The sequence below is a fragment of the Marinobacter azerbaijanicus genome, from assembly GCF_030250645.1.
Classification (GTDB): domain Bacteria; phylum Pseudomonadota; class Gammaproteobacteria; order Pseudomonadales; family Oleiphilaceae; genus Marinobacter; species Marinobacter azerbaijanicus.
Map to the genome: position 1 here is coordinate 115,102 of NZ_JASSVS010000012.1, position 48,113 is coordinate 163,214.

Consider the following 48,113-nt stretch of genomic DNA (forward strand, 5'->3'; position numbering starts at 1 on the left):
AATATGGAAAGTGTTGTAATACTCAATCGCAAGGAAGCCCAGGCCAGCATTGGATAATTTGATTTCGCCAAGCAGGATGGCAATGATTGTAACGCCCAATCCAAGCCGCATTCCCCTGATAATCGGTCCTACCAGTGAAGGCAGATAAATCTTTACAAGCATTTGCCAGCGTGTGAGGTTCAGCGCTTTGCCTACGTCGACCAGAACCGGGCGCACGTTGAGGGTGCCCGACATTGTGCTCAGGGCGATTGGGAAAAATCCTCCCAATGCTCCAAGGGCAACCTTTGACTCCGGACCAATACCAAAAATTAACATCACCACTGGCAGGAAGATAATTTTCGGGGTTGTTGCCAACGACGAAAGAAATGGGTCCGCGACGGACGACACGAACGGCCGACTACCGAGTGCAATACCGGTTACGACGCCAATGAGGGTAGCAATCGTAAAACCACCGAACAGTTCCATCAATGTAACGCCAAAGTGGTGGTATAGTTCCGGGCTGCTCACTTCATTCCAGAATGCGCTGGCCACCTCGAGAATCGTGGGTACGACCCCTTCATAGAGTAAGCCCGAACGGGCAATAAGTTCCCACAGGATGACCAATACTACCGGGGTTAGCACCTGAAGGGTGAGGACTTGCCTGCGTAATCTTGGATTCATACCGGTCTGAGCCATCGTTCCACCTTTTTGAGCACTGTCAGAAAGAGCAGGCTTATGAGAATGATAAAGAAGATTGCAGCGTACATTCCCGGAATGTCGTAGCGGAAAAACATGGTTGATACAACTCGACCAAGCCCACCGAAATCGATCAGGAACTCAATCCCGATTATATTAACGAGAGCGTAAATCAATCCCAGCCTGATGCCTGTGAATGCGTCAGGGACTGCAGCAGGAACCTGTATTAGCGTAAATGTCTGTTTTGCCGTCAGGTTGAACGCTGCTCCCACTTTCAGCAGTGTGGGGGAGACCTTGTGAAGCGCTTCACAGGTGTACAGAGCGACCGGGATTGAACCGGTGATCACGCCCATGGTGATCGTTGTGCCATAATTCCGCCCGATGATTACCAGAAACAGCGGGTACAGAAGTACCAGGGGGGCGGCAAACATCGCAGCGAGCCAGCCCCGGTAAGCCCTGCCCAGTACCTCATAGCGAAAAAGTGTCCAGCCTAAAGGCAAGCCGATGAGCATTGCCAGCAAAGTGGCTGACAGCGCCTGTGCCAGAGTAATCAGAAAAGCAGCGCCGAGATTGTCCTTTGTGAAAAGCCGCTCCAGTGACATCAGCATTTCTGAAGGTGCTGCGACAATGGAGGGGTCTGCGATTCCCGAGGCAACCAGCACCTCGAGAATCAGGCCCAGGAACAGCAGGACCAGAAGGCCTGCTGTCCTTGGCCCCCAAAGGACAAACGCCAGACGCTGCTTTTGATGGGGCTCAGCGTGGGTCATACACATAATCCAGCAGCTCGTCAATCTGCTCCTGGCTCAGGGGCTCCCGGAGGGCATCGTGTTCGATAGCTTCCTGTATGGTCTTATCCAATCCTTTTACAGGTACGGACAGCAACGCCTCCTTGGGATAGAACGCTGCAGCCTCTTTCGCAATTTCCAGGTCAATGTTGTTGAACACGGCAAAGCGCTCAACCGCTTTATCCTTATTGTCATACATCCAGTCCACAGTTTTCATATAGGCGCGCATAAAACGTTTGGCAACGTCACGACGCTCAGTAAGGAACGTTGTATTGGAAATGTTGGCCCGTACAGTCTGTTCAGCCAGTTCCGGGAGGTCGCTGCCCTTTGCAATGATTCTCAGGTCACCCGCGGCGACCAGGTCAAGATTGAAAGGAGGTACTGACCAGCCAGCATCGAGTTGCCCGGACATCACCTGGGTGCGATTGTCTGAAATGCCGCCTGCAGAAACAGTTTCTGCGTCTACCCCGGCTTTCGCCAAGAGGTTCAGCAAAACCAGGTGGGAGGATGCACCGGGGCGGGAATAGCCCACTGTTGCGCCTTGCGCATCGGCGAGGCTTTTCAGGTCACTGTCACTTTTGGCATACCAGAACAGGTCATTGGCACCTGTCATTTCAGCTCCTATGATTCGCACCGGAGCGCCGCGCTGATAAGCTCCGAGAATACCGAGCATGCCGTTAACAAAACCCATATCAACGCTTCGGGTTGTGACGGCCTGAAGTGTTTCCGCTCCACCTTTGGTCCAGGTCATTTCAACGGAAAGGTTTTCGTCGGCAAAAATGCCTTCTTCAATACCCTGGTGCACCACCAGCGTGTCCCACAGTCCTCTTTGGCCGATAGCGACAGAAACCTTGTCCATTTCCTGGGCAACAGCGCTTAGTGACAGCATGGTAGCTACCACGGGGATGAGCACATATTTACACAGTTTGAGTTTCATCAGATTGTTCTCCTCAATGCTTTTGTTTTTGTTACAAGTTGTTCCGGTGGCGTTATGCTTCACCGACTGCTTTCATTCCCCTATCGGCTTCCGTGCGCAGGTCTTCCCAGATTTGCCCAACGTAGGCGGCAAATTTGTCAGTAGAAATAAGTTCTGAATCTCGCGGTCGCGGTAGTTCAATGTCGATAGTTCGCATGATGGTGCCTGGGCGGTAAGACATGACCGCCACTCTGTCACTAAGTTGTACAGCCTCAGTAATATTGTGAGTAATGAGCATTGTGGTCTGCTTTAGTGCATCGCAGATCTTAAGTAGCTTGTCCCCAAGCAACAGCCGCGTTTGCTCATCCAGTGCCCCGAAAGGTTCGTCCATTAACAGAATACGTGGTTCCGAGGCCAGGGTGCGTGCAATGGCAGTGCGTTGGCGCATGCCTCCAGACAGTTGGTGGGGGAAATGGTGCTCAAATCCGGTTAAACCAACCAGTTCCACAAAGTGGCGAGCTTTTTCCAGTCGCTCTTTTTTCTCCATTCCAGCAACTTCGAGGGAGAAAGCGACATTGTCGAGCACCGTGCGCCAGGGAAAAGTGGATTCTTCCTGAAACACCATGCCAATGTCCTTATGGGGACCGGAGACAGATACGCCATTTACAATAACCTCTCCGGAATCCGGCGGTATCATGCCGCCGATTATGTTAAAGAGAGTAGATTTCCCACAACCGCTGGGGCCAATGATTGAAAGAAACTCACCTTGCTTAACCCCAAGATTGGCGGGTGCCAGTGCCTGGATCCGATCCCCGTTATCGGACTCAAACGTTTTCGAGACATTCCTTACTTCAAGAGTAGCTGTCATGTCAGGGCTCCAGGGTGACGTTGACATTTTTTGCCTGGGTGAATGTGAAAAGCTCTTCAAGGCACTCTTCACGCCCGAGTCCGGATTGTTTCGTGCCACCAAAAGGAGCACCGGGTATGTGAGCACTGGAGCCGTTTATCCACACGTACCCAACGTTGAGCATGTTGGCTGCTCTGTGAGCAGTCGCAAGGTCTCTGGTCCATACTGATGCAGTCAGGCCGAACTCCAGCTCATTGACCATATCGAGAACGGTCTGTTCGTCCGACCAGCGGATAACAGAAAGTACAGGCCCGAATATTTCCTCGCGAGCTATACGCATATCCCGAGTTACGTCGGCGAACACGGTTGGTCGAACGAAGTAGCCATTGGCCAGCTCTGGCTCCTCGGGCCGGGTGCCCCCGCTTACCAAACGCGCACCCTCGGATTTGCCAATATTTATGTACTCCATGACCTTGTCAAACTGAGCTTTACTGGACAGGCAGCCCATTTCTGTTTCCACTTTGTCGGGGAGCCCCGGTTTGATCGCATTGGTTTGTTCGATAATCCGTTCAAGAACGTCTTCGTAAATGCTGTCGTGGAGGAAGAGACGACTGGTGGATCCACAGGATTGGCCGGCGGTCCAACCAAAGTTCATACCGTGGACTGCGCTGGTCGCTGCCTTGTTCGGATCGGCATCGGGAAACACCACCATGGCGTTCTTGCCACCGAGTTCCATCAGTGTGCTTTTCAGGGTATTGGCGGCGGCACGACAGACGGCTTTGCCGGTTGGAATACTTCCCACCAGGCTGATATTGTCCACGTGCTCGTGTTCAGAGAGTGAGGCTCCCGCTTCAATCTGACCGTTGACGATGTTGAGAACCCCGGCGGGTAGTAAACCATCAAACAACTCAGCCAGTCTCAACGCCGACAATGGCGTGTGTTCACTTGGTTTGATGATCACGCTGTTGCCTGCAATCAAAGGCGCTGCGATTTTTGCACAGACAAACATCGCGGGGTGATTGAATGGAACAATGCGTGCTACCACCCCCAGCGGCTGGCGCACGACATAATTCAGTTGGCCCTCGGCCGTTGGAATGGTTTCGCCTTTAAGCTCCGTGGCCAGCCCGGCAAAGTAATCCAGCAGGTGAGCACCTACCTGCATATCCCCAACCATTGCGGAACGAGGATTGCCGCAGTCCAAGGCGTCAAGTAACGCAAGTTCTTCCGCGTGGTCACGAACCTTCTGTGCCATCTTCCGTACGGCAGCCGCACGCTGGGTGGGCGCTAAGGCGCGCCACGCCGGTTGTGCGACGCGGGCTGCTTTCACGGCGAGGTTTATATCTTCGGCGGTTGCTTCGTCCACGTCACCAAGGCTACTGCCATCGGCCGGGTTGGTCACCGGGATCCGGCGGCCAAGGGACGCTTTGTGCCAGGCACCGCCGTAGTATAGGCCGCGATTTCGCGGCAGTACCAATTCATGTGTGATTGTTTTGTCTTGGTTGGTCATTTTGGGTGGCTCCCTTTAATTATTAGTACTTGTTCAGTTGCCGTCGTCTGAATGGGAATCACTATTGAAATCAACTACGCCGCTCATGTAGCCCGCCTTGACGACAACATCGAGAAGCGCTGGCTGGCCGTTTTCAACGGTGGTAATGGCTTTTTCCAGAGCAGTTTTAAAGGAACGTTCATCGAGGATGGGGCCTTCAGCCTGAAAACCTTGGGCCCTGGCGATGGAGGCCAGGTCGATTGCCGGGTCATCTAGTCGCTGGCCGACCCACTTGTTCTCAACGTCACGGTTCCTGTTGATAGCGACGGCTTCCTGGTGGGCGACGTCGTTATAGTAGCCGCGGTTATTTGCAACAATAATCAGCACGGGAATTCCGTAACGTGCGGCAGTCCATAGGGCGTTGGCACCCATCATAAGGTCACCGTCGCCCAGAACCGCTACTGGCAATCGTGATGAGCCTTTGAGGCCCAGTGCGCTGCCAATCACCATTCCCGGTCCTGAGCCGATACCGGCACCGCCGTCATAACCGAGATAATCCAGTGGGTGCTTAAAGGTATTGGTGGCGGAGGGCCAGCCAAGGGGCAGGCGCAGATAACTGACTTCCCGATCGTTGAGTGTCGACGTCAGTGTGGTTGCCAGTGCCAGCAGATCGAAAGCACCAGTTTGTTGTGGCATTGCCGGCCGCTTGTGAGCATTTTGCACTTTGATCGTTGCGGTTGATTCGATTCGTTCAAGCAGGCCATCCACCGCACTCTCTGGCGTGCCGTCGAGAGCCAGATCCACCGGAGCCATACGCTGATGATTCATCGCCCAGCCATTCATGGCGTAATCGTCCAGCGAGGCGTGGATAATCTTTGCCGAAGGCTTGCCATCGGGCCAAACCGTATACAACGTTCCGCCAAGATCCAGCCAGTCGAGGCTGATAATCAGATCAGCCCCGGATAATAGCTGGATGGCCGCGTTATCGAGCCGGAATGCCGGTGGTAAAGGGTGGAGGAGGTGATCCGTTGGGAAGGCCGCTGCGATTTTGAGGTCGGTCATCACGGTAGCGCCAAGTTTTTCAGCTAACTCTATCCGCTTACCCCAGTCCGTGGAACTCCGGGAAACCCTGCCTGCAAGAATCACGGGATTCCTGGCCTTACGAATCATGTTCGCCGCTGTATCCAATTCTTTTGCTGAGGGCACTGGTGGTTCGCCTGGCATGAAGCGTGTCGGATCGGGCAGTGATAACGGCTTATCAAGTGCCTTTTCCTGCAAACTTACATCAAGGCAGATATATACCGGTCCCCGCGGCTGCCGGATGGTCGCTTGCCACGCTCTCAGAATGGACTCCATAGCGGCTTCAACCGACGCGGGCTGATTATCCCACTTGATGAAAGGACGGATGAGGGCAGCCTGATCTTGTGAGGTGTGTATCCAGTCAATCCAGGGGCGTCTCAGGTTTGCATCAACCGGTCCGTTAGCGCCAAGGATCAGCATGGGTGCGCGGTCACACCACGCATTGTATATGGCCATACTGCCATGCATCAGGCCGACATTGCTGTGAAGGGCGACTGCCATGGGTCGTCCGGTTACCTTGGCGTAGCCGTGAGCCATGGCAACGGCATGCTCTTCATGAAGACACACCAGCATTTCCGGAGCTGTATCCTCAAGAACGTTAACCAGGCTGTCGTGGAGGCCTCGGTAGCTGGCCCCGGGATTGAGCGCAATGAAGTCGATTGGTAACGACCTGAGTGTCCAGGCCACGGCATCGCTGCCCCATTCCAGCTTTTCAGATGACGGTGGCAGGGGGCGAGAGGGTGTATTTCCCGTGTTTTCGGCAACCATTTTCTGTTCCTGATTTTTGTGTTTTTATCATTAAGCGAGAGATAATTTCACTATGGTATAGTCGAAAGGTACCGTCAGGTGTTGTGTACGTCAAGCCTCGAAGTGAGGTGTGTCCTTGCGCAAGGCACGGTGAAATTTGGGTATTCCTCGGGGGCCCTATGTAGCTATAGAATAAAGTGCTTGTAATACTTATTCACGAAAAGTAATAAGTCTTTAGTAAAGCGAGATATGTATAGTTATTTAATAGAGTAAATACAGAAGATGTGCCGCCATAAACCATATGAAAATAATACAAAATAATAATTGTTCATACGTCTCCCGCCTCTGAGCTATTTATTGTTTCCGATTTCCAATTAATGGTTGACACCTGAAGCCGTTTGTATAATTTTAGACTCAGGTTTCACAAAACAAAATAGTATCTCAATAATAAAGAACATGGTTGGTAGCTTTAATGGCTCTGAGGAGTCAGGCGGGCACTGACCAGCAGATTACGCACAATAAAGACAATCATAGGGGGTGGCTCAATGGGCTCTAATAAGCTTTTTGATCTTGAAGGACGCACAGTGATCATCACTGGTGGGGGGCGTGGGATTGGCAAGGTTTATGCCAAATCGTGCGTGGACGCTGGTATGAAGGTTGTTATCGCGGATATTCATGGGGAGGAAGCGGAGACGACTGCCGCGGAATTGCGGGACTCCGGCGGTGACGCCATTGCTGTCACTACCGATATTTCCAATGAAGAAAGTGTCGCGGCCATGGCCAAGAAAACCATGGAAGCCTTTGGTCGAATTGATGGTGTTGTGAATAACGCATCTTTGATGAGTTCTCTGCCTCGCCGTTCCTGGCTTGAAATTCCCACGGAAGAGTGGGACCGAGTGATGGCTGTTGATCTCCGCGGTTTGTTGACGGTTTGTCGCGCGGTTTATCCACACATGAAGGCTCAAAAGTGCGGCAAGATCATCAACGTCTCATCCAGCCGTGTTCTTGAGGGTACGCCTAACCGGCTTCATTACACCTCAGCGAAGGCGGGTGTTATCGGCTTTTCCAGGGCCTTGGCCCGTGAAGTCGGGGATGACGGCATAAATGTCAATGTTGTTATGCCAGGACTGACGCTAAGCGATACCCAACTGGCATCCTCAAGCACCAGCTACCTGAGTGACGAATACAATCAGCAGCGCGCTCTGAAGCGGCCCCAGACACCTGAGGATCTGGTTGGAACGGTCCTTTTCCTGCTCTCCCCCGCCAGCGACTTCATAACCGGCCAGACGATTAACGTCGATGGCGGGAAGTCCATGCATTGAGTATGAAAAAGCTGAATCGGAGCACAAGAAAATGACAGATGTCCAAACGACCTTGATGTTGATTGATGGTGAGCTGGTTGAAGCCGCCAGTGGAAAAACGCTGGATTCGCTGAATCCTGCTACAGAAGAAGTGATCGGTCGGATTCCGGCCGGTGACAAGGTAGATGTAGACCGCGCTGTGGTGGCGGCTACTCGAGCCCAACTTGAATGGGCGAACACCGAAATATCCCACAGGGCAGAGCGGCTTCGCGCAGTGGCAGCCAGGGTTGCCGAGCGAGCAGAGGAAATTCTGAGACTGGAAGTTCTTGATACGGGCAACACCATCACCAAAATGCGCGGTGACGTGGGAATGGGTATCAAGGTCCTGGAATATTACGCGGGCCTTGGGCTTGAGCTTAAAGGCAGTACGATTCCTGCCAGCCAGAGTAATCTGCACTTTTCTCTGCGGGAACCATACGGCGTTGTCGGACGAATCATTCCATTCAATCACCCCATTATGTTCGCACTTTCCAGGATGGCTGCTCCTCTGATGGCAGGTAACGCAATTATCATCAAGCCACCCGAGTCGAGTTCCCTTTCCGCTGGCATTCTGGCAGAAATTTGCCGGGATGAACTGCCGCCTGGACTGGTCAATATTATCACCGGTTTAGGAACGGTGGCGGGTGATGCAATTGTTCGCCACCCGGAGGTCAAGCGCCTCGCGTTCATTGGTTCTGTTCCAACTGGTCTGGCCATTCAGAAGGCGGCCGCCGAAGTATCTGTAAAGCATGTCAGCCTCGAATTGGGTGGCAAAAACCCAATGCTCATTTTCCCTGATATCGATCCCGAAGTTGCGGCGACAGCGGCGGTATCAGCAATGAATTTCGCTTGGCAGGGACAATCCTGTGGCTCTTGCAGTCGGTTACTCGTTCACGAATCCCTCTATGACGAGGTTCTTAAGCGCATTGTTGAAAAAACAGAGCGGTTGGTGATTGGTGATCCGCTGGATCCTGACTCTCAAATGGGGCCTATGAATTCCCGAATGCAGTTGGACAAGGTTGAACATTATGTGCGTACCGCTCATGAGGATGGTGCGCGACTGATGACTGGTGGAGAGCGCCCGCCAGGCGCTCAGTTTGAACGCGGCTACTGGCACCAGCCTACAATATTTGCCGATGTGACTCCGGAGATGCGAATAGGGCACGAAGAAATTTTCGGGCCTGTGCTGTCCGTTTTCCGCTGGAAGGATGAAGACGAGGCAATACGCATTGCCAACAGCACGGAGTACGGGCTTACCGCTGCCATCTGGACGAACGATCTCAATGCAGCGACGCGGTGCATCCGCCGGATCAAGGCTGGTTATGTGTGGGTGAATGGATTTTCGGCACATCACCTTGGAACACCGTTTGGTGGCATGGGTAACAGTGGTCTTGGACGGGAGGAGGGCATTGAAGAGCTACTTTCCTATACAGAGACCAAAACCGTCCATCTGGCATTGAATTAATTCAGGCAGGAGTTGTTTGTATGAGTATTGAAATAGTGCCTTGCTCCCCGGCCCTTGGGGCCGAGATTCGTGGTGTTGATGTCAGCAAAGTCACGGATGCGGAATTTGCCACGATTATTGAGGCGTGGCACCGGTATCAGGTGATTCTGCTTCGCAATCAGAACCTGCCTGAAGAAGATCAGCAAGTGGCGTTCGCCCGCCGGTTCGGCGAGCTGGCGGAAGTTCACGTGCCCGAGTACCAGGGTAATCACCCGGCGGTGATGTACATCGGTAACCTGAAAGAAGAAGGCAAGAGCGAAGGCGCCTTGCCACTCGGTGAAATGGAATTTCATATCGATCAGTGCTACCAGCAACGTCCGGCCAAAGGCACCATGCTTTACGCCATCGAGATTCCCTCGAAAGGCGGAGAAACAGTGTTTGCCAATGGCTACATGGCCTACGAGCGGTTGCCAGAGTCCGTCAAGTCCAGGATCGAGGGTCTTAGGGCAATCAATGTTTATGATCGTGGTGGCTATGTCACGGACCGGAAGAACATGGTCAGTATAGAGGACGGCATTTCGCAGGCCCATCCGATTGCACGGACACACCCGGCCACCGGCCGCAAGAGTTTGTTCGTCAATAAACTGATGACCCATTCAATAGAAGGTCTTGACTCTGATGAAAGTGAAACCCTTCTCAATGTGATGTTTGAAAGCATTTCCCAGCCAGATATTTCCTATGTCCACGAGTGGCAGGTGGGAGACCTGTTGCTTTGGGACAACCGGTGCACATTGCACGCCCGCCGGGATTTTGATCCGGCGGAGCGTCGCTGGCTGCGGCGAGTGACAATTCTTGGGGGAGTGCCTGAGTAAGTGCCTGAAGAGCGGTTTCTCTTTCCGTTAATAAAGAGAGTGCAGTGTCGTCCTAACTCGGACAAAAACAATAAGGAGTAACACATGACTTTTGAAAAGAAACTGAAAGTAGCTGGCCTTGGTGTACTGCTCTCGTGTGGTGTATTGGCAACAGCGGGATCGGGAGCGGCCTTGGCGCAGGAAAAATTCCAGGATAATGATCCGATCAGTTACACCGCTACAGGAGGAAGTGCACGAGGCTACTCGCGTGTTGTTTTCGAAGCCTTAAACGGGATTGTAAGGGATGAATACCCTGGTTCTGCTGCTGAATTCAGGCCGGGGTCTCCTGCAGGCAGTCTTCTTGAAATTGCTCGTGGTAATGCCGACTTCGCTGGCGCCAGCGGTGCGGTGGAAGTTCAGTATGCTCTGGAAGGGACAGCGCCATTCCGCGAGTCACTGGAAGGCCAGATTCTTCATGTAATGACCACTCATAACGAATTGACCGTTCATTATCTGATGACTGAAGAGTGGTCCGAAGAGCATGGTATTGAATCGATGGCCGATATTGCCGAGAAAAAGCCGCCAATGACGATTGCGGTGAATACCGAGGCCAACCTCCAGTCAACCGTTGCGATGTACGAACACATCTTTAACGAATATGGGTTCTCCATGGACGACGTTAAAGATTGGGGAGGTTCCGTTATACGTGGCAATTCAGGTATTGGAATGGATGCGTTGGCCGATGGCCGCGCGGATGTCTTTATCAATGGCCGGTTCATGCCCGATTCACGTTTGGAAGAGATTCACCACAACCGTCCTTTGAAATGGATCGATATTGACCGCGACAAAATGGAGGCCGCGGCCGAGAAGTGGGACTATGACCTTTATATTGCACCAGCTGGCATCAGTCCCTTCATTGAGGAAGACAGCCCTACGCAAAAAATGTGGAACTCGATACAGGCCGGAGAGCATGTATCCGAAGAGACTGTCTACAAATTCCTGACAGCCATTAGTAAGAATATTGATCGGGTCCGGTCCATTCACTCTTCGCTGCGTAACTTTGGGCTTGAGATGATGGTGTGGAATCCGATGAACCTCCCTCTGCACCCAGGGGCTGAACGTTTCTATCGTGAGAAAGGGCTTATCGAATAAAACCCTGACCGGAAAGCAGTGTTGAAGTGCCAGAAAGCGGAACCCTCGACACACAGAGTACGTCGGCGGTTCCGCTTAGATTCATAGGGCCGTTTTTGCTGGCGGAGTTTCGGTAATTAGGGGGGGGGTATGTCTGTTAAAAGCAGTCTTATACACGGGCTGAAGCGATTTTTCTGGCTTACCGGAGAAGGCAACCGTTTTGTGCCTACCGGTTGGCTAGGCAGACTTGTCGCGCTGCTCGCTGTGATCGGGACAGCGGTGGTTATATACATGGCGCTGTTCAGCAGCCAGTCTGAGTTGTTGCATGTCAGTTTGTTTTTAGTGTTTATGTTTCCTATTGCATTTCTCACCACAACAATCTCAAAAAGTGTTGAAAGAATTACCTGGTTTGATGCCGTGTTGGGGGCTCTCGGTTCTATACTGGCAGCCGGCCTTGCCTATTACGAACCCCGATACCACACTTGGATGCAAAGCTTTGATCAACTGACTACTTACGAAATCTGGGGTGGACTTGGGCTCGTGGCCCTATCGCTGGAAATGGTTCGGCGAGCGACAGGTTGGCCGCTTCTCCTCATTTCGTTTGCATTTTTAGCTTACGTGGTTTGGGGTGATGGTATTGCCGGTAGCTTCTCCCACGGTGGCGTGGACCTGACTTATTTTCTCGAAATGCAGGCCATCACAATGGATGGGCTGATTGGTGTTCCGCTTTATGTGGCGGCAACCTATGCGTTTCTTTTTGTGCTCTTTGGTGCTTTCTTTCAACTGTCTGGTGGCGGCCAGCTTTTCTTTGATATCGCCGCTTGCAGTACCGGAGGAATGATTGGGGGTCCGGCAAAAGCCTGCGTGGTTTCCAGTGCATTGTATGGTTCCGTGTCTGGAAGCCCCACCGCCGACGTGGCAACGACAGGGCCGATCACCATTCCGTTAATGGAACGTTTTGGGATCAGTAAAAAGCAGGCTGCTGCAACAGAGGCAGCAGCCTCTTCCGGTGGAGCATTACTGCCCCCCGTGATGGGTGCGGTAGCGTTTCTGATGGCGGACATGACGGGCATCCTTTACCGGGATATTCTTATTGCCGGCTTGCTATCCGCCTGCCTGTATTATATGGGCGTTTTCAGTCTCGTTCATTTTGAATGCCGCCGTCTTGGCATCAAAGCCATGCCTGCTGAAGAAAGGGTTACCTTCATGGTGGCGCTGCGTCGTGGCTGGCCCAGCCTGATTCCCATTTTCGTATTGACCTATTTCCTGTTAAGCGGCTTTTCGCCGGCGTACGTGGCCGCAGGGGCGAGCCTGGTAACGTTGGTGACCAGCTGGATTGCCATTCGACATGCGATAGGCCCCAGAAAACTGGTTTCCGGTTGCGTGGAAACCTGCTTCAGAGTGGTACCTCTGACAGCCGCCGTTGCTGTTGCAGGTATCATCATAGGCTGTATTGAAATGACGGGGCTTTCCAGCAAAGCCGCTGCCCTGCTTTATGCCATGGCCGGCGGGCTTTTGGTGCCGTCTCTAATTGTATCTGCCGTAGTGTTGATCATCCTGGGGATGGGCATGCCCACAGTTGCGGTTTACGTTATGGGTGCGGCGTTGCTTGCCCCTGTTCTGATCGGAGAGTTTGGGTTGCCAGTGCTGGGCACTCATATGTTTCTTCTCTACTTTTCCTGCATGTCGGCAATTACGCCTCCCGTTGCGGTGGCATGTTTCACCGCGGCTTCCATAGCTAACGCTAACCCGTTCTCCGTCGCGCCTTATGCATCGAAACTGGCTGTCGCTGGCTATGTTGTACCGTTTTTCTTCATCTTCAATCCGGCCCTTCTTATGGAGGGCGGCCCACTGGCGATCATCGGCGCGTTGATGGCAGCGGCAGCCATGGTACTTTGCTTCGGCGTTGCGATTCACGGATGGATTCTCACCGCACCTCTTAACTGGTTTGGCAGGCTTCTGTTTGCAGCGTTTGGAGTTTTGCTCATCGTTCCGAATCTGACGGTGCAGGCAGTCACATTTGTTTTCGCTGCCTTGGTATGGAGGTTTTACCTGAAACGGGCCAGGGCCAGAGAGTCTGAGGTAAGGGCATCTTCAATTAGTCGTCCAGGTGTGGCTGGAAGTGTTGGCGTAGAGGCAACGAATGACTGATCTATTAAATGGTTTAATGAATTTCGCAAGGTGGGATGTATTACTTGTCCTACTTGCGGCAGTACCCGTCGGCCTCCTGTTTGGTGTTTTGCCCGGCTTGGGCGGGCTTGTGGCATTGTCAGTCCTGTTACCTCTGGTCTATGGGATGGAGCCGATCGTTGGCTTGGCGTTTTTGCTGGCAAGCTATGCAGTGGTGTCGACGGGCGGTTCGGTAACGGCCATTTTGCTGGGCATCCCCGGTTCCCCAAGTAACGCGGCCACTATTATTGACGGCTATGTACTCAGTCGTCGTGGGCGCGCTGGTTACGCCCTAGGCGCTGCCCTGTCAAGCTCTGCGCTCGGAGGCCTCATTGGGGCGGTGGTGTTGTTCGCGCTACTCCCCGTTGTTCGCCCGGTCGTTATGTCCTTCGGGTCACCGGAAACATTTTTCCTGGCATTACTGGGTATCAGTTATCTGGCAATGCTGGGTGGGGGCTCCCCCATCAAAGGGCTCGCGGCCGGCGCCCTGGGTCTGTTCCTGGGCACCTTTGGTTATCAGAGCACCACCGGTGTTCCGCGATTCTGGATGGATATTGATTACCTGTTGGATGGCTTCCGCCTGATTCCGCTGGCACTTGGCATGTTTGCCATACCGGAAATTGTTGACCTGATGTCCGGTCGGAGTATCGCCGCCAGGCGACCTGATGGCCGCCCGATGGAGATTACCCACAAGCAAGTTTGGCTCGGTGCCAGGGCGTCTGTCGTTCGCAAGTGGGTATTGATCCGCTCTTCAGTCCTGGGTGTTTTCCTCGGTCTTATACCGGGTGTTGGAAGTGAAACAGCACCGTTTGTGACCTACGGCGCCGCCAAGCAGGCTTCCAAACGTCCCTACCAGTTTGGCAAAGGCTCGATTGAAGGGGTTATCGGACCGGAAGGTTCCAACAATGCGAAAGACGGTGGCGCACTGGTGCCAACTCTCGCCTTTGGTGTTCCCGGCAGCAGTGCGATGGTTTTGCTGATTGGTGGGTTCCTTCTGCTTGGCCTGCAACCTGGTCCGAAATTTCTTCAAGACCATATGGACATGGCCTACGGGCTTGCGTTTGTGCTTGTTGGTGCGAATCTTATTGGCTCCTTGGTATTGCTGTTATTGGCGAAACACCTGGCAAAAATCACACTTTTGCCCGGCCATATGCTGGCACCGATACTTTTGACTCTGGTTGTTGTGGGTGCTTATTCTACCAATAACAATTTTACTGACGTTCTGTTCGTTTTCATCTTTGGTGCGGTAGGCATTGGCATGAAAGCCTACGGGTTTTCCAGACCGGCGCTTTTGCTCGGTTTTGTTCTGGCGCCGTTGCTGGAAACCTACCTTTATATATCTCTCAATACCTACGGGAACTGGTTTTTCCTAAGGCCAATATGTCTGGTTCTGGCACTGTTTATAGTGGGTGGCGCTGTAATGGCGGGAATAAAAAGTCATAAAGAACACAAGGAGTTAAAAGCAGAAAAAGCACTTAAACAACAAGAGGGGAGTAACTCCTGATGACGTGTAGGCTAGGCAATTTTTTCAGTGCGGCCGTTTTGTTGTTGTTCACATCAACGATGTTGTTACTGGCCATTTTAAATTGGGAGTACTCGGCCAAAGTTCTCCAATTCCCGTTGATGTCCGGATCATTGTTGATCCTTTGTGCAGTATGGCTGGCGATCAGATCTTTTACGGCGACTGAACAAGAACTGATTGATGAGAGTGAGGTGTTTTCCGAGGGTAACAGGCGTTGTTCATTGTTTAGGCGAGTATTATGGCTGGGCGTTATCTTTCCCTTGGGTTATGTGTTCGGATTTATTGCTGGCCTCCTTGCGTTCAGCTTCGCCTATACCGGTTATCATGGTCTGCCCTGGTGGCAAAGACTGCTTACCGGATTTGTGATATTTGCCGTGGTTTACATTGGCTTTTATAAGTTGCTGGGGGTGCCCCTGCCCATCGAACCTATGTGGATGCGTGATTAAGATTAAATAGTGTGTCAATCATGAGTTTTTATAAAAGGAGAGTATTTGATGCTGCAGTTGCATGGTGATCATCAGCATGGGCACAGCCACATGCATGAGGAAGATAAAGCCGAACTTGCCAACTTTATCTGGCGGCAGGAAACCGTGGAACTCAACACGGTCGGCATCGATATTGGCAGCTCCACCTCTCACTTGCTGTTTGCAACGGTTCGCCTGCAGCGTCGGTCACAGGGGCTCTCCAGCCGCTTTGTCGTAACCCACCGCGAGGTGGTTTGGCGCTCGCCCATCATGCTCACGCCCTTTCTGAGTGATGGCAACATTGATGCGGACAAGTTGGAAGCGTTCATCCGGAACTCCTATGAAAGCGCCGGCATCGCGCGAAGCGATATTGACAGCGGCGCGGTCATCCTGACCGGAGAGGCGATTAAGCGACATAACGCGCGGGCAATCGATGAGCTGTTTGCCGAGGAGGCCGGAAAGTTCGTCTGTGCGACAGCAGGCCACAAGCTTGAATGTACTCTGGCAGCCCACGGTTCAGGTGCTGCCAAATTATCAAAGGACCGGAATGAGTGTGTTCTTCACGTCGACATTGGTGGCGGCACCACCAAGCTTTCACTGATAAACAAGGGTGAAGTGCTGGGCGTCTGTGCATTCGCCGTCGGCGGCAGGCTGCTAGCACAGGATGATGAGGGCGCCTGGACGCGGGTGGATGATTCTGTGCGCCTGGTTGCCGAGGAACTGGGTATTGCCACCGATCCGGAGTCGATGGCTAACGAGAGCAACCGAAAGAAAATTGTAACCCGGCTGGCGGAGGTTGCTGTCGATTTTATCTCGGGAAAGTCCCTCGACCGTCTGGGAATGTCGTTGCAACTGACCGAAACCTTGCCGCGGCCTATGCAGCCAACAGCGCTTACTTTCTCCGGGGGTGTGTCGGAATACATTCTCGGTCGCGAAACCAAAGAGTATGGCGACATAGCCAAGATGCTTTCCACTGAGTTGTGCAGGATATTGCCTGAGAGGCTCAATCTTCCAATGCTCGACCCCGGTCACGGTATTCGCGCAACGGTCATTGGTGCTTCCCAGTTCACGGTTCAGGTCAGTGGAAAAACCATTTTCCTCGCTGGTGATTCCGTATTGCCGGTGCACAACGTTCCGGTGGTGAGTGTTGACCTCGAGTTTAAAGGGGAAATTGATTCGACGTCAGTGGCTGAAACCATCCGCGCGGGAATGAAGAAGATGGACCTGAATCATGACAACCAGATGGCATTGGCTTTCACGTGGAAAGGTGATCCCGAGTATTCGCGACTTGCTGCGGTGAGCGAGGGTATTCTCCGGGCAGTTGCGCCGGGAGGCAAGCGGGGGGCCCCTTTATTGTTGATGATCGACGGTGACGTTGCCCGAACACTTGGGCACCTGCTCAAGCATGAGTTCGGGTTGGAGAGCAGTCTTGTGTCGGTGGACGGTGTCAAGTTGCAAGAACTGGATTTTGTTGATGTCGGCGAGTTCCTCGACCCTCCGGGAGTGGTGCCCGTTGTCATCAAGTCGTTGTTGTTTTCATGAGGCAGATGCCTCGGTGAATCAGGGCTGACACCCCTTTAAGAGTGTTTGAACTTAAAAAGTAAATTAATCAGAGGTAAATAGTATGAGTGATAAAGATATCCCCAGATATGGCGTCGACTTCTACATGGACTGGGTCGAGCGTGAAGGGCTGCCGGTAACAGAGGCATTTGGTATTGATCTGTTTGAACTGGAGACCAAGCCATGGGCCAGAGCCGGTGACCATGTAAAGGGTGCAGCGGCGCATCTCAAGGGCCGCTGTGATTTCAGCAATATGTTTCTCTACGAGATTGCACCAGGAAAATCAACCGCACCTCAGAAGCATTTGTATGAAGATGTGTTCTACGTGCTGGAGGGGCGTGGAAGTACCCAGCTCGAATTTGCCGATGGCTCTACGCAGTCCTTTGAATGGGGCCCCAAGAGCCTGTTTGCGATTCCGCTGAATGCCCGCTATCGCCTCTTTAATGGTAGTGGCAAAGACCGTGCTCTGCTGGTAACCACGACGGATATGCCGTTGGTGATGAACGCATTCCACAATGAAGAGTTCGTGTTTAACAATGACTTCGACTTCAGTGAGCGTACCGGTAAAGAGAAGTACTACTCTGGCGAAGGTGACCTGATTACCGTGCGACAGGGTAATCACATGTGGGAGACCAATTTCGTACCGGACCTGGCCAGCATTGAGCTCAAGTCCTGGGGTGACCGCGGTGCAGGCGGCAGCAACATCATGTTTGTGCTTGCCGATGGCACCATGCACGCCCACATCTCCGAGATGCCAGTGGGAACCTACAAAAAAGGTCACCGTCATGGCCCAGGCTACCACGTCATGTGTGTAACGGGGCAGGGCTACTCGATGCTGTGGTTCGAAGGTGAAGAAGACTTCACCCGTATCGACTGGAAACACGGTGTGGTGTTCCCGCCTGCAGATCGCCAGTTCCACCAGCATTTCAACACCAGTCAGGATCCAGCCCGCTATTTGGCAACAGGTGTTGGTGGTCTGCGGTATCCGTTCACTACCGACCGCAGGAAGTCACTGCTGGGCATGAAGCCTGGTGAGAGGGGCGCAGTATCCACCAGCATGAAGGAAGGCGGCGATCAGGTGGAATACGAAGATCAGGATCCACGTATTCATCAGATCTGGCTTGAAGAAATGAAGAAGAACGGCGTTACGCCGAAGATGGACAAATTCAATGTCGCTCAATAGGTAAAACCTGCATTCCAGCCAGTAACTGGTTGAAATGGGGAGTTGCAGCGCGTCGCGTCAAGTCGGGCGCGCTGCACTTACCACTGAAAGTAAGGGGAAGGCAATGTTTCGCAACAAAAATAAAATCGGAAAACTCGCTTCAACAGTGATGGCGTCTGCCGTAACGACGGCCATATTTCTTGGATTTGGAAATCTCGCCCAGGCAGAAGGTGCGGCGGACTACTATGAAGGTAAAACCGTCAAAATCGTCGTTGGGTTTAATCCTGGCGGTGGTTACGACGAGTACGCCCGTATGATTGCTCCGGAGCTGGAAAAGCGCATAGGGGCGACGGTCATAGTGGAAAACCAACCCGGTGGTGGCGGCCTTCTTGCCCTTAACCGGCTTGCACAAAGTGGCGATGATAAGACCATGATGCTTGCAAGCTCGGAATCGGCAGCGTTGGCACAACTTACGGACCGACCGGGTACGCGCTTTGACCTGAGCAAGGTAACCTGGCTTGGTCGGGCTGTTGTAGACACCCGCATGGCGATGTGGAGCGCAGAAAATCCAGAGCGCACTTTTGAAGAAGCCTTGGCAACTATGAAATCCGAGGGAAGTCGTTGGGGAGCGACGGGGCTGACGGATTCTGTGTCTGATGCTACCGCTGCTATGGCTGAGGCATTGAACCTTACGTCCGATGAACTTTCAATTGTGCTTGGCTACGATGGCACCAGCGCCATTGCCCTTGCCGTTGTGCGGGGTGAGGCAGATGGTGTTGTTGTAAGTTCGACGTCCGCGATCAACTATGTTGGCGATGACTCGCTGGTGCCTTTGGCCGCCCTGGATCGAGAGCGTGACGCACTTTTCCCGGACACTCCGACTATTTTTGAAGTTGGTAATCTGGATGAAGAAGGCGAGCGTTGGATGGACTTCCGTTCCAACATCACCACGCTTGGCCGTGCTTTGGTTATGCATGAGGACGTAGACCCTGAAAGGGCTGATTTCCTGGCCGGTCACCTCGAGGATATTCTCACCGATGACGAGTTTATCGAAAAAGCAAAGGACATGAATCGACCCATCAATTTTCTTTCAGCTGCTGATCTTAATAAGCTGATTCAGAACATTTTTGCTGATCTTTCTGATAAAAGAAAGGCAGAGATCAAACATGTTCTTACCGAGAAGTTCATTCGCTAGTGGACGTATGAATAGTCTGCTCTGAATGAGTCGTTGTGGTTGTTGCTCAGCATCGTTGCCATGCGCCCCGGATTTTCCGATAAGGGCGCTTTTTTCTTCCGGCTCAGGCTTATTGATCAGGGGATACCCGAAGTAAAGCAGGGAATGTTTTTGTATGAAGTGATCATTATTACAAAGATATAAGTAGGTATCTTAATGGAATCGAAAACTAGTGCCAGTACAGGTGCAAATGAAGTCAGCATGTTGGCGATCTACGCAGCTGCTTTTTTCTCGCTGAGTATAACCCTGATGAAGGGGTTAGCCATTCCCCTCTGGTGTATTTCCCTGGGTGTGCCACCGGCCTATATGGGTGTCATTCTCAGTGCCCGCTCTTTTGTGCCATTGTTCCTTTCCATTCATGGTGGTTCCTTGATGGACCAACTCGGTGTTCGCCGAACACTCCTTGTACTGGCTATTCTCAATGGGCTTTTACCATGGCTTTATCCCGTTTTTCCTTTTGTTATTGCCGTGCTCATTCTGGAGCTGTTTGGCGGTCTGGTCAGCTCAATGGCCTGGATCGGTGCACAAACAGCGTTGGCCAGAGTTGCTCAAGGAGACCCGAAGCGTGCCGGGCGCTTCAGCTTCGCCACTAACATGGGCAACCTTGCCGGGCCTGTGCTGGTGGGGTTCGCGTGGAAGCTCGGTGGCCCGATCGCCGGTTTTGGCATTATCTCATTGTGGGGTTTTCTTCTGTTCGCTGCCGTATACTTCCTTCCGGTTGGTGACCGCCCCAAAGAACCCATAACATCCTGGAAAAACCTGATGCCTAAGTGGTCGGTCTACAGGCAGGCTTTTGTAATGCTGAAAGAGCCGGGCGTGGATCTGGTGGTGTTTGCTACTTTTCTAAGAATATCGGCTTATAGCATTCAGGCCTCCTTTTACGCGGTGGCGTTGGTTCACCTTGGCCAGGATGAATTCAATATTGGAATTTTGATGGGTGTTGCGGGACTCAGTTCCGGCCTTGCTACCCTGCTCGGTGCACCCGCTTCCCGATTGTTTGGTTCTCAGGTTGTTGTGTTGATTGGGGGCATATCCACCGCAATCATCTTCATCTCCATGACGCCTTACCTATCTGGGTTCAGTATCTTTTTCACTGCAGCTGTTATATTCGGCCTTGGAATGGGGATTTCTTTGCCACTACTTCTCTCAGTTTTATCGAATGCCATTCCAAGAGAACAGCAGGGGCTGAGCGTTGGGCTAAGATCGACTGCGAACCGACTTGCAGGTGTGGTTGTGCCAATTGGACTGGGTGTTGTGATTGAGTTATTGGGAATTTCACACGGCTTCCTGGTGATCGGCATAGTGCTTCTGCTGGTATTGATCATTGGAAGTGTCATTCTGCTGCGACGAGCAAAGCGCCTTTCGGGAGTCGGTGCATGATGGTAGATTTCTTAAGGTTGAGTGAGCATGGTTGGTAAGCTCCAATTGAATGGCATTGGTTTGGGTAATCGTGAAAAGACCGGGGTTGCACTCTTTGATCTCGACGGTACTTTGGTAGATAGTGCTCCTGACATATGCTCCAGTGTAAATGAAGTCATGGGTCATTATGGCTTACCCTTCGTTACAGAAGAGTACGTTCGAAACTGGGTAGGTTTGGGAACCAGGCCTCTGCTTAGGAGGGTATTCGAGGAATTCATTGGTTTCCGTCAGGGTATTGATTCAAAAGATGATTTCATCAGTGCCTATAATCTGTTTTTATCGTCATACAGTGAAACCAATGGGAAGTATGCGTCTTTATATCCGGATGTGCGTAGTATTCTGGTGAGGCTCACAGGCTGGCATGTTAGGATTGGTGTCGTTACTAATCGGCCGGTTGCGTTCACGGGCTCAATCATTTCTCAGTTTGGCCTGGATGGTCTGGTCGACGTAGTTGTTTGCGCTGATCAGTTTGGCAGTTATAAGCCTGAACCGGATATGTTGCTACATGCGTTACGCGCATTAGGTGGTGCCAAGGAGTCCAGTATCATGGTTGGGGATTCCCTCTCGGACGTAATGGCGGCAAAAAACGCTGGGATGTTATCCATTTACGCCCGATACGGCTATCGGTCTAACGTTGATGAATGCGAACTCCACGCGGATTGTTCGATTGATTCTCTTTTGGAATTAGTCTAGCCTCCGTAGCCATCACAGTACTGCACTTTTGGGAAGAGACAATTTGGCGACTCCAGTAAATAACTCGGTCATAAAAGCTTTTCAGATATTAAACGCTTTTTCCTACGCCGGCGAGAAGCTTACGCTGTCTCAGGTAGCGAGAAAGCTGGACATCAACATTGCCACCGCTCATCGGTTTCTGACAACGTTACAGCAGGTAGGGGCCGTCGTAAAAATGCCAGATGGTTATTTCGAGCTGGGGCTTTTGTTGTTTACTCTTGGAGGGCGTGTTTCGGTGGTTGACGCGATGAACAGTATTGTTCAACCTCACGTAGACGAACTGGCCGATCAGTTTGGCGAAACTATCCACGCTGCAATTCTGGACAATGATGAAGTCTGCTATGTGGCGAAAGGTGAGGGTGTAAGGAGCCTCACGATCAGAACTCGAATGGGCGTACGACTACCGGCTTATTGCACGGGAGTAGGCAAAGTGCTGTTATCCAGTTTGCCAGACGATAGACGCAAACAATACGCCAAGGCCTGTTCTTTTAAAAAGTATACCGATTCTACAATCGGGACTTCTAAACAGCTTCTAAAAGAACTGGATCAAATCCGGACTCAGGGCTACTCTGTGGACAGCCAAGAGTTTGAGCGTGGCCTGTGCTGTGTTGCAGTTGCCATTCCCTTGCCGGCCAGCGAGGAATATCACCTGCAAGCCGCCATTTCAATGTCTGCCCCCTCTGTGAGGCTCGGCGAGGAAAAGATAAAAGAAGTGGCAGGTATTCTGCGGAGTCATGCAGAAACCATTGCAAACAAACTTGCTGCTCGAGATACCAGGGAATCATAGACTTAATTTGAGTCCTGATCTACAAGTTGCTGTAGCTGCATCATGATTTTCGCCGTAAGCCCCCATATTTCGCAAGAGTTACATGTGATCGAAACAGTGTTAACCTCTCTACCGTAGTATGACTTGGAAATATGCCTGTAATTTCTTGCTTCGAGGAAGGTGCTTAGGGGTAACTCCACGACTTCTTCAACCTCATGTGTCTGTAAAATCCATTCGGTGGGTCGCCTGACTATTGCTACTATTGGGGTTACCTCTATGTGTTGACTGGTGACATAGCTCTCAAGTACCCCGATAACCTGAACATTCTCCTTCGGTAGTCCTATTTCCTCATTGGCCTCTCGCAATGCTGCATCAGTGTGTGAGCCGTGATCAATACATTCAAGTACACCGCCTGGTAAACAGATCTCGCTAGCATGATTGTTCATGCTCGAGGCTCTTCGATTGAAAATTACTTGTTCGCCAGATGGAGTCTGAACTATCCCTATCAGAACTGCAGCCTGCGTATATTTCGGGTTTGGTTGATGAACTCTGTCTCTGCTTAGCAGGGAGCTTATTCTACGAGCTGTGGACATACGGGTATCCCTATGTGTCAGCGTAGTTGTCGCCTGATGATTTTAAAGGACAACCATACTCCATTACTCCCCGGAGCGTAAGGAAGCCATTCTCCAGAAGATGGCACCACCTCATAGTGCCATTTTGCCATCGAACTCAGCCCACCCTGTTAGTGGAGTAGGGGTGACCGCAGAATTCGCAAAAAATCGTACGCTAAGGTGTGTCAGGCATTCGAGCATAGGAATCCGCGATGCCTGCACCATCTCCGTTAACCCCGTATTAGCGGTCCTCGTGTGTGTGCCACAAGCGCAGCAGGTAGATTATTTCGCCAACAATCTCGTAACGCATCTCGTAATGCCCGACCAGAATCCGCCGCACATCACGAGGCTCGAACTCTTCCAGGCGCTCGCCGATGCGCGGGTTAGTCAGTAGCGTGGTTGGCGCGTCCGTGAGTTGCTGCACCGTCCGTGCGGCGGCAAAAGACCTGTTTTATGATCCACTTCTTGGAACGTTCCAGGCGGGCGGCAATGTCATTGACTCGCTCAGCCAAATCGACCCGCAGATGAGTAGTAACTGAACGGGTTTTGGTGGGGGGGCTGACATGGCAGGTTCCTCCCTACTCTCGTTTGAAATTAACGTCTCCGGAGCCGGTGATAGAGTGATCCCGCGTTGCCGGGTTACTTCGCACCACAATGTCTCCAGAACCCGTTACATGGGCGCTACTACACTGACTGCCGTGGTAATATGGGCGTCGATATCACCAGAACCAGCCACGAACAGATTTCCGCCGGTTCGAGCCATGAGCTCGCTGGCATCCACGTCACCTGACCTGGACACCTTGGCGTTCAGGATATCCACTTGGCCAAACGAGAAAATATCCCCAGAGCCCGGCTCACTGGGACGAGATTCTGCGGCTGGCCGCGTAGATCAATCAGGGCACTGTCACTGCCTCGCTGATGCTGCGCAAGCTCGGCGTTATCCTCGCCAGAACAGCCTGGTCGTGGCCCTGCGCGAGTTGGGCAGAATCGAACGCACGCTGTTCATCCTGGACAGACTGGTTGCAAAGTGTGGAGTTGCGCAGCGCCGTACATGCCAGGTTGAACAAGGGCGAGGCGCGCAACGCCCTGGCCAGGGCGGGTATTCTTCAACCATCTCGGCAAGGTCAGGGATCGGAGCTGCGAGCAACAACGCTACCGGGCCAGCGGCCTCAACCTGGTGACGGTCGCCATCGTTCTGTGGAACATCGTGTACCTGGAGCGTGCCACCCAGGCGCAGGGCGAGGTCGGCACACCGTTTGGGGGGGTGACTTGCTGCAATACCTCTCGCCACTGGGGTGGGAGCACATTAACCTACCCAACGATTCCGTTTGGCGACAGAGCCGCAAGCTGGAAGGCGGCAAGTTCAGTCCGCTACGGCGACTCGGAAAACCTTAGCGTACGATTTTTTCCGAACTCTGCGGGTTCCCCTTTTACACCTATCTCGCTTACTCCAAGCAGCAACCCAAGTGAATTGGCTGAGATCGTTGGAGCCGGATTTTTCCAACTCTGGGTGGACCTAAAACGGGGTCGGGGTCAGAACGGGGGTGTCACTATTCAACCCACGGTATATTGCGCAGGGGATCATCCTGGAGATCTCGCCCGGAGACTTGTCGACAAAAATGATGTGGGTCAGCCTAATTGCTGTGATTCGTGCGTAAGGTATAGCTTAAGATGTGGGTCTACAAAGATCTCGCTCAGCCTGAATTCAATGGTCAAGAATGAGTGAGCCAACTGGCGTGGAGCAATCCAAGACGTGAAAAAATTCATGAAAGCAGGTATTCGAGGCGTCGCCGCTGCGATTGTCATTGGGCTGGGTGTTTGGGCTTGGTGGCATTTTCAACCGCAGGACTTGCCCGACGGATTCGCCGCCGGAAACGGCCGGATCGAGGCGGTCGAGATCGATATCGCGGCCAGGACCGCAGGCCGGATCCGGGAGATCCTGGTCAACGAGGGCGACTTCGTCCGCGCCGGCCAGGTCTTGGCGAAAATGGACACGGCCGTCCTGGAGGCGCAGCTCCGGGAGGCCGAGGCGCAGTTGCAACGGGCGCTCATCGGCATCGAGACCGCGCAAAGCCTGGTGACCCAGCGTGAGGCCGAGAGGCAGGCCGCCGAGGCGTTTATAGCCCAGAGGAAGGCTGAGCTCGACGCCGCGCAAAAACGGCTTGTCCGCACCCGGGAGCTCGCCTCAAAAAATGCCGCCTCCGAGGCGCAGCTCGACGACGACCGTGCCGCGGCTGCGGCGGCGAAGGCTGCGGTCGGTGCCGCGGAGGCTCAGGCGGCGGCCGCGCAAGCCGCCATAGGGCGGGCCAGGTCGGATGTCATTGCTGCGGAGGCCTCGGTGGAAGCGGCGCGGGCCACCCTCCAGCGCATTCAGGCGGATATCGACGACAGCGTGCTGAAATCGCCGCGTGACGGGCGTGTCCAGTACCGCGTCGCTCAGCCCGGTGAGGTTCTCTCCCCGGGCGGCGTGGTACTGAACATGGTCGATCTCACCGATGTGTACATGACCTTCTTCCTGCCGACGGAACAGGCCGGGCGGATCGCGCTCGGGGCCGAGGCGCGGCTCGTGCTCGACGCCGCCCCGCAATACGTGATCCCGACCGAAATCTCCTTCGTGGCGGACGTCGCGCAGTTCACGCCCAAGACGGTGGAGACGCAAGAAGAGCGCCAGAAGCTGATGTTCCGCATCAAAGCGCGGATCGCCCCGGACCTGCTCAGAGAGCACCTCCTCCAGGTCAAGACCGGCCTGCCGGGCATGGCCTATGTGCAGCTCGACCCGCGGGTGGATTGGCCGCCTGAACTGCAGACGAGACTGCCGCAATGAGCCGGGAGGCACATGCACAGGTCGAGGATGGCGGGGGGTCTGCCGCGCCGGTTGCCCGCCTGCGGGATGTGTCCCTGCGTTACGGCAAGGTGCGTGCGCTCGACGAGGTTACCATCGATATCCCGGGGGGCTTCATGGCCGGGCTGATCGGCCCGGACGGGGTCGGCAAGTCGAGCCTGCTGGCGCTGGTCGCCGGCGCCCGCGCGGTCCAGACGGGACAGGTCGCGGTGCTCGGCGGCGACATGGCTGATGCGCGCCATCGCCGCGGAGTCGGCCCGCGCATCGCTTACATGCCGCAGGGCCTGGGGCGGAACCTCTATCCGACGCTCACAGTGTTCGAGAACCTCGACTTCTTCGGACGCCTGTTCGGGCATGACGGCGGCGAACGGGCGCGCCGCATTGAGGCGCTGACATGGGCCACCGGTCTCAAGCCGTTTCTCGATCGGGCGGCGGGCAAGCTATCCGGCGGGATGAAGCAGAAGCTCGGCCTCTGCTGCGCGCTGATCCACGACCCGGACCTGCTCATCCTCGACGAGCCGACCACCGGTGTCGACCCCCTCTCACGACGCCAGTTCTGGGAGTTGATCGCCGGCATCCGTCGTTCCCGGCCGGGCATGAGCGTGCTGGTGGCCACGGCCTATATGGAGGAGGCGGCGCGTTTCGACTGGCTGGCGGCGATGGACGATGGGCGGGTGCTGGCCAGCGATACGCCCGAAGGCCTGCTGCACAGCACGGGGGCGGAGTCGCTGGAGGCAGCCTTCATCCGGCTGCTGCCGGAAGACAAGCGCCGGGATTATCGGGCGGTCGAGATTCCGCCGCGGCCGGAAGACGATGGCGATGCCGCCATCGAGGCCCGGGATCTGACCATGCGCTTCGGCGAGTTCACCGCGGTCGATCATGTGAACCTGCGTGTCCCACGGGGTGAGATCTTCGGTTTTCTCGGCTCCAACGGCTGCGGCAAGACCACGACCATGAAGATGCTGACCGGCCTCCTGCCGCCGAGCGAAGGCCGCGCCTGGCTGTTCGGACACGAGGTGGACCCGCACGACCTCGCGACCCGGCGCCGGGTCGGCTACATGTCGCAGTTCTTCTCGCTCTACACCGAGCTGACGGTGCGGCAGAACCTGGAGCTGCATGCCCGGCTGTTCCACGTGCCCGCTGCCGAGGTTTCAGGGCGCGTGGACGACATGGTTGAACGTTTCGATCTGGCGGCTGTGATCGACAGCCTGCCGGGCCGGCTGCCCCTCGGCCACCGGCAGCGCCTGTCGCTGGCGGTGGCCATGATCCACAAGCCTGAGATGCTGATCCTCGACGAGCCCACCTCGGGTGTCGACCCGGTCGCGCGCGACGCCTTCTGGCGCAGGCTGGTCGAGCTGTCGCGCCGTGACGGGGTGACCATCTTCATTTCCACGCACTTCATGAACGAGGCTGAGCGCTGCGACCGCATCTCGCTGATGCATGCGGGCCGGGTGCTGGTCACCGACACGCCGGCGAATATCGTGCAGCAGCGGGGCGCAGAGACCCTGGAAGAGGCATTCGTCGCGCATCTGGAGGAGGCGTCGGGGGAGGGCGAAGCCGGAGAGGAGCAAACAGCGTCACTCGATACGGTTAACGCGTCGGGAGGTCATGGCGAACCTCAGGGCTGGCGGCGCATGTTCGATCCCCGGCGCATGATCAGCCACGCCCGGCGTGAAGGGTTGGAGCTGCGCCGCGATCCCATCCGGCTGACGCTGGCGCTGCTCGGCAGCGTCATCCTCATGTTCGTGATGGGCTATGGGATCAGCCTCGATGTTGAGGATCTGACCTTCGCGGTGCTGGATCGCGACCAGACCACCGTCAGCCGCGACTATACGCTCAACATCGCCGGCTCCCGGTACTTCGTCGAGCGGCCGCCGATTACCGGTTATGCCGATCTCGACCGGCGTATGCGCGAGGGCGACATCAGTCTGGCGATCGAGATCCCGCCGGGCTTCGCGCGCGACATCGCCCGGGGCCGGCGGGTCGAGATCGGCGCCTGGATCGACGGCGCCATGCCGACACGGGGCGAGACCGTCCGCGGCTATGTGCAGGGGATTCATGCCCACTGGCTGGCGACCAAGGCACGCGAGGCTGGCTACGGCGAGGCTTTGGCGGGGCTCGTCAATATCGAGACCCGGTTCCGCTATAACCCGGACGTCAAGAGCCTGGTGGCGATGGTACCGGCGGTGATCCCGCTGCTGCTCATGCTGATCCCGGCCATGCTCGCGGCGCTCAGCGTGGTGCGCGAGAAGGAGCTCGGCTCGATCACCAACTTCTACGTCACGCCGACCACGCGGCTCGAGTTCCTGCTCGGCAAGCAGTTCCCTTACGTGGTCCTGTCCTTCCTGAGCTTCCTGCTGCTGACGCTGCTCGCGGTGACCGTCTTCGGCGTGCCGCTGAAGGGCAGCTTCCTGACGCTGGCGGCGGGTGCGCTGCTCTATGTTGGTGCCGCCACGGCCGTGGGGCTGCTGATCTCCACCTTCATGCGCAGCCAGATCGCGGCGATCTTCGGCACGGCGGTGCTCACCATCCTGCCGGCGGCGAACTTCTCCGGCATGATCGACCCGGTCTCGTCCCTGGAAGGGATGGGCCGGCTGATCGGCGAGGTCTATCCGACCACGCATTTCCTGACGATCGCGCGCGGCACCTTCTCGAAGGCCCTCAACTTCTCCGACCTGCATGGCGCCTTTCTCCCGCTGGCGCTGGCCGTGCCGGTCCTGATCGGGCTGTCCGCCGCGCTGCTCAAGAAGCAGGAGCGATAGTCCATGCGCCTTGCCAATATTTGCCATCTCGGTGTCAAGGAGTTGCGCAGCCTTGTCCGCGACCCGATCATGCTGGTGTTGATTGTCTACGCCTTCACCCTGTCGGTCTACACGGCGGCCACGGCCATGCCGGAGACCCTCAACAAGGCGCCGATCGCGGTGGTGAACGAGGATCGCTCGCCGCTGTCCTGGCGCATCGTCAGCGCCTTTTACCCGCCGTACTTTGTTCTCCCCGAGGTGATCGACCAGGCCGAGATGGATGTCCGCATGGATGCCGGCCTCGACACCTTCGCCCTCGACATCCCGCCGAACTTCCAGCGTGACCTGCTGGCAGGGCGGCGGCCCACGGTCCAGCTCAACGTCGATGCCACGCGCATGAGCCAGGCATTTACCGGCAGCGGCTATATCCAGACCATCGTCACCGACGAGGTGCGCGCCTTCGCGCAGCGTTATCGCGAGGTTCCGGAGTTGCCGGTCGATCTGGCGCTGCGGATGCGCTTCAATCCCCAGCTCAACAAGTCGTGGTTCGGCGCCATCATGCAGGTCATCAATAACGTGACCATGCTCTCCATCGTCCTCACCGGCGCGGCGCTGATCCGCGAGCGCGAGCACGGCACCGTCGAGCATCTGCTGGTCATGCCGGTCACGCCTTTCGAGATCATGAGCAGCAAGGTATGGGCGATGGCGCTGGTCGTCCTTGCCGCCACCGCCTTCGCACTGACTGCGGTGGTGCAGGGTTGGCTGTCCGTGCCGATCGAAGGCTCGCTCGCGTTGTTCCTGGTCGGGACGGCGCTGCATCTGTTCGCGACCACCTCGATGGGCATCTTCCTGGGCACCGTCGCCCGCTCCATGCCGCAGTTCGCCTTGCTGCTGATGCTGGTGCTGCTGCCGCTGCAGATGCTCTCCGGGGGCTCGACGCCGCGCGAGAGCATGCCGGAGGCCGTCCAGTACATCATGCTCGCGGCGCCCAACACCCACTTTGTAATGCTGGCCCAGGCCATTCTGTATCGTGGCGCGGGCCTCGCCACCGTGTGGCCGCAATTTCTGGCCATCGCCGTTATCGGGAGTATCCTTTTTGGCTTGGCCCTGACCCGCTTCCGGCGAACACTCAGCGCCATGGCCTGACGGACCTGATGCATGGTGCTGAAGACCCCGCCCGGTTCGCACCCGATGATCCGGCGCCTGTCACGGACGACCCGGTGATACAAATGAAATACCAGTTAACAACCCAATCTGGACGAGCACTGTATGCACTGCGAAAACAAACGGTGGAGCCCGTGCTCGGAATTATCAAACAGGTGATGGGCTTGAGACAGTTCTCGATGAGAGGACTGGAGAAGGTGGGGTTAAAGATCTCGGGTTGGACGTGCAGCGCCTACCGCTAAGTGAGCTTCCTGCTGAAATCAGAGATCTCTGTCCCCGAGTTCGGGGTAAGTTGATGGCATGAGCCGTATACGTGGTCCGTATGTACGGTTCTGTGAGAGGGATGAGGCGGTGACGCCTCACCCTACTCGATTGGCTTACCCAGCCATTAACGTATATCGGTAAAACCCATATTGCTGAAGCGAACAATGGGTTAAATCGATAACCGGCCCCTGTTATCATGCTGCCGATCGATTATGTGGTAATGGTGTCTATTCCTGATGGAACTTACGTCCCAGAACTCACCCCTGACGGATGAGCAGGCCCGCCAGCTCAATGAGCTGCTCAAGGGTCTGGAAGATCATCAGGTCGACTGGCTTTCCGGCTATCTGGCCGGGTGGCGAGCGGCCCAGACCGGTCAGCCCGCGGCGGGGGCCGCGGCTGCGCCAGCGCCCGGCGCAAGCGCGGAAGCTCCGTCACTGACCATTCTGTATGGCTCGCAGACGGGGAATGCCGAAGGCGTGGCCGAAATGCTGGGCGAGCAGGCCAGCGCGCGCGGCATTAACGTTAAGATCGTCGATATGGCGGACTACAAGCCCCGCCAGCTCAAGAGCGAGACCTTCGTGGCCGTGCTGGCGTCCACCCACGGCGAAGGCGACCCGCCCGACAACGCCCTGGATTTCCACGAATTCCTGCACGGCCGCAAGGCTCCCGGCCTCAAGGGCGTGAACTACGGTGTCCTGGCGCTCGGCGATACCACCTATGAGCATTTCTGCCAGACCGGCAAGGATTTCGATACCCGCTTCGAGGAACTCGGTGCCACACGGCTGACCGAGCGCGTCGACTGCGACGTGGACTACGACGACCCGGCCGAGGCCTGGATCGAATCCATCCTGGGCGCCATCGAAGAGAAGGCCGGCGCGACGGCCCAGACGGCGGGGGCGGCTCCCGGAGCCGGTGTTGCAACGGCGAAGGCCAGGTACGACCGCAGAAACCCCTTCCCGGCACCGGTCCTGGAGAACCTGGTACTCAACGGGCGCGGTTCGAACAAGGAAACCCGGCACCTCGAATTCTCGCTCGAGGAATCCGGTCTTCACTACCAGCCCGGCGACGCGGTGGGGGTTTATCCCCAGAACAATCCGAAGCTGGTTGCCGCCATCATCGAGAAGCTGGGACTGGACCCCGACGAGTCCGTCTCCCTGGGCGAGACCGAAACCACGCTCTCCGAGGCGCTGCAGCACTACCGCGAGATTACCGTGCTGACGCTCCCGCTCATGGAGCAGTGGGCCGCCTACAGCGGTGATGACGAGCTGCAGAAAATGGTGGACAACCACAGCACGCTAACCGAATGGATGCGCGGCCGTGACCTGCTGGACCTGATCGAAACCTGGCCGGTCGAGGCCCTGGGCGCGGACACGCTCACGGGTATGCTCAGGAAGCTCCCGCCGAGGCTGTATTCCATTGCCTCCAGCCAGGCCCAGGTCGAGGACGAAGTCCACGTCACGGTTGCCGCTGTCCGCTACGAGACCCATGGCCGCGAACGCGAGGGCGTGGCATCGACCTGGCTCTCCGATCGCATCGAGGACGATGCGACAGTGCCGGTCTATATCGACCCGAATAAGAACTTCAAGTTGCCGGACGACGATGACGCCCCCATAATTATGGTAGGGCCCGGCACCGGCGTTGCCCCCTTCAGGGCCTTTATGCAGGAACGGGAGGAGCGCGGCGCCAAGGGCCGGAACTGGTTGTTTTTCGGTGAGCAGCAGTTCCGCGCGGATTTCCTCTATCAGGCGGAATGGCTCAACTGGCGTCGCCAGGGGCTGCTCGATCACATCACGGTGGCCTTCTCCAGGGACCAGGAGCAAAAGGTCTACGTCCAGCACCGGATCCGTGAGCAGTCCACCGAGATCTGGAGCTGGCTGCAGGACGGCGCCTACCTCTATGTGTGCGGTGACGCGGACGCGATGGCTCCGGACGTGAACGAGGCCCTGATCGACGTGATTGCCGAGGAGGGCGGCAAGAGCCGCGAAGAAGCGACCGAATACCTGCGGGAGCTGGCTCGCGAAAAACGTTACCAACGGGATGTGTACTGATGGCCGACGAACTCCCAAAAGCGGAAATCATCAAGCGCGAGAGCCGCTATCTGCGCGGCACCATAGCCGAATGCCTGGCGGATGAAGCCACGGGTGCCATCGCGGACGCGGACACCAACCTGACCAAGTTCCATGGCAGCTACCAGCAGGACGACCGCGACGTGCGCGACGAGCGCCGCCGCCAAAAGCTGGAGCCGCTGTACATGTTCATGGTGCGTCTGCGGCTGCCCGGCGGTGTCCTGACGCCGCAACAGTGGCTGGGCCTGGACGAGGTGGCGGATGAATGCGCCAACCACACGTTGCGCCTGACTACGCGCCAGACCTTCCAGTTCCACGGCGTGTTCAAGAACAAGCTCAGGCCTCTGATCCAGAAGGTGAACAAGCTGGGGATTGATTCCAGGGGCGCCTGCGGTGACGTCAACCGCAACGTGGTATCGAACGTTAACCCGCACGAATCCCAGGTTCATGCCGAGATCCATCGTCTATCGGCCGAGATCAGTCAACGGCTGATGTGGCGCTCCTCGGCCTATGCCGAGATCTGGCTGGGCGAGGAATGCGTGCACCGCGTGGGCGAGGAGGAAGAGGAACCCTTCTACAGCTATTACTACCTGCCGCGCAAGTTCAAGATTGCCCTGGCGGTACCGCCGGAGAACGACTGCGATGTGTTCGCCAACGACATTGGCCTGATCGCCATCGTGGAAAGCGGCGAAATCCGCGGCTTCAACATCTCCGTCGGCGGGGGGCTGGGCACGACCTACGGCGAGCCCGAAACCTATCCGCGCCTGGGCAGGGTGGCGGGCTTTGTTCCTCCGGATCAGGCGGCGGATGCCTGTGAGGCGATCACCGCAATACAACGTGATTTCGGCTCGCGGACCAACCGGTCCCACGCCCGCTTCAAGTACACCCTGGATGATTATGGCATGGACTGGTTCCACGAGAAATTCGCGGAATACCGTGGCGAGTCCATGGAGGACGCCAGGCCCTACCATTTCGATAATAACGGGGACCGCTTTGGGTGGGTCGAGGGCGAGAACGGCAACAGCCATCTCACGCTGATGATTCAGAGCGGGCGGATTGCAGACTTCGACGGTTACTCGCTGCGTACCGCGCTGCGTGAGATCGCCAGGGTCCACATCGGTGAGTTCCGCATTACCTGCAACCAGAACCTGGTGATTGCCAATGTCACGCCGGATCAGAAGCAGCGTATACAGGCACTGGTGGATCAATACGGGCTGGACGACGGCTCCCGGAGCAGCCCGATGAAACGCAACGCCATGTCCTGCGTGGCGTTTCCGACCTGTGGGCTGGCCATGGCGGAATCGGAACGCTACCTGCCGGAGCTGACGCGCAAGCTGGACGCCATGATGGAGGAGGCAGGCATTGCCGACACCCAGATCAACGTCCGCGTTACCGGCTGTCCCAATGGCTGCGCCCGGCCTTATGTGGCGGAGATCGGCCTGACGGGCAAGGCCCTGGGCAAGTACAATCTTTATCTGGGCGGTGACACCAAGGGTGAACGCATGAACCGCCTTTACCGCGAGAACATTGATGAGGAGACCATTCTGTCGATTCTGAAGCCGATGTTTGAGCGGTTTGCGGCTGAGCGTGAGGATGGTGAAGGTTTCGGGGATTTTCTGGTGCGCTCCGGGATTGTGGATGCGGATCGCTCGCCCCGGGTTTTTCATGAGGCGTTTGTTTCCGAGTAGATGGTGCGTGAAGTCTGGCATCCCGGAGAGGGCGCTATACTACTGAACATCCAGGCAGTATGGTGCCTTTTTTCATGAGAAAGAAATCTTGCCAAAAGGATTGGCCGAGAGTTCCCGAGAGGTTCGAGGGGATTACAGCCAGCTTGGAGATATCTACCGGGTTTATTACAACTACTGCAAAACGAATGATAAAGGTAAAACTCCGGCGATGCGTCTGGTTCTGTCAAAAGGCCAGGTAGTTCTGGAAAAGATCATCTACCTGGATAAATACACGAAGGCCAGCTCATAAAAAAGGGCCAGTGGAAAAATCCACCGACCCTCTTGCTTGCCCAGCCGGGCTAAACCAGATCCACTTTAGATGAACGGCTTGGGCCTTGGCCGGGTTTTTGTCGTGATGCCGTCGTGTTTACTGCGGCTGCTTGACGGTGCGCAGATAAGGCTTGAGGGTTTTGAAGCCTTCCGGGTACTTCTGCTTGGCTTCCTCGTCGCTGACGCTCGGCGGAATGATTACGTCCTCGCCATACTTCCAGTTGACCGGTGTTGCCACGGTTTCCTTGGCGGTCAACTGGCAGGAGTCGAGCAGGCGCAGGATTTCGTTGAAATCGCGGCCGGAGGTCATCGGGTAGGTGAGCATGGCCTTGATCTTCTTGTCCGGTCCGATGATGAACACGGAACGCACGGTGGCGTTGTCAGCCGGGGTGCGGCCTTCCGCTTCGCCTTCTTCGTCGGCCGGCAGCATGTCGTACTTCTGGGCAACATTCAGGTCGGTGTCACCGATCATCGGGTAGTTGGGGGCCGTGCCCTGGGTTTCCTCGATGTCCTTGGACCAGCTGGCGTGGTTATCAACCGGGTCCACGGACAGGCCGATGATCTTGGTGTTGCGCTTGTCGAATTCCGGCTTGAGCTTCGCCATGTAGCCCAGCTCAGTGGTGCATACCGGCGTAAAGTCCTTGGGGTGGGAGAACAGGATGCACCAGCTGTCGCTGATCCATTCGTGGAAGTTGATCTTGCCTTCAGTGGTTTCTGCTGTGAAATCCGGTGTGGTCTGTCCGATTCTCAGTGTCATGAAACGTCCTCCTGCGGGTTGTCGTAAGACTTATCTTATAGAAGCCCGATTTTAATGAAAATGGGATTTATACCTGAATCAAGGTCTTCGCCGGCTAGGCCGAGGAGAAAGCCCTTGAAACCGAGGCCGCCACGGGGGTTAGAATAGCATCATGCCCGGCGCAAATCGCTGTCTGATAAGCGTGCCCCGGCAGAGGAACATCTTTGGCCAAGCGGTCATTGTACGCGACACACAAAGGAAAAGGAGACACAGATGCAGACGCGCAAGCTCGGTTCGCAGGGGCTCGAGGTTTCTGCCCTCGGCCTAGGCTGCATGGGAATGTCGGAATTCTATAGCGGTCGCGACGAGGCCGAGGCGGTCGCGACCATCCACCGCGCGCTTGATCTTGGCGTCACATTCCTCGATACCGCCGACATGTATGGCCCATTCACCAACGAAGTTCTGATCGGCAAGGCAATCGCCGACCGCCGCGACAAGGTCGTGCTGGCGACCAAGTTCGGGAACGTCCGCGGCAAGAACGGCGAATTTCTCGGCATTCGCGGCGACGCGGAATATGTGCGCCAGGCTTGCGATGCATCGCTGAAGCGGCTCGGGGTGGACCATATCGACCTCTATTACCAGCACCGGGTGGACCCGAACACGCCGATCGAGGAAACGGTGGGCGCCATGGCCGAGCTCGTCAAGGCCGGCAAGGTCCGCTACCTCGGCCTGTCGGAGGCCGCGCCGGAAACCATCCGGCGCGCGCACGCCGTCCACCCGATCACCGCGCTCCAGACCGAATATTCGCTCTGGAGCCGCGAGCCGGAGAACGAGATCCTGCCGACGGTACGCGAGCTGGGCATCGGCTATGTCCCCTACAGCCCGCTCGGACGCGGCTTCCTCACCGGGCAGATCCGCCGCATTGAGGATCTCGCCGAGGACGACTACCGCCGCAGCTCGCCGCGCTTCCAGGGCGAGAACTTCCAGAAGAACCTCGATCTGGTGCAGGAGATCGAGACGATGGCGCAGGAGAAGGGCTGCAGGCCGTCCCAGCTCGCGCTGGCCTGGCTGCTAGCGCAGGGCGAGGACATCGTGCCCATCCCCGGCACCAAGAAGCGCAGCCGACTGGAGGAGAATGTGGGGGCGCTCGACGTGCGGATCACGGCCGAGGATCTTGCCCGGATCGACAGCATTCTGCCGTCCGGCGCGGCCGCAGGCACGCGCTATGCCGCACCCCAGATGCAGGCGCTGAACCGATGAGCGGCGAGCGACTCGAGGGCCAGGTCGCGATCGTCACCGGCGGTGGCCGCGGGTTGGGCCGCGCGATGGTGCTGGGCCTTGCGGCGGCGGGGGCGCGGGTCATCACGACCGCATCGCGCGAGGCGACCGAAATCGAGGCCGTGGCCCGCGAGGCCGGGAACGACCGGGTTGTTCCGATACTCGCCGATGTCACGCGCGAAGAAGACTGCGCCCGCGTCGTCGCCATGGCGCGTGACCGCTTCGGGCGGCTCGACATGCTTGTGAACAACGCCGGTCGCGGGATGAAGTATGTCAGCGATCGCTTCCTGACCGAGCCGGCCCGATTCTGGGAGACCGACCCGGACGTCTGGCGCATGGTGATCGACACGAACGTGAACGGGCCGTTCCTGATGGCGCGGGCGGCAGCCCCGCTGATGATCGCCGCCGGTCGCGGACGCATCGTCAATATCACGATGAATCACGCCACCATGCGGCGGCGCGGCTTCTCGCCCTACGGCCCGTCCAAGGCGGCGCTGGAATCCGAGACGATCATCTGGGCGCAGGACTTGAACGGCACTGGGGTCACGGTGAACGGTCTTCTCCCCGGCGGCGCGACGGCGACAGGCATGATCCCGGACGGTCTCCCGCAAGAGGCGCGAACCGGCTTGCTCGATCCCGCGATCATTGTCCCGCCGCTTCTCTGGCTTGCCTCGGACGCGTCGGACGGGGTGACGGGACGACGCCTCGACGCCTCCCGGTGGAGGGGAGAGCTATCGGGAGCCGAGGCCGCCAGGGCGGCAATGGATGATGCCGGCTGGGCCATCGCCTGACGACATGGCTCGGGGAAGCGGACGATGCGCGGACTCGATCTCTTGTTTTGTGGTCTCGAGGCGGATCTTGCTGCGGCGGAACTCGGGGTTAAGCGAGCTCCTGCCTTGCTGGATGTGGAGGCGCGCGAACTGGTAGTGGCGGAAGGCCCTGTCAGCCTCACTCCGCTGGAGTTTGGCGTGATGCAGCATCTGGTCGTGCGTCAGGGTAAGGCAGTGTCCCGCGGTGAGCTTCTGCAGCAAGTGTGGGGAACAAACTATCAGGGCGGGAGCAATGTCGTTGACGCCGTGGTGCGCACTCTCAGGCGCAAACTGGGAAGCCAGTCCACGCTGGTCGAGACAGCGACCGGCGTGGGCTATCGGCTACGACCGTCGGCGTGCCACTGACTTTTCAGAGGCCTGCCGATCAGACGTCCGGGCACTCCGCCCCGGTCTCGATCCAGGCCTGGGTGAGCGCGCCAAAAACCTTCTGGCTGCCGGGCACCGGTGTGCGGCCGTCGCCGGGATTCCAGCCCCATCCCACCAGGCCATCGGTGGCGTTATGTTTCTGCAATTCTGCCAGGGTCATGTGGCTGCGCTTCTGATCCTTGAGCTGGCGGCATATCTCACCCAGGCTCTTGCCTACCCAGGCCTGTTCAGGTGGGGCGAGTCGCCAAACTTCGTGGCCGGGTATGGATCCCTCGCTGCCCGTAAAGGGGACATTTTCCGCGCCGTGGCAGGTTGAGCACCTCATAGCGGGCGCGCCCATGCCGCCGGCGCCCCGGACCACCGGGGGCTGGTGTTTTTGCATGTTCATGCCCTGCAGGGGACTGTCGCCCCTGGGATGGCAATTCATGCAGCGGGGGTGAGTGATGACTTTACCCATTTCATTGAACAGCGCCACGGAGCGTTCGCCCTTGTCGCTGATGCTCTTGAACGCCTCCGGCGACTTGAGGGTTTCGTTACTGGTGCCGTTCTCGCTCGCGACGCTGGACGCGCCCGGGGTCAGAAACGCCATGGCCGCAATAAGGCTGGCACCGGCCAGTGAATATACAACGTGTTGCATGGTGTCAGCTCCTCAGACGTTGATAGGGACAAGAGGCAGGCGATAGACGCTCTTGCCGGTCAGGCGCCGCCAGGCGTTCGCAATGGCCGGCCCGGAGGGCGGCGTGCCCGGCTCACCAACGCCGGTGGGCGCTTCCGTGGACTGGATGACCGACACCTCGACGTCCGGCATTTCGTTGATGCGCAGGGATCGGTAGCGGTCAAAGTTGGACTGCTCAACATAGCCGCCTTCGCTCAGGGTGATGGCATCGTAAAGCACCGCGCCTATACCAAAGCCAATACCCCCTTCCATCTGCGCGGCGATCACATCCGGGTTGACCGCAACGCCACAGTCCACGGCGCACCAAACCTTGTGGACCCTGGGTTCGCCGTTACCGTTATCGGAGACTTCTGCGATCTGGGCGACAAAGGAGCCGAAGCTCTTGTGCAGGGCAACGCCGCGCTGGCGCCCGGAAGAAACTGGTCCGGCGGAATCAGCCATTTTCGCGACTTTTTCAAGGACGCCGCGGTGACGCGGATGCTTGTCGCCAAGCAGCGCAAGGCGCCCCTCGACGGGGTCCTTGCCGGCTTTTTCCAGAAGCTCATCGAGAAAGGTTTCGTTGGCATAAGCGTTGTGGGTGTGTTCCACCGAGCGCCACCAGAGCGCACTGACACCGTTTTCCATAAGGTGCTGACCAATGCGCAGGTTGGTAATGCCATAGGGCATGGCCCGCGAACCTTCGACCGCGCTGGCATCGATGCCGTCTTCGAACATGCCGCTTTCGAAGGCCGTTCCTTTCATGAAGGATTGCACGGCGATTTGCTGATCCCAGCCGATGATATTGCCATCCTTGTCCAGACCGCCGCGCACTTTATGGATCGCGAGCGGGCGGTATCGGCCGCCCTGAATATCATTCTCCCGGGTCCACATCAGCTTGACCGGCCGGTCCGAGCCTAATGCTTTGGTGACCTCGGCCGCCTCGGCGGCAAACTCGCCGCCAGGCTGGGCCCGTCGACCGAAGCTGCCGCCGGCGTATTGGGTATAGAGCGTGATATTGCTCTTATCCACACCGAAAACGTTCGACAGGGCACCGACGTCCAGAGTCTGGATCTGGGAGCCCAGCCAGGCCGTCACTTTGCCATCCTTGAACTGCATGACGGCATCCAGGGTTTCCATGGGGGCATGAGCGAGAAACGGAAAGAAATACTCTGCCTCGATTACCGTATCCGCATCCGCCAGACCTTTTTCCGCATTACCGTCGTTCCTGGCGTTGAGCCCGGGCTTTTGCGCGGCCTTGCTGTAATCCTGTTCCATCTGGCGGGTGGAGCGTGTCTCGGCTTTGCTGGCGTCCCAGGTAACTTCCAGGGCCTTGCGGCCTTTCAGGGCGGCGAAGGTGTTGTCTGCGTAGACGGCAACACCCGACGGCACGGTCTTGATGTCTATGACGCCTTTGATCTTGCGGGCCTTGCTGGCATCCACCGAGGCAACGGTGGCGCCGAACTGCGGCGGGTGCAGGATGGTGGCGGTGACCATGTTCTCCGGATACAGGTCCAGGGTGAAAATCTGCGTGCCGTTGGTCTTGTCCAGGGTGTCCAGCTTGCGGACCTTGGTGCCGATCAGGTTGAACTGGTCCGGGCTTTTCAGCTTGGGGTCGGCCGGAGCTTCCAGTTTGGCGGCTTCGCCGGCCAGATCGCCGAAGCTGAGGCTTTTTCCGCTGGCGGCGTGGCTGACGGTGCCCTTGCTGACAGTAACCTCGCCGACATTCACACCCCAGCGATTGGCTGCGGCCTGAACCAGCATGGCGCGCGCCGCGGCGCCGGCTTTGCGCATCTGTTCGTAGGAATTGGCCATGGCGGTGGAGCCGCCGGTGCCCTGAAGGCCAAACAGGTGATTGACGTATTTCTCGGTATCCGCCGGGGCAAGCTCTGCCCGCATCTGCCCCCAGTCGGCGTCCAGCTCTTCGGCCACCAGCGTGGAAAGGCCGGTGGCCGGACCCTGGCCGAACTCAATGTGCTTGATCATGACTGTCACGGTATTGTCAGGCGCGACCCGGACAAATGCGTTGGGGGCAAAAGCCGCCGGTCTGCCTTCGGCCGATGCGGCGGCCTGGGCCCGCGCTTTTCCCGGCAAATGCACGCCGATGACGAGGCTTACAGCCGCAGCCGCAGTGCCTTGAAGAAAACCGCGGCGGGAGAGGCCCGGACTGGCGGCAGCCCGGTCAGTTGGGTTGTCGCCGGGACGATGGCTGTCTGCGGTGGCCGGGGAAAGATTGGCTCTGAAAATTCGATCGGTCATTGCTTAGCCCTCCAGCGTATCGGCAGCGTTGTGGATGGCCTTGCGGATCCGGACATAGGTCGCGCAGCGGCAGATGTTGCCCGCCATGGCTTGATCGATGTTGTCGTCGCTGGGGTTGGGGATTTCTTTCAACAGGGCGGTCGCGGACATCACCTGGCCGGACTGGCAGAAGCCGCACTGGGGCACGTCAATGCCCACCCATGCGTCCTGGATGGCTCTGGCTTCCTTGCCGTCCAGCCCTTCAATGGTGGTGACCATGCCGCCGTCCACCTGGGAGACCGGGGTCACGCATGAGCGCCGGGTCAGGCCGTTCAAGTGGACCGTACAGGCGCCGCACTGGGCAATTCCGCAGCCGAACTTGGTGCCGGTGAGACCGAAGGTGTCCCGGATTACCCAGAGAAGGGGAGTGTCCGGCTCAACGTCAGCGGATACCTGTTTGCCGTTGAGCTGAAATTTGACGGCCATAGCAATGCCTCCCTTCTTGGCTGTTTGTGCCGCGCCAGCCTGTTACTACGCTCATCGCGGGGCCGGGGCGGTCGATGACCCTACAGCCTAGACCTCTCGGACCCCGGTTGCTACTTCGGCGTAACGGCTTTTAGTCTGAGGCCGCGGGTTCATTTGATCCTACACATTTTTTGTTCAGCAGGCTACGATCAGCCGTTCGATGAACGGCAACTGCTCCCGATGTCCAAACAGATTGAAAGCACATGATGAAATGCTCTGAAAATATTGTGGGTGATCTGCTCAGGCTGCGTCAGGAAAACCAATCCACTGCACTGGTAACGCTGATCAGTAACAGGGGCTCTGCCCCGAGGCCGCTGGGCAGTCAGATGGCGGTGGCAGAGGATGGCCGTTATGCGGGACACCTGACCGGGGGCTGCGCGGAGTCGGTGATTGTTTCGGAGGCGATCGCCGCCATGAAGGCGGGGGCCAACCGCATTCTCTTGCTCGGAGCGGGGTCTCCCTATTTGGATATCCGGCTGCCCTGCGGCGCGGCGATAGAGCTCCACATCGATGTGGGCATCACCGACTCCATGGCTCTTGGAGTGGCGGAGTCGCTCGGAGCCCGGGTGCCCCTGGCACTGGACACGGAGCTGGATAGCAGGCGCCACCATTGGGTGACAAGCCCGGACCAGGCATTGGCCGAGAACACCTTTCGCCGCTGGTACCTGCCGCCCCGTCGGCTCCTGATTGCCGGGAAGGGGCCTAACACACCGGCACTCGCCAGGATAGCTGCGGCCAGCGATTACGAGGTGGTGGTGATGTCGCCCGACTCATCGACACTCGATGCCTGTTCAGGGGAGGGCATTGAGATCCGCAAGCTTGAGCACCCCGGTGTATTTCACTGCCCACCAACGGACCCCTGGACCGCCGCTGTGCTTTTATTTCATGAGCACGAATGGGAGTCCCGCATTCTCGCAACATTGCTGAAGCGCGACTGTTTTTACCTGGGAGCCCTTGGCAGCCGGAAGACCCACGACCAGAGAATCGAACAGCTTCTGGGCATGGGTTTTAACGAGGAGGTTTCGAATATCCATGGTCCGGTAGGGCTGGATATAAACGCAAAAACGCCCGCTGAAATCGCGATTTCGATCCTGGCTGAGATGACTTCAGCCTATCGTTCCAGCGCGCAGCCGATATTCCAGCACAGCCGGGGTTGATATAAAGGTCGATGCAGGCTTCAAGAGTTATCGTGGTTATCGGCCACCAGGGAGAAGCTCTGATCCGGGCGCTGGAAGGCCGGAAGGTGGAATTCTTAGGGAATGACGCGCCCGCCGAGGGTATGTCCGGCTCTCTTTTTGCCGGCCTTCGAAAAACCACTGAAGGCAGGCCTCCCGATGGCGTGATGACTTGTCTCGGCGACATGCCGTTAATCAAGCCAAGCCATATTTCGGGCCCAATCCAGCGCTTTTCAGAAACTCCGGGCTCCTGCGTCTGGCGGCCGGTTTATAAAGGCACGCGGGGACATCCGGTGATTTTCAGCACCGGGACGTTTGATGGCCTGTCCACAATTCAGGGCGACACAGGCGCGAAAAATACAACAGGATTCATGCCGCGCAGGGGGCCGCGCTGTGCCTGTCCGATAGTTATGTTTTCGCCTCGCTAGTCGTCTTTGCGTTCATTGCCTCGTGCACCCTGGGCCTCCGTTCTTATATGAATGTCCCGCTGCGGGAACGGAATCTCGATGCCTGCCTCGCCCAATGTCCGGGTGATGGCGGCGTACAACTCATGGGATAACGGCATGATGTCGAGCATGGAGTTCGCGAACACTCGCATTTCAAAGTTGATGCCGCTGTCCGCCAGTGCCACGCAAAACACCGCCGGTGGCGGGTCCGTCACCACCCGGTTGTTGGCAGTGGCGACCTCGTTGAGCAGATCGTGAACTGTGTCGATGTCCGAACCGTAGGCCACGCCCACGCGCACGATGACACGGATGATGGGATCCGACAGCGTCCAGTTGGTAATGTCCTGGGTCACGAAGGTCTTGTTGGGAATGATCTGCTCTTTCCGGTCCCAGTCGATCAACGTGGTCGCCCGGATACGAATTCTTGCCACGGTGCCGGTATTACCACCGACGGTCACAGTGTCCCCTACCCGAATAGGCCGCTCGAACAGGATGATGATGCCCGAGACAAAATTGGCAACGATCTCCTGTAACCCGAACCCGAGCCCCACACCCAGGGCGGCAACCAGCCACTGAAGTTTGGACCACTGGGCGCCCAGGGCACCCAGAGTCACCACCACGCCAATGATGACGATGATGTAAGTCACCAGCGTGGTGATTGCATAACCGGAGCCCGGCGCCAGGTTCATTCGGCTGAGCAACGCCACCTCCAAAGTGCCGGGCAGGTTCCGGGCCGCCATAACCGTTGCCACACCCAGCAGCAGCGAAACCAACAGGTCTTCCAGGGTCACAGCCAGGGCCGGGCCGCCTTCGGTCAACGGCGCAACGGTCCAGAGTACGATCTCGTCGAGAAACCGAAAGGCAGGAAACACGTTGGCCCAGAGCATCCACAGGCCCACCGCGATCAGTGCGCCGGCCAGTATCCGCAACAATGCCCTGCTTTGGCCGCTGATATCTTGCAGATCCATCTCGGGCATGTCCAGTGTGACCCCTAAACCACCGCAGCCCGGCCCTCGGCACCGTTACGGATCTGCTGGCCGATACAGGGTACTTCAGCAAAGCCAATGTCCAGGCGTGCAGGGATAAGAATATCCAGCCCTCACTGGCGGTGGCGCGCGATCAACACCACTTATCGGTGTTTGATCGGTTCGCACCCGATGATCCGGCGCCTGTCACGGACGACGGAGTTGAGGCCCCCTATACTGAGACCGTTCACGCAGTACGGTCAACCTTGATCGCATCAAGGCCGGGTATTACTCCAGCAAGGCGCTGAACCCGACGGGTATTGTGCCGGCAGGGCCGGGCCAACTCTGAACACAGGAGCAACCGCCATGAAAACTGAAACCGATGTGCTGTTCATTTCCCATGGCGGCGGGCCAATGCCGCTGTTGGGGGATCCCGGTCACCGTGAAATGGTGGAGCGGCTCACGGAGCTTGCCGACAGGCTTCACAAACCGTCGGCTATACTGGTTATCAGCGCCCACTGGGAGGAGTCAGTGCCGATGATCACCTCGGGGGCCAGTCCGCAGCTCATCTACGATTACTATGACTTCCCGCCGGAGGCCTACAGTATCGAGTATCCCTGCCTGGGAGAGCCGGGGCTGGCGCGGCAGGTTTACCAGGCGTTGGAACAGTCTGGAATGCCAGCGCAACTTGATGATCGAAGGGGCTTTGATCACGGCCTGTTCGTGCCGCTCAAGCTGATGTATCCGGATGCGGATATCCCATGCGTGCAGCTGTCCCTGGTAAACAGTCTGGATGCCAGCACCCACTTGGCGATTGGTCGTGCTTTGCAGGGGCTGGACTACGCCAACCTGCTCGTGATCGGCTCTGGGTTCTCGTTCCATAACATGCGGGCGTTTTTCGCGAGAGATACGCCGGAGATTCGGGCTCGTAATCAGGCTTTCGAGGACTGGCTGGAAGAGACGTGTAGTGATACCGCCCTGCAGGAATCGGAACGTGGTGAGCGCCTGGCTCACTGGGAGCGAGCGCCCCACGCCCGCTTCTGCCACCCCCGGGAAGAACACCTTCTGCCTTTGCATGTGTGCTACGGGCTTGCGGACAAGCCCAGTGACACGCATATATCGGCAACCATCCTCGGGAAAAAATCGGGGATGTTTTATTGGAGAATGGAACGGCTGGATTGACCTGCCGAAGGCATCAATCTCCACAAACTTTCAGGTATCAAAAAGAGGGGGAGGCTACAGAAACTCACGCAAAACGCGATAAAAGCAATCGTTTTGTTCCAGCGGCAGGTGCTAGACTTCAGCCTTTTAAGGTGTAAGGACACCCTAAATGCCTCCCCACCGAGCGGTTTTGTGTTTTTTCTTTTTGTGGATAGCCGGTATTTCAGCCCAGGCATCGCCGGTGGCCCTGGACCTTAGTCAGCAAGGAGGCCAGTTAACAGATTTCACGGTCGAGTATTTCATCGACGATTTCCAGTCGCTGGATTATGAGGCGATTCACAAGCAAGCCTTTCGGGAAACCACCAGCACCACAACACTTGGCACACGGGCGACGGTGACCTGGTACCGGGTGGCACTGCACAACCCGGGCGCTGAATCCAGGTCGCTTTTTCTGCACTTGCCCAAGGCCTATCACGTGCGTTCGATCGATGTCTTTGAGGAACGCGCTGACAATCTTGTCGATCAGGCATCCGTTGATCTTAATGATGCAAGTGACCATCCACTGATGTATCGGGGTACGGTGGTCTACCCATTTACGGTACCGTCGGGGGAAACCACGTCTCTATATGTCCGCAGTCATGTGTATTCCCATCAATGGTTTTCGTTGAAGATCTACGACGATGAACAGTCTCGGAAAGCGCTGGTCGGCGGCCACCTGGACATCGCGCTTCTGGTCGGAATGATGTTGGCACTGGTGTTCTACAACGGCCTGCTTTACTTCGCCACCAGCAAGAAAGAGAACATTTTCTATTCGCTGTATCTGATTTCTGGGCTGGTATGGATCGCGCTTTCCTACGGGCTGATTGCCAAAGCCTTCAATGCCTATGGCGATGCCGTTTTTGTGCTCAACCTGTCGCTGATCACCATGCCGATCTTCCTGATACTGTTTATGATGGCGATATTCGAGACGCGGAAGTTCTACCCTACGGAACACCGGATTCTGCAAGGGATGCTGGCTTTACTGGTGGTCACGTTTTCATACGGCCTGTTCGATATTGCAATGGCCTTGAAGCCTGCGAGCAGTCTTGCAGCGCTGATGATGGTGGTGACCTTTTCAGTAAGCATCTCCCTGTTTCGCAAGGGGCATCCTCTGGTGAAGTTCTTTCTTGTCGGCCATACCTTCTTCGTGGTGTTCAACGGGTTTGCGGTGATCTACTACAAAGGATTGATCGAGCCCAGTTATATCAACAGTCACGGTGTCGGGATTGGTATCGTACTGGAGGCGCTAACGCTCGCGTTCATCATCTCTTACCGAATAAAAGTGCTGGAAGATATCCGCTCTAGGCAGGGTGAGCTCAAACGGCAGGCGGCCACCGATCCACTTACCCGGCTCTATAACCGACGGCATTTTATGACAGAGGGTGAGTATATGGTTGAGCAGGCGAGGGCAGCCGGGCAATCGCTCTCAGTTATTGCTCTCGATATTGACCATTTCAAAGCGGTAAACGACACCCACGGCCATAATATCGGTGATCTGGTGTTGATGAATATGGCAGACATTTTCCGGCAGTTCAGCCGGGACCAGGATCTGGTCGCCCGATTTGGCGGTGAAGAGTTTGTTATTCTTCTGCCCGGTGCGGATTATGCAGAGGCCCGGGGCTACGCCGAACGTATTCGTAAGGCCGTTCAAGCACAGTCCGTTGAAGGTGTCGATGGGAGTGGTGTGCGGGTTACGGTCAGCCTGGGGCTTACAGAAGTGAATGCCGCCATGGAGTCAGTGGAGAGCGCCGTCAACCGGGCCGACAAGGCATTATATGAAGCCAAGGCCTCGGGCCGAAATTGTGTTTGTTATTTTGAGGCGGTTGCCTGTGGTTGAGTTTGGGCGGAACCCTGCTTCGGCCATTGGTTTTGCTCGGATAAGGCACCTGCAAAAGCTGTGGGTTGCTGGCTTGTAAACTCTGAGATGTCTAGAGATCCGAAACTTTCAACAATCAGCAGAGGTTCGAAACCGGGCTGTAAGGCCCCTCATTGAAAGCGCTTCCTGTTTCAATGCCGCGCTGACCTCCCTGCTGCCAGCGACACTCTGGGCCAGCGTTGCCGCGTGGGCGTCAAGCGCGGAGGACCGGTGGCCAACCCGGTCGATTTCCTCACGTTGAAGCCTCAGTGCATCATTGATGGTGGCGCTGCGAAGCTCCAGATCCGAAAACCGATGGTTCATGGAGATCAGGTGGGCCTTCAGTTCCTCCAGCGTCTGGCGATTACCGAGTCCGGCGTCTTTCATCTCTGAAATTTGATGCTCAACGCCCTCAACGACTTCAACCAGATTCCCTACCCACTGGCGGATTTCTCCGGTGGAATCGGCAGTGCGCTTTGACAGCGTGCGGACTTCATCAGCAACAACCGCAAACCCGCGCCCGTGTTCGCCCGCTCTTGCTGCCTCTATCGCAGCATTCAGGGCCAGCAGATTCGTCTGCTCCGCTATGTCCGTAATCACGTCAATAACCTTTTCGATCTTGAGCGTTGATTCCGTCAGCTCGTGTATGGACCCGGATACCCGAGCAATGACTTCCACCGTGTGCTCCGCCGCGGTTTCACTCTTTCTCAGACCGGACTGAATATCCGCGTTTGCACTGACTGCTTCCTGGATGGTCTCCCTGGACCCGCCGGTGGATGCCTCGATCGCGGAGGCCTGATCGGCAATTGCCTTCATTGAGTCAGTCACATCCTGAATCTGGCGATGGGTAGTTTGGGAGGCGGACTCCAGCTCTTCGGCCTGGGAATCAAGACGCGCCGATCTATCATTGACGCTTTGTGACGCCACCCGGATATCGCCGATGAACGCCTCAAACCGGCCCACCAGGCTAACCAGGGCGGCAGCAACCCCCGCCACTTCATCCGAACCGGTCAGTTTCGGGGTATTGGCGAGGTCCGAACACTCATCCATCAGGCGAAGATCCTGTTCGATACGCTGCAGCCGGATGATCACGAGTTTTCTCAGCCATAGGGCCATCAGCACAATGCCCAGCAGAAAGACGATGAAGCCGGTGATCAGAGACACCTGCTGACTGCCGAGATACTCCAGCAGTTCGCTGGATTCCTGACCAATCCGGGCACGACTGGTCACCTCCCGCGCACTGATGCTCTCAAGCATTGGCGACAAGGCAGGAAAGAGCTGAAAATCCACCGTTTTACCTGCCTGATAGTAGCTTTTCTCGCGGATTCCCTTCCCCAGTTTTTCAAGGTACAAACCTACAGGCTCATAAACACTCTCATGTTCCTCGGCCCACTGGCTCAATTGCGCATTCTGTTTAACAGCGCTCCACTTGGCGGGAATCGACTCTGATAGTGCGGCGAATTCCTCCTCGATTTCATCCCAAAGCAACAACTGGCCCTTGATCTTGAAGGAAAGATCCTGCAAATGGCGCAGATCCTGTTCCAGATCGTTCAGCAACCAGGATTCTGTCAGGCGGTTCTGTATCAGTTGTTCTGCGGCGTCTTCCGCCTTGATGATGATTGACCAGGACAACAGGGCAACAGCCGAGAGCGCAAAGACCGAAAGAAATAAAAAGAAGAGAATCCTACTGCGAACCGTTCTGAGCATAGTGCCCCCATCATCGAATGAGGACCCGATAGTGAACATCGATTGTGACAACCAGATGCATATTCCGGCGAACGTGAACGCCCATTCTGGCTGAACGTGAACACCTTTTTTCTTAACGCATCACC

The 48,113-nt window shown here is 56.6% G+C and carries 39 protein-coding genes and 4 pseudogenes (1 of these 43 running past the window's edge); 28 read left to right on the forward strand and 15 right to left on the reverse strand.

Annotated elements, in window-relative coordinates:
- The 6 genes in view from QPM17_RS19135 to QPM17_RS19160 are tightly spaced (at most 52 nt apart) and all read right to left on the reverse strand, a layout consistent with a single transcriptional unit that may run on beyond the window.
- Nucleotides 1-675, reverse strand: partial view of an ABC transporter permease gene (locus QPM17_RS19135; protein ID WP_285392912.1) — the 5' portion only. The gene continues 96 nt to the left of window position 1, outside the view; 675 of the gene's 771 nt are visible here — the first part of the coding sequence; it begins with the start codon at nt 673-675; its stop codon lies off the left edge, out of view.
- A complete protein-coding gene (locus QPM17_RS19140; RefSeq protein ID WP_285392914.1) occupies nt 657-1,442 on the reverse strand; it encodes an ABC transporter permease in 786 nt (261 codons plus the stop codon). The genes QPM17_RS19135 and QPM17_RS19140 overlap by 19 nt, the downstream gene beginning before the upstream one ends.
- Complete coding sequence (locus QPM17_RS19145; protein ID WP_285392916.1) at nt 1,429-2,397, reverse strand: ABC transporter substrate-binding protein; 969 nt, start codon at nt 2,395-2,397, stop codon at nt 1,429-1,431. Before QPM17_RS19145 ends, QPM17_RS19140 begins: the two co-directional genes overlap by 14 nt.
- A gap of 52 nt (nt 2,398-2,449) precedes the next feature.
- Nucleotides 2,450-3,244 (reverse strand): ABC transporter ATP-binding protein, encoded by a 795-nt coding sequence (locus QPM17_RS19150; RefSeq protein ID WP_285392918.1) that lies wholly within the window; start codon nt 3,242-3,244, stop codon nt 2,450-2,452.
- Between the two features lies 1 nt (nt 3,245).
- The gene (locus QPM17_RS19155; RefSeq protein ID WP_199447423.1) at nt 3,246-4,730 is read right to left on the reverse strand and encodes an aldehyde dehydrogenase family protein; all 1,485 of its coding nucleotides are present in this window, start codon (nt 4,728-4,730) and stop codon (nt 3,246-3,248) included.
- 33 nt (nt 4,731-4,763) lie between these two features.
- Entirely contained in the window at nt 4,764-6,557 is a 1,794-nt protein-coding gene (locus QPM17_RS19160) for a thiamine pyrophosphate-binding protein (protein ID WP_285392920.1), read from the reverse strand.
- Between the two features lie 524 nt (nt 6,558-7,081).
- On the opposite strand from QPM17_RS19160, the gene QPM17_RS19165 reads away from it, so the two are divergent.
- The 13 genes from QPM17_RS19165 (at nt 7,082) to QPM17_RS19225 (ending at nt 22,351) form a co-directional block, all read left to right on the forward strand.
- On the forward strand, nt 7,082-7,858 hold the full coding sequence (locus tag QPM17_RS19165) for an SDR family NAD(P)-dependent oxidoreductase (protein WP_150995263.1): 777 nt from the start codon (nt 7,082-7,084) through the stop codon (nt 7,856-7,858).
- A gap of 31 nt (nt 7,859-7,889) precedes the next feature.
- Complete coding sequence (locus QPM17_RS19170; protein ID WP_285392923.1) at nt 7,890-9,341, forward strand: aldehyde dehydrogenase family protein; 1,452 nt, start codon at nt 7,890-7,892, stop codon at nt 9,339-9,341.
- Nucleotides 9,342-9,361: 20 nt separating this feature from the next.
- Nucleotides 9,362-10,192, forward strand: a complete 831-nt coding sequence (locus QPM17_RS19175) for a TauD/TfdA dioxygenase family protein (protein ID WP_150995261.1) — start codon at nt 9,362-9,364, stop codon at nt 10,190-10,192.
- Between the two features lie 84 nt (nt 10,193-10,276).
- Nucleotides 10,277-11,323 carry a TAXI family TRAP transporter solute-binding subunit gene (locus QPM17_RS19180; protein ID WP_285392926.1) on the forward strand — a complete coding sequence of 349 codons (1,047 nt, stop codon included), beginning with the start codon at nt 10,277-10,279 and terminating at the stop codon, nt 11,321-11,323.
- 129 nt (nt 11,324-11,452) lie between these two features.
- Complete coding sequence (locus QPM17_RS19185; protein ID WP_285392931.1) at nt 11,453-13,453, forward strand: TRAP transporter permease; 2,001 nt, start codon at nt 11,453-11,455, stop codon at nt 13,451-13,453.
- A 16-nt stretch (nt 13,454-13,469) separates the two neighbouring features.
- The gene (locus QPM17_RS19190; RefSeq protein ID WP_285392976.1) at nt 13,470-14,975 is read left to right on the forward strand and encodes a tripartite tricarboxylate transporter permease; all 1,506 of its coding nucleotides are present in this window, start codon (nt 13,470-13,472) and stop codon (nt 14,973-14,975) included.
- Nucleotides 14,975-15,439, forward strand: a complete 465-nt coding sequence (locus QPM17_RS19195; RefSeq protein ID WP_285392933.1) for a tripartite tricarboxylate transporter TctB family protein — start codon at nt 14,975-14,977, stop codon at nt 15,437-15,439. The genes QPM17_RS19190 and QPM17_RS19195 overlap by 1 nt, the downstream gene beginning before the upstream one ends.
- A 48-nt stretch (nt 15,440-15,487) precedes the next feature.
- The gene (locus QPM17_RS19200; protein ID WP_150995256.1) at nt 15,488-16,999 is read left to right on the forward strand and encodes an ethanolamine ammonia-lyase reactivating factor EutA; all 1,512 of its coding nucleotides are present in this window, start codon (nt 15,488-15,490) and stop codon (nt 16,997-16,999) included.
- Nucleotides 17,000-17,081: 82 nt separating this feature from the next.
- Nucleotides 17,082-18,200, forward strand: a complete 1,119-nt coding sequence (locus QPM17_RS19205) for a cupin domain-containing protein (RefSeq protein ID WP_150995255.1) — start codon at nt 17,082-17,084, stop codon at nt 18,198-18,200.
- A gap of 103 nt (nt 18,201-18,303) precedes the next feature.
- The gene (locus QPM17_RS19210; protein ID WP_285392935.1) at nt 18,304-19,374 is read left to right on the forward strand and encodes a Bug family tripartite tricarboxylate transporter substrate binding protein; all 1,071 of its coding nucleotides are present in this window, start codon (nt 18,304-18,306) and stop codon (nt 19,372-19,374) included.
- 195 nt (nt 19,375-19,569) lie between these two features.
- The gene (locus tag QPM17_RS19215) at nt 19,570-20,793 is read left to right on the forward strand and encodes an MFS transporter (protein WP_285392937.1); all 1,224 of its coding nucleotides are present in this window, start codon (nt 19,570-19,572) and stop codon (nt 20,791-20,793) included.
- 27 nt (nt 20,794-20,820) lie between these two features.
- On the forward strand, nt 20,821-21,525 hold the full coding sequence (locus QPM17_RS19220) for an HAD family hydrolase (RefSeq protein ID WP_150995252.1): 705 nt from the start codon (nt 20,821-20,823) through the stop codon (nt 21,523-21,525).
- A 43-nt stretch (nt 21,526-21,568) separates the two neighbouring features.
- Nucleotides 21,569-22,351 carry an IclR family transcriptional regulator gene (locus tag QPM17_RS19225; protein WP_150995251.1) on the forward strand — a complete coding sequence of 261 codons (783 nt, stop codon included), beginning with the start codon at nt 21,569-21,571 and terminating at the stop codon, nt 22,349-22,351.
- Between the two features lie 2 nt (nt 22,352-22,353).
- Here QPM17_RS19225 and QPM17_RS19230 read toward each other — a convergent pair whose 3' ends face one another.
- The 3 genes and pseudogenes from QPM17_RS19230 to QPM17_RS19240 form a co-directional block, all read right to left on the reverse strand.
- Nucleotides 22,354-22,923 carry an NUDIX hydrolase gene (locus QPM17_RS19230; protein ID WP_150995250.1) on the reverse strand — a complete coding sequence of 190 codons (570 nt, stop codon included), beginning with the start codon at nt 22,921-22,923 and terminating at the stop codon, nt 22,354-22,356.
- Nucleotides 22,924-23,182: 259 nt separating this feature from the next.
- Nucleotides 23,183-23,380, reverse strand: a pseudogene (locus tag QPM17_RS19235) (type II toxin-antitoxin system RelE/ParE family toxin); the annotation flags it as partial.
- Nucleotides 23,381-23,611: 231 nt separating this feature from the next.
- On the reverse strand, nt 23,612-23,761 hold the full coding sequence (locus tag QPM17_RS19240) for a hypothetical protein (protein WP_202336735.1): 150 nt from the start codon (nt 23,759-23,761) through the stop codon (nt 23,612-23,614).
- Nucleotides 23,762-23,829: 68 nt separating this feature from the next.
- Here QPM17_RS19240 and QPM17_RS23825 point away from each other — a divergent pair.
- From QPM17_RS23825 to cysI, 8 genes and pseudogenes are all read left to right on the forward strand, one after another.
- A pseudogene (locus QPM17_RS23825) lies at nt 23,830-24,024 on the forward strand (hypothetical protein); the annotation flags it as partial.
- 73 nt (nt 24,025-24,097) lie between these two features.
- Nucleotides 24,098-24,667, forward strand: a pseudogene (locus QPM17_RS23830) (hypothetical protein); the annotation flags it as partial.
- Between the two features lie 39 nt (nt 24,668-24,706).
- Nucleotides 24,707-25,765 carry an HlyD family secretion protein gene (locus QPM17_RS19250; protein ID WP_285392978.1) on the forward strand — a complete coding sequence of 353 codons (1,059 nt, stop codon included), beginning with the start codon at nt 24,707-24,709 and terminating at the stop codon, nt 25,763-25,765.
- Nucleotides 25,762-28,545 carry a ribosome-associated ATPase/putative transporter RbbA gene (rbbA, locus tag QPM17_RS19255; RefSeq protein ID WP_285392942.1) on the forward strand — a complete coding sequence of 928 codons (2,784 nt, stop codon included), beginning with the start codon at nt 25,762-25,764 and terminating at the stop codon, nt 28,543-28,545. The genes QPM17_RS19250 and rbbA overlap by 4 nt, the downstream gene beginning before the upstream one ends.
- Before the next feature lie 3 nt (nt 28,546-28,548).
- The gene (locus QPM17_RS19260) at nt 28,549-29,670 is read left to right on the forward strand and encodes an ABC transporter permease (RefSeq protein WP_285392944.1); all 1,122 of its coding nucleotides are present in this window, start codon (nt 28,549-28,551) and stop codon (nt 29,668-29,670) included.
- A 44-nt stretch (nt 29,671-29,714) separates the two neighbouring features.
- Nucleotides 29,715-29,930, forward strand: a pseudogene (locus QPM17_RS19265) (transposase); the annotation flags it as partial.
- A gap of 258 nt (nt 29,931-30,188) precedes the next feature.
- The gene (locus QPM17_RS19270) at nt 30,189-32,000 is read left to right on the forward strand and encodes an assimilatory sulfite reductase (NADPH) flavoprotein subunit (RefSeq protein ID WP_285392946.1); all 1,812 of its coding nucleotides are present in this window, start codon (nt 30,189-30,191) and stop codon (nt 31,998-32,000) included.
- Nucleotides 32,000-33,706 (forward strand): assimilatory sulfite reductase (NADPH) hemoprotein subunit, encoded by a 1,707-nt coding sequence (cysI, locus tag QPM17_RS19275; RefSeq protein ID WP_285392948.1) that lies wholly within the window; start codon nt 32,000-32,002, stop codon nt 33,704-33,706. Before QPM17_RS19270 ends, cysI begins: the two co-directional genes overlap by 1 nt.
- A gap of 406 nt (nt 33,707-34,112) precedes the next feature.
- Here cysI and QPM17_RS19280 read toward each other — a convergent pair whose 3' ends face one another.
- Nucleotides 34,113-34,772 carry a peroxiredoxin gene (locus QPM17_RS19280; protein WP_285392950.1) on the reverse strand — a complete coding sequence of 220 codons (660 nt, stop codon included), beginning with the start codon at nt 34,770-34,772 and terminating at the stop codon, nt 34,113-34,115.
- Nucleotides 34,773-35,024: 252 nt separating this feature from the next.
- Here QPM17_RS19280 and QPM17_RS19285 point away from each other — a divergent pair, with 252 nt between their 5' ends.
- Genes QPM17_RS19285 through QPM17_RS19295 form a run of 3 tightly spaced genes read left to right on the forward strand, consistent with a single transcriptional unit; the run spans nt 35,025 to nt 37,204 of the window.
- Nucleotides 35,025-36,011, forward strand: a complete 987-nt coding sequence (locus QPM17_RS19285; protein ID WP_285392952.1) for an aldo/keto reductase — start codon at nt 35,025-35,027, stop codon at nt 36,009-36,011.
- The gene (locus tag QPM17_RS19290; protein WP_285392954.1) at nt 36,008-36,820 is read left to right on the forward strand and encodes an SDR family NAD(P)-dependent oxidoreductase; all 813 of its coding nucleotides are present in this window, start codon (nt 36,008-36,010) and stop codon (nt 36,818-36,820) included. Before QPM17_RS19285 ends, QPM17_RS19290 begins: the two co-directional genes overlap by 4 nt.
- Before the next feature lie 24 nt (nt 36,821-36,844).
- Nucleotides 36,845-37,204 carry a winged helix-turn-helix domain-containing protein gene (locus tag QPM17_RS19295; RefSeq protein WP_285392956.1) on the forward strand — a complete coding sequence of 120 codons (360 nt, stop codon included), beginning with the start codon at nt 36,845-36,847 and terminating at the stop codon, nt 37,202-37,204.
- A gap of 19 nt (nt 37,205-37,223) precedes the next feature.
- Here QPM17_RS19295 and QPM17_RS19300 read toward each other — a convergent pair whose 3' ends face one another.
- Genes QPM17_RS19300 through QPM17_RS19310 form a run of 3 tightly spaced genes read right to left on the reverse strand, consistent with a single transcriptional unit; the run spans nt 37,224 to nt 40,601 of the window.
- The gene (locus QPM17_RS19300) at nt 37,224-37,862 is read right to left on the reverse strand and encodes an Isoquinoline 1-oxidoreductase subunit (RefSeq protein WP_285392957.1); all 639 of its coding nucleotides are present in this window, start codon (nt 37,860-37,862) and stop codon (nt 37,224-37,226) included.
- Nucleotides 37,863-37,874: 12 nt separating this feature from the next.
- A complete protein-coding gene (locus QPM17_RS19305; protein ID WP_285392959.1) occupies nt 37,875-40,136 on the reverse strand; it encodes a xanthine dehydrogenase family protein molybdopterin-binding subunit in 2,262 nt (753 codons plus the stop codon).
- 3 nt (nt 40,137-40,139) lie between these two features.
- A complete protein-coding gene (locus QPM17_RS19310; RefSeq protein WP_285392960.1) occupies nt 40,140-40,601 on the reverse strand; it encodes a (2Fe-2S)-binding protein in 462 nt (153 codons plus the stop codon).
- 242 nt (nt 40,602-40,843) lie between these two features.
- Here QPM17_RS19310 and QPM17_RS19315 point away from each other — a divergent pair, with 242 nt between their 5' ends.
- Both QPM17_RS19315 and QPM17_RS19320 read left to right on the forward strand, forming a co-directional pair.
- The gene (locus QPM17_RS19315) at nt 40,844-41,797 is read left to right on the forward strand and encodes an XdhC family protein (RefSeq protein WP_285392962.1); all 954 of its coding nucleotides are present in this window, start codon (nt 40,844-40,846) and stop codon (nt 41,795-41,797) included.
- 11 nt (nt 41,798-41,808) lie between these two features.
- On the forward strand, nt 41,809-42,243 hold the full coding sequence (locus QPM17_RS19320) for a nucleotidyltransferase family protein (RefSeq protein ID WP_285392964.1): 435 nt from the start codon (nt 41,809-41,811) through the stop codon (nt 42,241-42,243).
- Here QPM17_RS19320 and QPM17_RS19325 read toward each other — a convergent pair.
- Nucleotides 42,240-43,238, reverse strand: coding sequence for a mechanosensitive ion channel domain-containing protein (locus QPM17_RS19325; protein WP_285392967.1), 999 nt, complete (start codon nt 43,236-43,238; stop codon nt 42,240-42,242). The genes QPM17_RS19320 and QPM17_RS19325 overlap by 4 nt on opposite strands.
- Before the next feature lie 354 nt (nt 43,239-43,592).
- Here QPM17_RS19325 and QPM17_RS19330 point away from each other — a divergent pair, with 354 nt between their 5' ends.
- Entirely contained in the window at nt 43,593-44,408 is an 816-nt protein-coding gene (locus QPM17_RS19330) for a DODA-type extradiol aromatic ring-opening family dioxygenase (protein WP_285392969.1), read from the forward strand.
- Between the two features lie 148 nt (nt 44,409-44,556).
- A complete protein-coding gene (locus QPM17_RS19335; RefSeq protein ID WP_285392971.1) occupies nt 44,557-46,263 on the forward strand; it encodes a sensor domain-containing diguanylate cyclase in 1,707 nt (568 codons plus the stop codon).
- Nucleotides 46,264-46,371: 108 nt separating this feature from the next.
- Here the strand turns inward: QPM17_RS19335 and QPM17_RS19340 are convergent, their stop codons facing one another.
- On the reverse strand, nt 46,372-47,988 hold the full coding sequence (locus QPM17_RS19340) for a methyl-accepting chemotaxis protein (RefSeq protein WP_285392973.1): 1,617 nt from the start codon (nt 47,986-47,988) through the stop codon (nt 46,372-46,374).
- Between the last annotated feature and the right edge of the window lie 125 nt (nt 47,989-48,113).

Excerpts from the sequence above, each read along its gene's own strand:
- QPM17_RS19140 (WP_285392914.1), bottom strand. The coding sequence starts at position 1,442 with ATGACCCACGCTGAGCCCCATCAAAAGCAGCGTCTGGCGTTTGTCCTT.
- QPM17_RS19145 (WP_285392916.1), bottom strand. The coding sequence starts at position 2,397 with ATGAAACTCAAACTGTGTAAATATGTGCTCATCCCCGTGGTAGCTACC.
- QPM17_RS19150 (WP_285392918.1), bottom strand. The coding sequence starts at position 3,244 with ATGACAGCTACTCTTGAAGTAAGGAATGTCTCGAAAACGTTTGAGTCC.
- QPM17_RS19155 (WP_199447423.1), bottom strand. The coding sequence starts at position 4,730 with ATGACCAACCAAGACAAAACAATCACACATGAATTGGTACTGCCGCGA.
- QPM17_RS19160 (WP_285392920.1), bottom strand. The coding sequence starts at position 6,557 with ATGGTTGCCGAAAACACGGGAAATACACCCTCTCGCCCCCTGCCACCG.
- QPM17_RS19165 (WP_150995263.1), top strand. The coding sequence starts at position 7,082 with ATGGGCTCTAATAAGCTTTTTGATCTTGAAGGACGCACAGTGATCATC.
- QPM17_RS19170 (WP_285392923.1), top strand. The coding sequence starts at position 7,890 with ATGACAGATGTCCAAACGACCTTGATGTTGATTGATGGTGAGCTGGTT.
- QPM17_RS19175 (WP_150995261.1), top strand. The coding sequence starts at position 9,362 with ATGAGTATTGAAATAGTGCCTTGCTCCCCGGCCCTTGGGGCCGAGATT.
- QPM17_RS19180 (WP_285392926.1), top strand. The coding sequence starts at position 10,277 with ATGACTTTTGAAAAGAAACTGAAAGTAGCTGGCCTTGGTGTACTGCTC.
- QPM17_RS19185 (WP_285392931.1), top strand. The coding sequence starts at position 11,453 with ATGTCTGTTAAAAGCAGTCTTATACACGGGCTGAAGCGATTTTTCTGG.
- QPM17_RS19190 (WP_285392976.1), top strand. The coding sequence starts at position 13,470 with ATGAATTTCGCAAGGTGGGATGTATTACTTGTCCTACTTGCGGCAGTA.
- QPM17_RS19195 (WP_285392933.1), top strand. The coding sequence starts at position 14,975 with ATGACGTGTAGGCTAGGCAATTTTTTCAGTGCGGCCGTTTTGTTGTTG.
- QPM17_RS19200 (WP_150995256.1), top strand. The coding sequence starts at position 15,488 with ATGCTGCAGTTGCATGGTGATCATCAGCATGGGCACAGCCACATGCAT.
- QPM17_RS19205 (WP_150995255.1), top strand. The coding sequence starts at position 17,082 with ATGAGTGATAAAGATATCCCCAGATATGGCGTCGACTTCTACATGGAC.
- QPM17_RS19210 (WP_285392935.1), top strand. The coding sequence starts at position 18,304 with ATGTTTCGCAACAAAAATAAAATCGGAAAACTCGCTTCAACAGTGATG.
- QPM17_RS19215 (WP_285392937.1), top strand. The coding sequence starts at position 19,570 with ATGGAATCGAAAACTAGTGCCAGTACAGGTGCAAATGAAGTCAGCATG.
- QPM17_RS19220 (WP_150995252.1), top strand. The coding sequence starts at position 20,821 with ATGGTTGGTAAGCTCCAATTGAATGGCATTGGTTTGGGTAATCGTGAA.
- QPM17_RS19230 (WP_150995250.1), bottom strand. The coding sequence starts at position 22,923 with ATGTCCACAGCTCGTAGAATAAGCTCCCTGCTAAGCAGAGACAGAGTT.
- QPM17_RS19250 (WP_285392978.1), top strand. The coding sequence starts at position 24,707 with ATGAAAGCAGGTATTCGAGGCGTCGCCGCTGCGATTGTCATTGGGCTG.
- rbbA (WP_285392942.1), top strand. The coding sequence starts at position 25,762 with ATGAGCCGGGAGGCACATGCACAGGTCGAGGATGGCGGGGGGTCTGCC.
- QPM17_RS19260 (WP_285392944.1), top strand. The coding sequence starts at position 28,549 with ATGCGCCTTGCCAATATTTGCCATCTCGGTGTCAAGGAGTTGCGCAGC.
- QPM17_RS19270 (WP_285392946.1), top strand. The coding sequence starts at position 30,189 with ATGGAACTTACGTCCCAGAACTCACCCCTGACGGATGAGCAGGCCCGC.
- cysI (WP_285392948.1), top strand. The coding sequence starts at position 32,000 with ATGGCCGACGAACTCCCAAAAGCGGAAATCATCAAGCGCGAGAGCCGC.
- QPM17_RS19280 (WP_285392950.1), bottom strand. The coding sequence starts at position 34,772 with ATGACACTGAGAATCGGACAGACCACACCGGATTTCACAGCAGAAACC.
- QPM17_RS19285 (WP_285392952.1), top strand. The coding sequence starts at position 35,025 with ATGCAGACGCGCAAGCTCGGTTCGCAGGGGCTCGAGGTTTCTGCCCTC.
- QPM17_RS19290 (WP_285392954.1), top strand. The coding sequence starts at position 36,008 with ATGAGCGGCGAGCGACTCGAGGGCCAGGTCGCGATCGTCACCGGCGGT.
- QPM17_RS19295 (WP_285392956.1), top strand. The coding sequence starts at position 36,845 with ATGCGCGGACTCGATCTCTTGTTTTGTGGTCTCGAGGCGGATCTTGCT.
- QPM17_RS19300 (WP_285392957.1), bottom strand. The coding sequence starts at position 37,862 with ATGCAACACGTTGTATATTCACTGGCCGGTGCCAGCCTTATTGCGGCC.
- QPM17_RS19305 (WP_285392959.1), bottom strand. The coding sequence starts at position 40,136 with ATGACCGATCGAATTTTCAGAGCCAATCTTTCCCCGGCCACCGCAGAC.
- QPM17_RS19310 (WP_285392960.1), bottom strand. The coding sequence starts at position 40,601 with ATGGCCGTCAAATTTCAGCTCAACGGCAAACAGGTATCCGCTGACGTT.
- QPM17_RS19315 (WP_285392962.1), top strand. The coding sequence starts at position 40,844 with ATGATGAAATGCTCTGAAAATATTGTGGGTGATCTGCTCAGGCTGCGT.
- QPM17_RS19320 (WP_285392964.1), top strand. The coding sequence starts at position 41,809 with ATGCAGGCTTCAAGAGTTATCGTGGTTATCGGCCACCAGGGAGAAGCT.
- QPM17_RS19325 (WP_285392967.1), bottom strand. The coding sequence starts at position 43,238 with ATGCCCGAGATGGATCTGCAAGATATCAGCGGCCAAAGCAGGGCATTG.
- QPM17_RS19330 (WP_285392969.1), top strand. The coding sequence starts at position 43,593 with ATGAAAACTGAAACCGATGTGCTGTTCATTTCCCATGGCGGCGGGCCA.
- QPM17_RS19335 (WP_285392971.1), top strand. The coding sequence starts at position 44,557 with ATGCCTCCCCACCGAGCGGTTTTGTGTTTTTTCTTTTTGTGGATAGCC.
- QPM17_RS19340 (WP_285392973.1), bottom strand. The coding sequence starts at position 47,988 with ATGCTCAGAACGGTTCGCAGTAGGATTCTCTTCTTTTTATTTCTTTCG.